58 protein-coding genes and 1 pseudogene (1 of these 59 cut by a window edge) are annotated in these 57,671 nt (G+C 43.0%); 40 read left to right on the forward strand and 19 right to left on the reverse strand.

The features are described from left to right. Positions 1–531, reverse strand: a pseudogene (locus tag BIW53_RS21150) (signal recognition particle-docking protein FtsY); the annotation flags it as partial. A gap of 242 nt (positions 532–773) precedes the next feature. On the opposite strand from BIW53_RS21150, the gene rsmD reads away from it, so the two are divergent. The 15 genes from rsmD (at position 774) to serA (ending at position 15,809) form a co-directional block, all read left to right on the forward strand. Next, positions 774–1,364 (forward strand): 16S rRNA (guanine(966)-N(2))-methyltransferase RsmD, encoded by a 591-nt coding sequence (rsmD, locus tag BIW53_RS18150; RefSeq protein WP_070993421.1) that lies wholly within the window; start codon positions 774–776, stop codon positions 1,362–1,364. A gap of 137 nt (positions 1,365–1,501) precedes the next feature. Next, on the forward strand, positions 1,502–1,717 hold the full coding sequence (gene rpsU / locus BIW53_RS18155; RefSeq protein WP_010362466.1) for a 30S ribosomal protein S21: 216 nt from the start codon (positions 1,502–1,504) through the stop codon (positions 1,715–1,717). 20 nt (positions 1,718–1,737) lie between these two features. Next, positions 1,738–2,184, forward strand: coding sequence for a GatB/YqeY domain-containing protein (locus BIW53_RS18160; protein WP_070993422.1), 447 nt, complete (start codon positions 1,738–1,740; stop codon positions 2,182–2,184). An 89-nt stretch (positions 2,185–2,273) separates the two neighbouring features. Then, the gene (gene dnaG / locus BIW53_RS18165) at positions 2,274–4,031 is read left to right on the forward strand and encodes a DNA primase (protein WP_070993423.1); all 1,758 of its coding nucleotides are present in this window, start codon (positions 2,274–2,276) and stop codon (positions 4,029–4,031) included. A 104-nt stretch (positions 4,032–4,135) separates the two neighbouring features. Beyond that, positions 4,136–5,977 (forward strand): RNA polymerase sigma factor RpoD, encoded by a 1,842-nt coding sequence (gene rpoD, locus BIW53_RS18170; RefSeq protein ID WP_070993424.1) that lies wholly within the window; start codon positions 4,136–4,138, stop codon positions 5,975–5,977. Positions 5,978–6,055: 78 nt separating this feature from the next. Next, a complete protein-coding gene (gene prmA / locus BIW53_RS18175; RefSeq protein ID WP_070993425.1) occupies positions 6,056–6,931 on the forward strand; it encodes a 50S ribosomal protein L11 methyltransferase in 876 nt (291 codons plus the stop codon). Between the two features lie 277 nt (positions 6,932–7,208). Next, positions 7,209–8,180, forward strand: coding sequence for a tRNA dihydrouridine synthase DusB (dusB, locus tag BIW53_RS18180; RefSeq protein WP_175442168.1), 972 nt, complete (start codon positions 7,209–7,211; stop codon positions 8,178–8,180). 19 nt (positions 8,181–8,199) lie between these two features. After that, positions 8,200–8,490: a DNA-binding transcriptional regulator Fis gene (gene fis / locus BIW53_RS18185; RefSeq protein ID WP_005491017.1), complete on the forward strand. Its 291-nt coding sequence runs from the start codon at positions 8,200–8,202 to the stop codon at positions 8,488–8,490. 230 nt (positions 8,491–8,720) lie between these two features. Next, entirely contained in the window at positions 8,721–10,307 is a 1,587-nt protein-coding gene (gene purH / locus BIW53_RS18190; RefSeq protein ID WP_070993427.1) for a bifunctional phosphoribosylaminoimidazolecarboxamide formyltransferase/IMP cyclohydrolase, read from the forward strand. A gap of 97 nt (positions 10,308–10,404) precedes the next feature. Beyond that, a complete protein-coding gene (locus BIW53_RS18195) occupies positions 10,405–11,244 on the forward strand; it encodes a class I SAM-dependent methyltransferase (protein ID WP_070993428.1) in 840 nt (279 codons plus the stop codon). 16 nt (positions 11,245–11,260) lie between these two features. Then, the gene (gene purD / locus BIW53_RS18200) at positions 11,261–12,544 is read left to right on the forward strand and encodes a phosphoribosylamine--glycine ligase (RefSeq protein ID WP_070993429.1); all 1,284 of its coding nucleotides are present in this window, start codon (positions 11,261–11,263) and stop codon (positions 12,542–12,544) included. A 128-nt stretch (positions 12,545–12,672) separates the two neighbouring features. Further along, positions 12,673–13,218 carry a hypothetical protein gene (locus tag BIW53_RS18205; protein WP_070993430.1) on the forward strand — a complete coding sequence of 182 codons (546 nt, stop codon included), beginning with the start codon at positions 12,673–12,675 and terminating at the stop codon, positions 13,216–13,218. A 10-nt stretch (positions 13,219–13,228) separates the two neighbouring features. Beyond that, positions 13,229–13,834, forward strand: coding sequence for a 5-formyltetrahydrofolate cyclo-ligase (locus tag BIW53_RS18210; RefSeq protein ID WP_070993431.1), 606 nt, complete (start codon positions 13,229–13,231; stop codon positions 13,832–13,834). A 78-nt stretch (positions 13,835–13,912) separates the two neighbouring features. Beyond that, positions 13,913–14,566, forward strand: a complete 654-nt coding sequence (gene rpiA, locus BIW53_RS18215; RefSeq protein ID WP_070993432.1) for a ribose-5-phosphate isomerase RpiA — start codon at positions 13,913–13,915, stop codon at positions 14,564–14,566. A gap of 13 nt (positions 14,567–14,579) precedes the next feature. Beyond that, the gene (serA, locus tag BIW53_RS18220) at positions 14,580–15,809 is read left to right on the forward strand and encodes a phosphoglycerate dehydrogenase (protein WP_070993433.1); all 1,230 of its coding nucleotides are present in this window, start codon (positions 14,580–14,582) and stop codon (positions 15,807–15,809) included. A gap of 61 nt (positions 15,810–15,870) precedes the next feature. Here the strand turns inward: serA and BIW53_RS18225 are convergent, their stop codons facing one another. Then, positions 15,871–16,785, reverse strand: a complete 915-nt coding sequence (locus BIW53_RS18225) for a hypothetical protein (RefSeq protein ID WP_070993434.1) — start codon at positions 16,783–16,785, stop codon at positions 15,871–15,873. Between the two features lie 12 nt (positions 16,786–16,797). After that, positions 16,798–18,168 (reverse strand): DNA repair protein RadA, encoded by a 1,371-nt coding sequence (radA, locus tag BIW53_RS18230; RefSeq protein WP_070993435.1) that lies wholly within the window; start codon positions 18,166–18,168, stop codon positions 16,798–16,800. Between the two features lie 194 nt (positions 18,169–18,362). On the opposite strand from radA, the gene BIW53_RS18235 reads away from it, so the two are divergent. Then, positions 18,363–20,861 carry a PilZ domain-containing protein gene (locus tag BIW53_RS18235; protein ID WP_070993436.1) on the forward strand — a complete coding sequence of 833 codons (2,499 nt, stop codon included), beginning with the start codon at positions 18,363–18,365 and terminating at the stop codon, positions 20,859–20,861. A 67-nt stretch (positions 20,862–20,928) separates the two neighbouring features. On the opposite strand, the gene ampE is transcribed toward BIW53_RS18235, so the two are convergent. Both ampE and ampD read right to left on the reverse strand, forming a co-directional pair. Next, positions 20,929–21,780 (reverse strand): beta-lactamase regulator AmpE, encoded by an 852-nt coding sequence (gene ampE, locus BIW53_RS18240; protein WP_070993437.1) that lies wholly within the window; start codon positions 21,778–21,780, stop codon positions 20,929–20,931. Positions 21,781–21,794: 14 nt separating this feature from the next. Then, positions 21,795–22,331, reverse strand: coding sequence for a 1,6-anhydro-N-acetylmuramyl-L-alanine amidase AmpD (gene ampD / locus BIW53_RS18245; protein WP_070993438.1), 537 nt, complete (start codon positions 22,329–22,331; stop codon positions 21,795–21,797). A 137-nt stretch (positions 22,332–22,468) separates the two neighbouring features. Here ampD and nadC point away from each other — a divergent pair, with 137 nt between their 5' ends. From nadC to yacG, 7 genes are all read left to right on the forward strand, one after another. Continuing rightward, a complete protein-coding gene (gene nadC, locus BIW53_RS18250; RefSeq protein WP_070993439.1) occupies positions 22,469–23,329 on the forward strand; it encodes a carboxylating nicotinate-nucleotide diphosphorylase in 861 nt (286 codons plus the stop codon). Between the two features lie 269 nt (positions 23,330–23,598). Next, the gene (locus BIW53_RS21240) at positions 23,599–24,060 is read left to right on the forward strand and encodes a pilin (protein ID WP_070993440.1); all 462 of its coding nucleotides are present in this window, start codon (positions 23,599–23,601) and stop codon (positions 24,058–24,060) included. 68 nt (positions 24,061–24,128) lie between these two features. Beyond that, positions 24,129–25,358 carry a type II secretion system F family protein gene (locus BIW53_RS18260; protein WP_070993441.1) on the forward strand — a complete coding sequence of 410 codons (1,230 nt, stop codon included), beginning with the start codon at positions 24,129–24,131 and terminating at the stop codon, positions 25,356–25,358. Between the two features lie 40 nt (positions 25,359–25,398). Continuing rightward, positions 25,399–26,274: a prepilin peptidase gene (locus BIW53_RS18265; RefSeq protein ID WP_070993442.1), complete on the forward strand. Its 876-nt coding sequence runs from the start codon at positions 25,399–25,401 to the stop codon at positions 26,272–26,274. 8 nt (positions 26,275–26,282) lie between these two features. Next, positions 26,283–26,906, forward strand: a complete 624-nt coding sequence (gene coaE / locus BIW53_RS18270) for a dephospho-CoA kinase (protein ID WP_070993521.1) — start codon at positions 26,283–26,285, stop codon at positions 26,904–26,906. A 134-nt stretch (positions 26,907–27,040) separates the two neighbouring features. Continuing rightward, positions 27,041–28,729 (forward strand): type IV-A pilus assembly ATPase PilB, encoded by a 1,689-nt coding sequence (gene pilB / locus BIW53_RS18275; RefSeq protein WP_070993443.1) that lies wholly within the window; start codon positions 27,041–27,043, stop codon positions 28,727–28,729. Between the two features lie 69 nt (positions 28,730–28,798). Continuing rightward, entirely contained in the window at positions 28,799–29,041 is a 243-nt protein-coding gene (gene yacG / locus BIW53_RS18280) for a DNA gyrase inhibitor YacG (RefSeq protein WP_070993444.1), read from the forward strand. A 49-nt stretch (positions 29,042–29,090) separates the two neighbouring features. Here yacG and BIW53_RS18285 read toward each other — a convergent pair whose 3' ends face one another. Next, positions 29,091–29,519 (reverse strand): Spy/CpxP family protein refolding chaperone, encoded by a 429-nt coding sequence (locus tag BIW53_RS18285; protein ID WP_070993445.1) that lies wholly within the window; start codon positions 29,517–29,519, stop codon positions 29,091–29,093. 152 nt (positions 29,520–29,671) lie between these two features. Here BIW53_RS18285 and BIW53_RS18290 point away from each other — a divergent pair, with 152 nt between their 5' ends. Genes BIW53_RS18290 through BIW53_RS18300 form a run of 3 tightly spaced genes read left to right on the forward strand, consistent with a single transcriptional unit; the run spans position 29,672 to position 32,716 of the window. Then, complete coding sequence (locus tag BIW53_RS18290; protein ID WP_070993446.1) at positions 29,672–30,358, forward strand: response regulator transcription factor; 687 nt, start codon at positions 29,672–29,674, stop codon at positions 30,356–30,358. Further along, on the forward strand, positions 30,339–31,751 hold the full coding sequence (locus BIW53_RS18295; RefSeq protein ID WP_070993447.1) for an ATP-binding protein: 1,413 nt from the start codon (positions 30,339–30,341) through the stop codon (positions 31,749–31,751). Before BIW53_RS18290 ends, BIW53_RS18295 begins: the two co-directional genes overlap by 20 nt. After that, positions 31,748–32,716, forward strand: a complete 969-nt coding sequence (locus tag BIW53_RS18300; protein ID WP_070993448.1) for an alpha/beta fold hydrolase — start codon at positions 31,748–31,750, stop codon at positions 32,714–32,716. Before BIW53_RS18295 ends, BIW53_RS18300 begins: the two co-directional genes overlap by 4 nt. Here the strand turns inward: BIW53_RS18300 and BIW53_RS18305 are convergent. Continuing rightward, on the reverse strand, positions 32,668–33,519 hold the full coding sequence (locus tag BIW53_RS18305; RefSeq protein WP_084228249.1) for a cation diffusion facilitator family transporter: 852 nt from the start codon (positions 33,517–33,519) through the stop codon (positions 32,668–32,670). The two genes, BIW53_RS18300 and BIW53_RS18305, sit on opposite strands and share 49 nt — an antisense overlap. 226 nt (positions 33,520–33,745) lie before the next feature. Between BIW53_RS18305 and trmL the strand changes: the two genes are divergently transcribed. Beyond that, positions 33,746–34,210 (forward strand): tRNA (uridine(34)/cytosine(34)/5-carboxymethylaminomethyluridine(34)-2'-O)-methyltransferase TrmL, encoded by a 465-nt coding sequence (gene trmL, locus BIW53_RS18310; protein WP_070993449.1) that lies wholly within the window; start codon positions 33,746–33,748, stop codon positions 34,208–34,210. A gap of 12 nt (positions 34,211–34,222) precedes the next feature. On the opposite strand, the gene gpsA is transcribed toward trmL, so the two are convergent. From gpsA to BIW53_RS18330, 4 genes are read right to left on the reverse strand one after another with little or no spacing between them, the layout of a single operon-like run. Beyond that, positions 34,223–35,230 carry an NAD(P)H-dependent glycerol-3-phosphate dehydrogenase gene (gene gpsA / locus BIW53_RS18315; RefSeq protein ID WP_070993450.1) on the reverse strand — a complete coding sequence of 336 codons (1,008 nt, stop codon included), beginning with the start codon at positions 35,228–35,230 and terminating at the stop codon, positions 34,223–34,225. A 3-nt stretch (positions 35,231–35,233) separates the two neighbouring features. Then, the gene (secB, locus tag BIW53_RS18320) at positions 35,234–35,716 is read right to left on the reverse strand and encodes a protein-export chaperone SecB (RefSeq protein WP_070993451.1); all 483 of its coding nucleotides are present in this window, start codon (positions 35,714–35,716) and stop codon (positions 35,234–35,236) included. A gap of 38 nt (positions 35,717–35,754) precedes the next feature. Further along, positions 35,755–36,012 (reverse strand): glutaredoxin 3, encoded by a 258-nt coding sequence (gene grxC / locus BIW53_RS18325; RefSeq protein WP_070993452.1) that lies wholly within the window; start codon positions 36,010–36,012, stop codon positions 35,755–35,757. Positions 36,013–36,024: 12 nt separating this feature from the next. Beyond that, the gene (locus BIW53_RS18330; RefSeq protein WP_070993453.1) at positions 36,025–36,456 is read right to left on the reverse strand and encodes a rhodanese-like domain-containing protein; all 432 of its coding nucleotides are present in this window, start codon (positions 36,454–36,456) and stop codon (positions 36,025–36,027) included. 300 nt (positions 36,457–36,756) lie between these two features. Between BIW53_RS18330 and gpmM the strand changes: the two genes are divergently transcribed. From gpmM to BIW53_RS18355, 5 genes are all read left to right on the forward strand, one after another. Continuing rightward, a complete protein-coding gene (gene gpmM / locus BIW53_RS18335) occupies positions 36,757–38,301 on the forward strand; it encodes a 2,3-bisphosphoglycerate-independent phosphoglycerate mutase (RefSeq protein ID WP_070993454.1) in 1,545 nt (514 codons plus the stop codon). Positions 38,302–38,303: 2 nt separating this feature from the next. Next, positions 38,304–39,437, forward strand: a complete 1,134-nt coding sequence (locus BIW53_RS18340; protein ID WP_139158881.1) for a murein hydrolase activator EnvC family protein — start codon at positions 38,304–38,306, stop codon at positions 39,435–39,437. Between the two features lie 38 nt (positions 39,438–39,475). Beyond that, a complete protein-coding gene (locus BIW53_RS18345) occupies positions 39,476–40,702 on the forward strand; it encodes a S41 family peptidase (protein WP_070993455.1) in 1,227 nt (408 codons plus the stop codon). Positions 40,703–40,774: 72 nt separating this feature from the next. Next, the gene (locus BIW53_RS18350) at positions 40,775–41,551 is read left to right on the forward strand and encodes a divergent polysaccharide deacetylase family protein (protein ID WP_070993456.1); all 777 of its coding nucleotides are present in this window, start codon (positions 40,775–40,777) and stop codon (positions 41,549–41,551) included. 73 nt (positions 41,552–41,624) lie between these two features. Then, positions 41,625–42,044 carry a CBS domain-containing protein gene (locus BIW53_RS18355; protein WP_070993457.1) on the forward strand — a complete coding sequence of 140 codons (420 nt, stop codon included), beginning with the start codon at positions 41,625–41,627 and terminating at the stop codon, positions 42,042–42,044. Positions 42,045–42,092: 48 nt separating this feature from the next. Here the strand turns inward: BIW53_RS18355 and pepB are convergent, their stop codons facing one another. Next, complete coding sequence (gene pepB / locus BIW53_RS18360) at positions 42,093–43,388, reverse strand: aminopeptidase PepB (protein WP_070993458.1); 1,296 nt, start codon at positions 43,386–43,388, stop codon at positions 42,093–42,095. A gap of 81 nt (positions 43,389–43,469) precedes the next feature. Here pepB and sfsA point away from each other — a divergent pair, with 81 nt between their 5' ends. From sfsA to BIW53_RS18400, 8 genes are all read left to right on the forward strand, one after another. Then, a complete protein-coding gene (gene sfsA, locus BIW53_RS18365) occupies positions 43,470–44,177 on the forward strand; it encodes a DNA/RNA nuclease SfsA (protein WP_070993459.1) in 708 nt (235 codons plus the stop codon). 175 nt (positions 44,178–44,352) lie between these two features. Further along, positions 44,353–44,796 (forward strand): RNA polymerase-binding protein DksA, encoded by a 444-nt coding sequence (gene dksA, locus BIW53_RS18370; RefSeq protein WP_070993460.1) that lies wholly within the window; start codon positions 44,353–44,355, stop codon positions 44,794–44,796. A gap of 12 nt (positions 44,797–44,808) precedes the next feature. Continuing rightward, a complete protein-coding gene (gene gluQRS / locus BIW53_RS18375; protein ID WP_070993461.1) occupies positions 44,809–45,714 on the forward strand; it encodes a tRNA glutamyl-Q(34) synthetase GluQRS in 906 nt (301 codons plus the stop codon). A gap of 156 nt (positions 45,715–45,870) precedes the next feature. After that, on the forward strand, positions 45,871–47,223 hold the full coding sequence (pcnB, locus tag BIW53_RS18380) for a polynucleotide adenylyltransferase PcnB (protein WP_245699475.1): 1,353 nt from the start codon (positions 45,871–45,873) through the stop codon (positions 47,221–47,223). Beyond that, on the forward strand, positions 47,223–47,705 hold the full coding sequence (folK, locus tag BIW53_RS18385) for a 2-amino-4-hydroxy-6-hydroxymethyldihydropteridine diphosphokinase (RefSeq protein ID WP_070993462.1): 483 nt from the start codon (positions 47,223–47,225) through the stop codon (positions 47,703–47,705). The genes pcnB and folK overlap by 1 nt, the downstream gene beginning before the upstream one ends. A 27-nt stretch (positions 47,706–47,732) precedes the next feature. Next, positions 47,733–48,527 carry a 3-methyl-2-oxobutanoate hydroxymethyltransferase gene (gene panB / locus BIW53_RS18390; protein ID WP_070993463.1) on the forward strand — a complete coding sequence of 265 codons (795 nt, stop codon included), beginning with the start codon at positions 47,733–47,735 and terminating at the stop codon, positions 48,525–48,527. Beyond that, positions 48,527–49,375, forward strand: a complete 849-nt coding sequence (panC, locus tag BIW53_RS18395; protein ID WP_070993464.1) for a pantoate--beta-alanine ligase — start codon at positions 48,527–48,529, stop codon at positions 49,373–49,375. The genes panB and panC overlap by 1 nt, the downstream gene beginning before the upstream one ends. Before the next feature lie 15 nt (positions 49,376–49,390). Then, positions 49,391–49,624: a hypothetical protein gene (locus BIW53_RS18400; RefSeq protein ID WP_070993465.1), complete on the forward strand. Its 234-nt coding sequence runs from the start codon at positions 49,391–49,393 to the stop codon at positions 49,622–49,624. 152 nt (positions 49,625–49,776) lie between these two features. On the opposite strand, the gene BIW53_RS18405 is transcribed toward BIW53_RS18400, so the two are convergent. The 7 genes from BIW53_RS18405 to epd form a co-directional block, all read right to left on the reverse strand. Then, positions 49,777–50,745: a PstS family phosphate ABC transporter substrate-binding protein gene (locus BIW53_RS18405; RefSeq protein WP_070993466.1), complete on the reverse strand. Its 969-nt coding sequence runs from the start codon at positions 50,743–50,745 to the stop codon at positions 49,777–49,779. Positions 50,746–50,822: 77 nt separating this feature from the next. After that, positions 50,823–52,154, reverse strand: coding sequence for a phosphate regulon sensor histidine kinase PhoR (phoR, locus tag BIW53_RS18410; RefSeq protein ID WP_070993467.1), 1,332 nt, complete (start codon positions 52,152–52,154; stop codon positions 50,823–50,825). Positions 52,155–52,190: 36 nt separating this feature from the next. Then, positions 52,191–52,880, reverse strand: a complete 690-nt coding sequence (phoB, locus tag BIW53_RS18415) for a phosphate regulon transcriptional regulator PhoB (protein ID WP_070985814.1) — start codon at positions 52,878–52,880, stop codon at positions 52,191–52,193. 178 nt (positions 52,881–53,058) lie between these two features. Next, positions 53,059–54,009 carry a porin gene (locus tag BIW53_RS18420; RefSeq protein ID WP_070993525.1) on the reverse strand — a complete coding sequence of 317 codons (951 nt, stop codon included), beginning with the start codon at positions 54,007–54,009 and terminating at the stop codon, positions 53,059–53,061. 419 nt (positions 54,010–54,428) lie between these two features. After that, positions 54,429–55,493, reverse strand: coding sequence for a class II fructose-bisphosphate aldolase (fba, locus tag BIW53_RS18425; RefSeq protein ID WP_070993468.1), 1,065 nt, complete (start codon positions 55,491–55,493; stop codon positions 54,429–54,431). 143 nt (positions 55,494–55,636) lie between these two features. Continuing rightward, positions 55,637–56,815, reverse strand: coding sequence for a phosphoglycerate kinase (locus BIW53_RS18430; protein ID WP_070993469.1), 1,179 nt, complete (start codon positions 56,813–56,815; stop codon positions 55,637–55,639). Between the two features lie 40 nt (positions 56,816–56,855). Continuing rightward, positions 56,856–57,671, reverse strand: partial view of an erythrose-4-phosphate dehydrogenase gene (epd, locus tag BIW53_RS18435; RefSeq protein WP_070993470.1) — the 3' portion only. The gene runs 198 nt beyond the window's last position; only the last 816 of its 1,014 coding nucleotides appear in the window; its start codon lies beyond the right edge, outside the window; its stop codon occupies positions 56,856–56,858.

A 57,671-nucleotide genomic window follows, 5' to 3' on the forward strand; every position in this document is an offset into this window, starting at 1 on the left:
TTGTTCTTTCGCCTGTGCCTCTGCTGCAACACGTTGACGCTCAGCCTCTTCGGCAGCGGCTTTGTCAGCTTGTTCTTTCGCCTGTGCCTCTGCTGCAACACGTTGACGCTCAGCCTCTTCGGCAGCGGCTTTCTCAGCTTGTTCTTTCGCCTGTGCCTCTGCTGCAACACGTTGACGCTCAGCCTCTTCGGCAGCGGCTTTCTCAGCTTGTTCTTTCGCCTGTGCCTCTGCTGCTAGACGTTGACGCTCAGCTTCTTCGGCAGCGGCTTTCTCAGCTTGCGCTTTCGCCTCTGTCTCTGCTGCTAGACGTTGACGCTCAGCCTCTTCGGCAGCGGCTTTCTCAGCTTGTTCTTTCGCCTGTGCCTCTGCTGCAACACGTTGACGCTCAGCTTCTTCGGCAGCGGCTTTCTCAGCCTGCTCTTCGGCTTGTTGTTTAGCAAGATGCTCCTGCTCTTCGGCTTGTTGCTGTGACTGTTCTGCTTCTTTTTTACCAAATCCAAACCAAGACAGAAATTTGTTCTTTTTTCCCATGCTCGCTAAATACCGTATTAATAAATCTGATAGACTAGAGATGGTTCGCTAAATTGTCTTTATCAAGACACCTGAACCACAAATGAGTAACATTAAAGCTAAGTTCATATTCATACTCAGCATTAACGTCAAAATAAAATCAAAAATTAGCGCGCAGTGTATCATGTTCCGTAAGGATGAAAAATGTAGCTGCGGTGATTTATCTGAGCAAAAATATTAAGATTCCGTGATAAGTAGCATCTATGAGAAAAAAAACAGTTTCTAAAAATAGCCAAAACGACGGTGTGATCCGTATTATCAGCGGTCAATTTCGTGGCAGAAAGCTCCCCGTCAAAGACGTTACAGGACTTCGTCCAACGACAGACAGGGTCAAAGAAACACTGTTTAATTGGTTAATGCAAGATACAAGAGATGCAACTGTTCTGGACTGTTTTGCAGGTTCAGGGGGGTTAGGCTTCGAGTGCTTGTCTCGTTTTGCCAAACAAACTTGCTTTATAGAGCTTGATAGACAGGCCTCGGAACAACTCAATACCAACATTGCCACACTCAAACTAACTAATGCGACAGTGATAAATGGCAATACTCTAGATATATTGAGCCATATTAATGAGCAAGCACCTTTCGACCTCGTATTTGTCGATCCACCTTTTAGAAAGGATCTAGCACAACCATGTTGCACGCTATTAGAGCAAAATAACTGGCTAACAAGTTGCGCCCTCATCTATGTAGAAGTTGAAAAAGAACTCGACTTTTCAGCTCCGCAGGGCTGGCAAATAATAAAGGAAAAGCAGGCAGGACAAGTGCTTTGCCGACTTTACCAACGTAACAAATAAGCAAGTTAATATTTAGCTCTAATTTACGCTTTACATGTGGTGTTGCTTCGGATTACAATACCGCACCATTTTTGAACCACTTGATCAAAACTTGATCAGCGTGAGCATTGCTCATTAATTAGGTAGGTGAATTTTTAATGCCAGTAATTAAAGTAAGAGAAAACGAACCGTTTGACGTTGCACTTCGTCGTTTCAAGCGTTCATGTGAAAAAGCAGGTATCCTTTCAGAAGTTCGTCGTCGCGAGCACTATGAAAAGCCAACAGCTGAGCGTAAGCGCAAAAAAGCTGCAGCGGTTAAGCGTCACATGAAAAAGCTTTCTCGCGAAAACGCACGTCGCGTAAAATTATACTAATCGGTTTCGGTCTTGTATAAATGAGCCTTTTAACTAAGCTAAAAGACGCACAAAAAGATGCCATGCGAGCTAAAGACAAAATCAGTCTGGGTGCTATTCGTATGGTTCTTGCTGAAATTAAACAGCGCGAAATTGACAATCAAACAACACTAGATGATACAGGTATCACTTCTGTATTAGTGAAGTTAGTTAAACAGCGCCGTGATTCTTTCACCCAGTATAAAGATGCTGGTCGTGATGATTTAGCTGAAATTGAAGCAAGTGAGATCAATGTACTTGAAACTTTCTTACCTCAGCCATTGACTGAAGAAGAAATCATAGCATTGATTGATGCTGCAATTGCCGACACTGGCGCTGCAGGTATGCAAGACATGGGTAAAGTTATGGGCATAATCAAGTCCAAAGCTGAAGGTCGTGCCGATATGGGCAAAATCTCTGGCTTGATAAAACAACGATTAAGCGCATAATCCCGCATACAGATTGTATGATTAAAGTGAACCGAGCCTTAGCGCTCGGTTTCTTCGTCTAGGCATAAGGGAACATCGTTAGAAATAATATGGCTGGAAAGATCCCAAGAGAGTTTATAGATGACCTGCTCGATCGCACCGATATTGTCGATCTGATCGATGCTCGTGTCGGCTTAAAAAAAGCAGGAAAAGACTATCAGGCGTGCTGTCCATTTCATAACGAAAAATCTCCTTCTTTTACGGTCTCTCGTGATAAGCAGTTTTATCACTGCTTCGGATGTGGTGCCAACGGTAACGCAATCTCGTTTATGATGGAATACGACAAACTTGAGTTTGTGGATGCCATCGAAGAGCTGGCCAGTTTGCTTAATCTAGACGTCCCTCGCGAACAAGGTTCTGGAAAACCAGAGCGCACCGTTGAACAAAAACGTTCCGACTATGACCTGATGTTGCAAACAGCTCGCTTCTACCAGCATCAACTAAAACACCATAAAAACTCTAGTGCAGTCATCGACTACGTTAAAGGGCGAGGCTTATCCGGTGAGACTGTTAAGCATTACATGATAGGGTACGCTCCAAGTGAATGGGAATCCCTATGCCAACAAGTGGGACGCAATCCAGAGCAACGACAGCAACTGCTGGAATTAAAGCTTGCCTCAGAGAAAACTCCTGGTCGACAGTTTGATTTCTTCCGTGATCGCCTTATGTTTCCAATTCGGGACAAGCGTGGACGCGTTATTGCTTTTGGCGGTCGAGTCATGAGCAAAGAGCAAGGCCCCAAATATTTAAACTCCCCGGAAACCAGAATCTTCCATAAGGGTTTTGAGCTATATGGCCTTTATGAGGCGAAACAGGCTAACGATAAATTAGATAGTATTGTTATTGTTGAAGGTTACATGGATGTGGTGGCATTGGCTGAGCAAGGTATCAGCTATGCAGTAGCCGCTTTAGGTACAGCTACAACAGTCGAGCATATGCAAACGCTGTTTAGAACCACCGATACTGTCATTTGTTGTTACGATGGTGATAGAGCAGGAAAAGATGCTGCTTGGCGAGCCTTAGAAAACGCACTTCCCTACCTAAAAGATGGTAAGTCGCTGAGGTTTGTATTTTTACCCGATGGTGAAGATCCTGATTCATTAGTTCAGCAAGAAGGTAAAGAGGCATTTGAAACCAGGCTATCTCATGCTGATGACTTTTCCAAGGTACTGTTTGATAAACTCGCACAAAACTGTGAACTCACAAGTGATGCTGGCAAAGCCAAACTTATGAGTGAAGCTCTACCCATGATAGGTAAAGTACCCAGCGACTTTTATCAGGAAAGTTTACTGGAAAAACTTGCGCGACTCATCGGTCGTACTAGAGAGCAACTTTCGGCCAAACTGGTAACGCCAAAGCAGCAACATAACATAGAGCGTAAGTTTAAAATTACACCTATGCGCCGAGCTATTGGACTGTTGATACAGCATCCACAATTGGCGGCGAGTGTTGAACACTTACCTGAATTAGCACAAATGAATATACCGGGCATTCAACTGCTTTTAGAACTGCAGTCAGTTTGCTTACAGAACACACACTACACTACGGCACAACTACTTGAATATTTTAGAGATCAGCCACAATACGAATCTTTGAAAAAGCTCGCGGTGTGGCGACACGATATTAACGAACAAGCTCTAACAGAAGAATTTCAAAATACTTTTCAATTTATTGAAGATCAGTGTTTAAATTTTAGGTTAGAGACCTTATTAATTAAAGACAAAACAGAAGGCTTAAACAGCGAAGAACGGCTTGAATGCGCGCTTTTGACACAAGCGTTAAGCAGCAGAAGAACTAGTCAAAATTAAATTTTGCTGTTATAATGTTCTATTCACTGCGTCATGCAAATTGTTCGGTGTTTTTTCGCTGGCGCCTGTTGTATCAACTTATCAGAGTGGAAGCATAAATCTCTATGGATCAATCTCCTCAGTCACAACTCAAACTTCTGATTCAGAAAGGTAAAGAGCAAGGGTACTTAACTTTTGCAGAAGTTAACGATCACCTTCCACAAGACATAATAGACTCAGATCAGGTAGAAGACATCATTAGTATGATCAATGATATGGGTATTCAGGTCGCAGAAAATGCACCTGATGCCGATGAATTGATGATGCAAGAAACCACCACCGATGAAGATGCCGCAGAAGCAGCAGCCGCTGCGCTTGCTACGGTTGAAAAAGAAATCGGTCGTACTACCGACCCTGTGCGTATGTACATGCGTGAAATGGGTACTGTAGAGCTATTGACCCGTGAGGGCGAAATTCAAATCGCGAAGCGAATTGAAGAAGGTATCAATCAGGTTCAAATCTCTGTGGCAGAGTATCCTGAAGCTATCACTTATCTATTAGAGCAGTGGGATAAGTTTGAAGCCGAAGAGATGCGTTTAAGCGACATCGTATCAGGCTTTTTCGATCCTAACGCTGAAGAAACTCAAATCTCAGCAACACACATCGGTTCTGAACTAAGTGATGAAGACTTAGCAGATGAAGACGATGAGGATGACGAAGATAGTGATGATGATGAAGACGCTGATACAGGTCCAGATCCTGAAGAAGCACGTGTTCATTTCGAGCAACTTCGTACGCTGTATAATAAAGCCCGTGAAGTATTTGAAAATAAAGGCCGTGCTCATCCAGACTCACAAGCTGCCATCTTTGAAATTGGCGAGTTGTTCCGTACTTTCAAACTAGTACCAAAACAGTTTGACCGTATGGTTAACAACATGCGTGAAATGATGGACAGAGTTCGTGTTCAAGAACGTATCGTTATGAAGCAAGCAGTGCAGATTGCAAAAGTACCAAAGAAAATTTTTGTTAAGCATTTTGCGAACAACGAAACCGATATGGCTTGGGTCGATGCTGAAATCGCTGCAGGTGAAAAGTACTCAGACAAACTTAAAGAAGTTAAGCCTGAGATCGAACGCTGCATCAACAAATTAAAGGTTATTGAAGAAAGCACTGGCTTGACTGTTGAGCGTATTAAAGACATCAACCGTCGTATGAGCATCGGTGAAGCGAAAGCACGTCGTGCCAAAAAAGAAATGGTTGAGGCCAACTTACGTCTAGTAATTTCAATTGCCAAAAAATACACCAACCGTGGTTTACAATTTTTGGATCTAATCCAAGAAGGTAACATTGGTTTGATGAAAGCGGTAGATAAGTTTGAATACCGCCGTGGTTACAAGTTCTCAACCTATGCAACTTGGTGGATCCGTCAGGCAATTACTCGCTCAATTGCTGATCAGGCGCGTACTATCCGTATTCCAGTGCACATGATTGAAACAATCAATAAGCTTAATCGTATCTCTCGTCAAATGCTTCAGGAAATGGGCCGCGAGCCAAACCCAGAAGAACTGGCTGAGCGTATGATGATGCCAGAAGATAAGATCCGAAAAGTACTAAAAATAGCAAAAGAACCGATTTCTATGGAGACACCAATCGGTGACGACGAAGATTCGCACTTAGGCGATTTTATTGAAGACACAACCATAGAGTCACCAATTGACTCAGCTACCATGGAAAGTCTTCGTGGTGCAACCAATGAAGTATTGGCTGGCCTTACAGCGCGTGAAGCTAAAGTTTTACGTATGCGCTTTGGTATTGATATGAATACTGACCACACTCTTGAAGAGGTTGGTAAACAATTTGATGTAACACGTGAGCGTATTCGTCAGATCGAAGCTAAAGCATTGCGTAAGCTGCGCCACCCTTCACGTTCAGATCTACTGAAAAGCTTCTTGGATGTAAAAGGTTAATCTGCTTTTACGCCACCAAAATCAACGAAAGGCCGCAACTGCGGCCTTTTTAATAACTAGTAAAATTTAGGAAAGCTCATGGCTTGGATCCAAATCCGCATTCACGCTAATAAAGAAACTGCCGATCAATTAAGCGATCTATTACTTGATGTTGGCTGTCCGTCTGTCACCTTTATGGATGGTAGCAACAACCCTGTTTATGAGCCTAAGCCCGGAGAAATCATTCTGTGGCCTGACACCATCGTCATCGGTTTATTTGATGCCGCCCATGATATGGATGAAGTCGTAGACTATCTCAAGCAAAACAGCTCACAGCCACTTACATACAAAATTGAGCAACTCGAAGACAAAGATTGGGAGCGCGAGTGGATGGATAACTTCCACCCCATCAAGTTCGGTGAGCGCTTATGGATCTGCCCAAGCTGGCGTGATATTCCCGACCCCGATGCAGTAAACGTGTTACTTGACCCTGGTTTAGCATTTGGAACAGGCACTCATGCAACCACTGCACTATGTTTAAAGTGGCTTGAGAGTCAAGACTTAACTGGCAAAACCGTGGTTGATTTTGGCTGTGGCTCAGGCATTTTAGGGATTGCAGCTATCAAACTAGGTGCCGAACGCGTCATTGGCATTGACATTGACCCTCAAGCATTAGCAGCAAGTCTTGATAACGCGCAAAGAAATGGTGTGGCAGGTCAATTAGAAGTTTATTTACCTGAGGATCAACCAGAATTTAGCGCCGACATTGTTGTCGCAAATATATTGGCACAACCCCTACGTGAGCTACATGAAATCATTCTAGCCTTCTTAAAGCCACATGGAAAAATTGCCATGTCAGGAATTTTAGAGGAGCAAGCGCAGTCGGTTGCAAAAGTATATGAAAAATATATAGATCTAGAGGCGATAGCTCAGGAAGGTGAATGGACTCGCGTTAGTGGCAGTAAAAGAGATTAACCCGAAAAAAGCACTTGTGAGTTAGTAACTTGTAACAGCTAAAGCCTGTATTTAACAGGCTTTACTGTTTCTTCACAGCAGGAACAGCTCACATTACCAACATCCCCCTCATTTAGATTGATTAAATTTCAGCCAAATAAATCAGCGACTCAAACTGTTATAAAAAGTCAACCCAATAAGTTCAAAAAAAAAGCAATAATGTTCAATTTATAGCCTTTGATTTTTGCAAAAAAAACCGTAAACTTAGCGCCCCTTGAAAAGAGGCAGATTGAACAACGTGCGTATTGGTCCATACCAACTTGATAACAACATTATTGTGGCCCCTATGGCTGGGATCACTGATAGACCTTTTCGACAGCTATGCCGTCGATTGGGAGCTGGTTTAGCTGTATCAGAAATGATGTCGTCAAATCCTAAGGTATGGAAAACAGACAAGTCAATGAACCGTATGGATCATAAAGGTGAGTCTGGCATTCGCTCGGTGCAAATAGCTGGTGCCGATCCAGAATTGATGGCACAGGCTGCACAGTTCAATGTAGCAAATGGGGCGCAGATCATAGATATCAATATGGGCTGCCCTGCAAAGAAAGTGAATAAGAAACTAGCAGGTTCTGCATTGTTGCAGTATCCCGATTTAGTAGAGCAGATAGTTCAAGCAGTGGTGAAAGCTGTAGAAGTACCTGTAACGCTAAAAATCCGTACGGGTTGGAATACACAAAATCGCAACGGCGTAGAGATTGCTAAAATTGCTGAACGTAATGGCATTGCATCGCTTGCTGTACATGGCCGCACAAAAGCGTGCATGTACAAAGGTGAAGCTGAGTACGCCACGATAAGGGATATTAAACGTGCAGTAAGTATACCTGTGGTCGCTAATGGAGATATTACGTCTCCGCAAAAGGCAAAGCAGGTACTGGATTATACGGGCGCAGATGCCATCATGATTGGTCGAGCCGCCCAAGGTCGCCCTTGGATATTTAGGGAGATAGACCACTTTTTGCGAACTGGAAAACAGCTACCGGCTCCAGATGTTTCTGAAGTACGTAGTATTTTGATGGAGCACTTAGTTAATCTCCATCAGTTTTACGGTGAGCCAATGGGAGCGCGCATCGCACGCAAGCATGTATCATGGTATTTGCAAGCTCACGACCAAGCAGGTCAGTTTAGGCGAGTATTTAATGCTCTCGAAGCGCCAATTGAGCAAATCGAGGCATTGGAACAATACTTTGAAACACTAGCAGCTAACTAAGAAAGAAAGAGACATAACGATGTTCGAACAAAATGTGACTTCTCCATTTATCACTAACGCTCATGTTCAGTCACAAGAGAAACCGCAACCTTTACGCGATGCAGTAAAAAAAGCTGTTCATCACTATTTAAAGCAGCTTAACGGTCAAGATGTGCAAGACGTTTACGATCTTGTTCTTTCAGAGCTAGAAGCGCCGTTACTAGAAGAAGTAATGACGTACACGCGTGGTAACCAAACTCGCGCGGCAATCTTGTTAGGTATCAACCGTGGTACTTTACGCAAGAAGCTGAAAAAATACGGCATGAACTAAGCACTACTTGGTTTTGACCTCCATTAAAAAGCACCTCCGGGTGCTTTTTTAACACCCAATCTTGCGACTCCTTAGCACAGCCCGTTTAAGCTAACACCTTGCCCGAATTATAAATTCACAAAATCTCAATCATGAGCCAAGGTTTATGATCGTTTTCTTACGTAAATTAGGCTAAAATAGCGCCCTTCTAAGCTAGCCCTTAACTTATCATTGAGGAAATCTAAACCATCATGGATATACATCGTCCAATTCGTCGCGCCTTATTAAGCGTGTCAGATAAAACCGGTATCGTAGAATTAGCAAGTGCACTAAGCGCTCAAGGCGTAGAGATTCTCTCTACTGGCGGTACATATAAACTATTAACCGATAATGGCATCGCAGCCACAGAAGTATCTGACTATACAGGTCACCCAGAGATCATGGATGGTCGTGTAAAAACGTTACACCCTAAAGTGCATGGCGGCATTTTAGCTCGTCGTGGACAAGACGAAGCGGTGATGGCTGAGAATGATATCTCTGCTATCGATATGGTTGTGGTTAACTTATACCCCTTTGCACAAACCGTTGCAAAAGCTGACTGCAGCCTTGAAGATGCAATCGAAAATATTGATATCGGTGGCCCTACGATGGTTCGTGCGGCGGCTAAAAACCATAAAGATGTTACAATTGTGGTTAATGCCAGTGACTATCAACGTGTGATTGATGAGCTTACACAGAACGATGGCTCAACAACGTATAAAACACGCTTTGATTTAGCAATAGCGGCTTATGAGCATACAGCTCAGTACGATGGCATGATAGCAAATTACTTCGGCAACATGGTGCCAGATTATACTGATGAAGCTGCCGTAGAGACCAAGTTCCCACGCACTATCAATATGCAATTCACCAAAAAGCAAGATATGCGCTATGGTGAGAACTCACACCAGGATGCTGCTTTCTATGTTGAAAACGACCTACAAGAAGCTTCTGTAGCAACAGCAAAGCAGCTACAAGGTAAAGCCCTATCGTTCAACAATATAGCAGATACCGATGCGGCTCTTGAATGCGTTAAAGAATTTGATGCACCAGCATGTGTGATTGTAAAACATGCAAACCCGTGTGGTGTGGCTGTTGATGAGAACATCCTTGCTGCATATGACCGTGCATTTAAGACCGATCCGACCTCAGCATTTGGTGGCATCATCGCATTTAACCGCGAGTTAGACGGTGATACAGCTGAAGCTATCGTTTCTCGCCAATTTGTTGAAGTGATCATCGCGCCAAGTATCTCAGAAGAAGCGGCACAAATTGTTGCGGCGAAAAAGAATGTTCGCTTGTTAGAGTGTGGTCAATGGACTACTAAAACCACTCAGGCAGATATCAAACGTGTTAATGGTGGCATCTTAGTACAAGACAGAGATAAAGGTATGGTAACGCTTGACGACCTTACTGTTGTTTCTAAACGCCAGCCTACAGAGCAAGAGTTGAAAGATTTATTATTCTGCTGGAAAGTAGCTAAGTTCGTTAAGTCTAACGCGATTGTTTATGCCAAAGATGGTATGACTATTGGTGTAGGTGCAGGTCAAATGAGTCGCGTATATTCAGCAAAAATTGCGGGGATTAAAGCGGCCGATGAGAACCTTGAAGTTAAGGGCTCAGTGATGGCATCAGATGCTTTCTTCCCATTCCGAGATGGTATCGATGCTGCGGCCGAAGCAGGCATTACAGCAGTCATCCAACCTGGCGGTTCTATGCGTGATGAAGAGGTCATCGCCGCGGCAGACGAAGCGGGTATGGCGATGGTATTTACTGGAATGCGTCACTTCCGTCACTAATAAGCACAGCGCGAACCGTTTAACGTTTCGCGCTTTTTGTTTGCACTAAATTCAAGTATTCTGCTTAAAACACAATCACAAAGTGAAGGAACAGAAAATGAAATTTGGTTTAAAAACACTTCTTGCTGCAACCATCGTAACCGCGCTCTCTGGCTGTAACGCAACAAACGACAGCACAGCTTCGGCAAAAAGTTCATTAGCACTTGTGTCTGCGGCACAAAGTGCCGAACGCTCTGAAGCAAATCGTGCCCGTGATCAGTATCGCAACCCAGTAGAAACACTGGAGTTCTTTGGCTTGAAAGAGGGTATGACTGTAGTGGAAATTGCCCCCGGTGGCGGTTGGTACACTGAAGTATTGGCACCGGCACTAAAAGGCCATGGTACTTTTTATGCGGCACACTTTCCTGCTGACTCAGAAATTGGTTACTACCAACGTTCTTTAGCTGGATTTAAAGATAAAGTGACTAAAGATGCACGCTTCAGCGAAGTTAAAATTACCGAATTTGCACCTGTTACTCACAACGATATAGCCCCTGCTAGCAGCGCCGACATGGTGCTCACTTTTCGCAATGTGCACAACTGGTACATGCAAAAAGATCATCAAGGTGTGCTAAGCGCTTTTAAGGCATTTAATAAAGCGCTTAAACCTGGCGGTATTTTAGGTGTAGTTGAACACCGCCTACCTGAAAACAGACAAGATGCAGATCAAAAACGTTCAGGCTACATGAAGCAAAGCTATGTGATTGAAGTAGCTAAACAAGCAGGTTTTGAACTAGTGGCACAAAGCGATATTAACGCCAACCCAAAAGATACAGCTGATCACCCTAAAGGTGTGTGGACACTTCCACCACGTTTAGCATTGGGTGACGAACAGGCTGACAAATACAAAGCTATTGGGGAAAGCGATCGCATGACTCTAAAATTTAAAAAGCTTTAAATAGGAAAATTTAGCCATGAATGTACTCGTCATTGGCAGTGGTGGCCGCGAACACGCACTTGCGTTCAAAGCCGCTCAAAATCCATCGGTTAAAACCGTATATGTTGCACCAGGTAATGCTGGTACAGCACTGGAGCCTAAATTAACTAATGTTGCCATTGGTGTTGAAGACCTAGACACATTAGTCACTTTTGCTAAAGAGAACAATATCGAACTTACCATTGTTGGCCCTGAAGCACCGCTAGTAATTGGCGTTGTAGATCGCTTTCGTGAAGAAGGACTGGCAATTTTTGGTCCAACAGCCGCGGCAGCCCAACTGGAAGGTTCTAAATCTTTCACCAAAGACTTTTTGGCCCGTCATAACATCCCTACAGCTCAATACCAAACGTTCGAACAAGTTGAGCCAGCTTTGGCTTACCTTAAAGAGCAAGGTGCGCCTATCGTTGTTAAAGCCGATGGTTTGGCAGCTGGTAAAGGTGTAATCGTTGCAATGACTGAAGCCGAAGCTGAAGAAGCTATTCGTGACATGCTTGCAGGCAATGCGTTTGGTGAAGCAGGCAGTCGTGTCGTCATCGAAGAGTTTTTAGAAGGTGAAGAAGCATCATTTATCGTAATGGTAGATGGTAAGAATGTACTTCCCTTTGCCACCAGCCAAGACCACAAACGCGCTTACAACGGCGATATGGGTCCAAATACAGGTGGTATGGGCGCATATTCTCCAGCTCCTGTCGTCACTCCTGACATTCATCAACGTATCATGGATGAAGTAATTCACCCAACAGTTGAAGGTATGGCAAGCGAAGGCAACCCGTATACCGGGTTTTTATACGCAGGTTTGATGATCACCGAAGATGGCACACCAAAAGTCATTGAGTACAACTGTCGCTTTGGAGACCCTGAAACTCAGCCAATCATGTTGCGTTTGCAATCAGATTTAGTTGAACTTATCGAAGCGGCTAACCGTGAAGAGTTAGATAAGATTGATATTAGATTCGATCCGCGTGCAGCTGTGGGCGTGGTTTTGGCTGCAAAAGGCTATCCTGGTAACTACCCAAAAGGGGATGCCATCAGCGGACTGCAAGTCAGCTACCCTGAAGGTGAAAAAGTATTTCATGCTGGAACGAAGCAAGATGGCGAAGACGTCGTCACGGCCGGTGGTCGAGTACTATGTGCAACTGCACTAGGCCACTCGGTGACAGAAGCGCAAAAGCGTGCCTATTCACTGGTTAAAGATATCCACTGGGATGGTGTTGAGTACCGCACAGATATTGGTTATCGAGCGATTGCCAGAGAACAATAATACAATACACTTAGCAGGTTAGGATTGACTGACCTGCTTTATGTAAATCCCTATCCCATAGATAACACATTCGCAACATAGAAAAAATTCGGTATACTCAAAGCATTAGCATTGCGTTAGGAATTATCATGTCACAAAAGTATCGAGTCGTGTTTATCGGTTTGGAAAGCACTACATCAGCCGAAGAGGTTGTGACAACTTTAAGCTCTAAACTCAATATTTCATCACAAAAAGTTGAGGCCTTTCTTGCCAAAAAGCCACTCTTTGCACCTGCAGAGCAAAGCAAAGCTTTAAAACAGGTTAAGCTTTTAGAAAAGATGGGTGTGAAAGCAAAACTTGTGGCCGTAGAGCAACTACCGCAAACGACTATTCAGGAGCAAAAAGATGAGCGAGTGTTCGAAGCGCTAGATTACATTACAAGTAGTTTGATTCGTATTGAAGAGCGCCTTGAAGAGCTAGAGCAACGTCTGGCCAACTTGCCAGAAGAACAAGAAAACGACTCCGCCCCCGATAGCTGGCAAGAAGATGAATTATATGAAGAGCTGGATCTTGATATGGAGCCTGCCAGAAAATTGCCGACTCGAAAACTTCAATATATCTTAGCTGTTGTCCTCATAGCACTTCTAACCGTATTAGCATTAGCCATCATTTATCCACAATGGTTTAATTTATAGCAGAGATGCCATGTTCAATGCCCAACAACACTCACCTTCACGTTCACAAATTCGCAAGAGTATTAGAAATGCGAGAAAAAGTTTAACTAATCTAGAGCAGGAACAAGCCGCGAAAAAAATTAATATTAATTTTTTTCAACACAAAAAACTCCCTAAAAACACCCGAATCGGACTCTATTTAAGTAACGATGGAGAACTCGATACCTCCTATTTAATTCAATCACTTATAAATAAAAACCATCAAATATACCTACCGGTAATACACCCCTTCAATGGCGCCACTTTGCTGTTCCAAAGATATGAAAAAAATTCACCCATGACGCGTAATCGCTATGATATCTTGGAGCCACAATTGAATTGCAGTCATATTTGCCCCTTATATGAGCTGGATTACCTTTTAATGCCTCTTGTGGCATTCGATCAAGATGGTAACCGTTTAGGTATGGGAGGCGGCTACTATGATAAAACGTTGGCGCGATACTATCGTGAGCAAATGCAAAAGCCTGAACTTATTGGCCTAGCTCACGACTGTCAGCAGGTTGAAAAACTGCCTATACAGGCTTGGGATGTTCCACTGCAACAGATCATCACGCCCAGTAAATTTTATCAGTGGTAAATAATATTCAGACTCATTCTACAGACACAATTACGGTATACTCTGTTTGTTCAATTTGACAACACAGTGAATTACGTAATGACCCAAGATGAAATGAAAAAAGCCGCAGCCTGGGCTGCGTTGGAATATATAAAAAAAGATACCATTGTTGGCGTGGGAACAGGTTCAACCGTAAACCACTTTATTGATGCACTTGGTAGCATCAAAGACCAAATTAAAGGGGCGGTTTCCAGTTCTGAGGCATCAACAGAAAAGCTCAAAGCACTGGGTATTGAAGTATTTGAACTTAACGATGTAGACCAGCTAGACGTGTATGTTGATGGTGCTGATGAAATCAATGCTAGCAATGACATGATCAAAGGTGGTGGCGCAGCGTTAACGCGTGAAAAAATTGTCGCGGCAGTGGCACAACAATTTATTTGTATCGTGGACAACACTAAACATGTCGAAACTCTGGGTGCCTTCCCATTGCCTGTTGAAGTGATCCCGATGGCACGCAGCTATGTGGCACGTGAATTATTAAAACTCGGTGGTGATCCCGTCTATAGACAAGGGGTTGTTACCGATAATGGCAATGTCATCCTTGATGTGCACGACCTGCAAATCAAAGAGCCAAAGCTGTTAGAAGAAACCATAAACCAGATTGTCGGCGTAGTAACCAACGGCTTATTTGCGCATCGTGGTGCCGATATTGTTATTACTGGAACCCCTGAGGGTCCTAAAATCAGCTAAATAGGAATGAGTCATGAGTAAGGTATCGTTAGCCAAAGATAAGATCAAAATCTTGTTGTTAGAAGGTGTGCACCAAAGTGCCGTAGAAACCCTAAAGCGCAACGGTTACAGCAACATTGATTATGTCAAAACATCGTTACCTGAACTTGAACTTAAAGAACGCATAAAGGATGCCCACTTTGTGGGGATCCGCTCCCGTACCCATTTAAGCGAGTCCGTGCTCAGTGCAGCTGAAAAGCTAGTCGCTATCGGCTGTTTTTGTATCGGCACTAATCAAGTCGATTTAAATGCAGCCAAAGAGCGCGGTATCGCCGTATTCAACGCTCCGTTCTCAAATACACGTTCAGTAGCTGAATTAGTATTAGGGGAAATTTTATTGTTACTTCGTGGTATCCCACAGCGTAATGCGATGGCCCACCGTGGAGAGTGGTTAAAATCGGCGGTTGGGTCTTATGAAGCTCGTGGAAAAACACTTGGCATCATAGGTTATGGGCATATCGGTACACAACTTGGCATCATGGCCGAAAATATCGGTATGAAAGTAGAGTTTTATGATATCGAAGATAAGTTAACGCTTGGTAATGCTCAGCAAATTCAGAACCTAACGCAGTTATTACAACGCTCAGACGTGGTGAGCTTGCACGTACCTGAAACACCATCTACAAAGAATCTAATCGGTATGGCTGAGTTTGAAGTGATGAAACAAGGAGCTATCCTAATCAACGCTTCACGCGGTACGGTAGTGGACATCGACGCCCTAGCCGAAGCTTTGAGAGATAAAAAACTCTCTGGAGCAGCCATAGACGTATTTCCAGTTGAGCCTAAATCAAATGATGAAGAGTTCATTTCTCCACTTCGTGAGTTTGATAATGTGATCCTCACGCCACACGTGGGCGGCTCTACACAAGAAGCTCAAGAGAATATTGGTATTGAAGTGGCCGGTAAAATTGCTAAATACTCAGACAATGGTTCAACACTCAGCGCAGTGAACTTTCCCGAAGTTGCTTTACCTGAACTGGCAAACCGTAGTCGCTTACTACATGTTCACCAAAACCGCCCAGGTATACTGACACAAATTAACCAAGCTTTTGCACAACATGGTATTAATATCGCGGCTCAATACCTACAAACTGATGATACCATTGGTTACGTGGTAATTGATGTCGACAGTGACCACTCAGAGGTTGCCTTAAAAGAACTCAGTGCCGTTGAAGGCACAATCCGAGCTAGGATTTTGCACTGATACTTTTTTACATTAATAAAAGAGGCCGCTGATTGCGGCCTTTTTTATTACTAGACTAGCTTTATGACCCTTCCACCTGCAAATTGAGAATTTTTTCAGCCTCTTCAGGTTGACCTGCCAACGCACTCAGCTGTTTATTGAGAACAGGTAAACTGGAACCTACTGGAAATTGAGCCGATATATACAACCGCTGCAGACCATTGGCGAAAGCCAGTAATGCATCTTTGGTTTTTTGTGTAAGGTTGGCTGCATAAACTTGCTCGGTGAACACTTGCATAAATGACTCCTTTTCCAGGCCCTGACGCTCAAGCTGTTGCTCGAGTAAATCTGGCAGACGACCTAAGTTTTTGAGCTCAAACCTTACAGCTCGAGTTTCTAGCTGTAACCATGCATCCCTCACCTTTGTAGCATGACTTTGCGTATTTGTACTACCGCCTTGCGCATCAGTTTCTTGCTGTCGAAACGCATGATAAACCTGCATCAGAGGAGTTGCGTTATAAAAATTGGCTGAGAAATCCACAGCAACGACCTTTTTAGCATTCATTGCCACTTTAACCTCAACAGCACCGGAGTCAGGTTCATATGCCAGTGAAGAAACAAAATCCAACCGACTGCCAAGTAAAATAGGTGGAAATGTAGAGGCGCGTTGCCACGCTTGTTCATTTAAACGCACACCATTTAAACGCACCTCGGTAAATTGACTGATCTCATCTGCGCGATATCCTTCTAAAGAAGCAAGCTCAACACTCGCCATCTTTTGATTTCCAGCACTCTTAATCACGATACCTCTTACACTGATTTTATCACTCAGTAGGTGTACATCTACGCTGGCATACTCTATCTCAATTTGGCTTTGCATCTCAATTAAGGAAAGCTGGTTGTTGAGTTCTTCTTCAGCGTCTTGATTAGCTAAGTGCTGCAAAGCACCATAAGTGACTAAACCAACACCTATCACTATCAATAGGATCTTTCTCATTATTCATTCCTACTAAAATAACGCTTCTAGCGCTTCACTAAGACTATTAACACCAACAACTTCCATGCCTTCAATAGGCTCTTTTGGCTTGTTAGCATTGGGCACTATCGCACGTTTAAAACCATGCTTAGCAGCCTCTTTTAAGCGTTCTTGACCACTTGGAACCGGCCTTATTTCTCCGCCCAAGCCAACTTCACCAAACACCACCAGCTGTCGATCTAATGCATAATTTTTAAAGCTTGATACCAAAGCTACGATCAAAGCCAGATCCGCACTGGTTTCTGAGACTTTCACGCCACCAACCACATTAACAAATACGTCCTGATCCGCCACTTGTAATCCCCCATGGCGATGCAGCACAGCCAGTAACATGGCTAAACGGTTTTGTTCTAACCCCACAGTGACTCGTCTTGGGTTTGCTAACTGTGAATAATCAACCAGCGCCTGCACCTCGACAAGTAACGGACGTGTACCTTCCCAAATGACCATCACTAGAGAACCTGGGGTTTGTTCCTCACCTCGGTTAAGAAAAATAGCGGAAGGGTTACTGACTTCTTTGAGCCCCTGCCCCGTCATCGCAAACACACCAAGTTCATTAACCGCGCCAAAACGGTTTTTGTTACCGCGTAGAGTGCGAAAGCGACTATCTGAACTGCCTTCCAATAAAATTGAACAGTCAATACAGTGTTCCAGCACTTTGGGACCCGCCAAACTACCATCTTTCGTTACGTGACCAACCATAAAAATAGCGACTTGGTTTTGTTTTGCAAAGCGAGTTAAATAGGCCGCACTTTCTCGCACTTGAGAAACGCTTCCTGGCGCCGACTGTACATCACTCATGTGCATCACCTGAATGGAGTCGATAACCATAATACTGGGCTTTTCTTGTAAGGCCAGTTGGCAAATAGTTTCGACATTGGTCTCGGCCAACGTGCGTAATTTATTCGTGGGTAACCCCAAACGATGCGCCCGCATAGCAACCTGCTGTAACGACTCTTCTCCCGTTACATACAAGGTGTTCATGCTCTGTGCTAATAAGCACATGGTTTGCAACAATACTGTACTCTTACCCGCTCCTGGGGAGCCACCAATCAAGATAGCACTACCTGGCACAACTCCTCCTCCCAACACACGGTCAAACTCTTTAAAACCGGTGCTAAAACGAGGCAAGCTTTCAAGGTTTACTTCGTCTAAAGTTTGTACTTTAGCATCAACCATTCCAGCATATCCTGCCATTGCTGTACTGCGAGGAGGAGCCTTCACTGATGGCACACGAAACTCCGTCACCGTATTCCAAGCGCGGCACTCTGAACATTGCCCCTGCCATCTGGCAAATTCAGCGCCACAATCACTACATACAAAGGCTGTTTTCTTTTTAACCATACTTTAAGGCACACTTTTTGCTTATACTTATAACTCAATCTCTGTGCAATATAACCACTGCAATAGCAGACGAAGTTAACAGAATTGTTTAGAATAAATTAACTATGATTTAGTATTGTCATAGTTTTGGCTTGATATAACAAATAATAACTAATTAGCCTCAGGGCTTAAACACGGATAATTGATGGGTCATTATGGCTGAAGATAAGCTACAGAAGTATCAACCTCTGATCAAAGAGTTAAAATCGCAGTTGGGTAATCCCGACTTCGATAAGCTATTTGAGCAAATGACCAAGGATATTTCCAAACCCGATCGATTCTTGTTAAAAATGGAAATGTCTCGCTTATCTCAACCTATCGCGCGTTTTATCGACCTACGAGGACAGGTTGCAGGTGATGTTAAGCCTTATGAACATGAAGGTAAACAACACTTTATGGATGACCTAGCCATTGAGGTATTTGAGCGTGAAATAGCACGTCACGGTGGCTATACGCTAGCGGTGTATGAAGAAGTGATGCAAACCGAGAATAATTTTCGGGTCATGCAGAAAAAAGCACAAGATACTGAAAGCCTGGTTCAAGATGTTGTAGAGCAACAACCCGATCACGCTAAGCTAGTACGCTTTGCATCCTATGAAAGCCGCATTGAAGAGCGGATGAATTATTCAATTAAAATTTCTATTGAATTAGGTAAAGGCAATCAAGCCACTGGCACCACTTCAGATATTTCACTGAGCGGCGCAAAAATTAAACTCTCGGCAAAAGAGCGGGTTAACCCTGGACAATTGGTGAGCGTCAGGCTGACGGGGCTTGAGCAAGAATTTGAACTGGGTCTCAAAGAAGGGATCCAATATGAAGTGATTGCAGTTGAACCTATTTCTTCTGGTTTTCAGCATGTTAGGTTAAAAAGAACTTTTATTGAAAACAGTAGTTCATTTGATGAATTTCTTAATAGCTTTATTCACGGCAATAAACGCCGCTACAAAGTTAACCTAGACAATACGATGGACGCTATAACTTGCAAAGGTTACGAGCAATACTATCAACCTAGAGTCAATTCATTGTTTGTGTTCTTTTCGCAAAAGGAAAAGTTACTGTTACCCACGATTGCGTTAACCAACGAAAATAACGCATTTATTAACTATTACTTTGAAGACGAACGTAAATCATCCTGTTTATATCAAATTTTTTCTCAATCTCGTATGGCAACCATATTGGCACTGCCAAATGCCGTCAAAGAGTCGACAGTGTATAGCTTTACACATATAAAAGACGGAAAAATATATCACTATTCAGCATTCGACTTTGAGTTAGCTAAACAGCCTGACTTACGTAATTTATTCGTAGCTTATGGTTCTCAGAAAAGCAGTTGGCGTACCTACAAGGTGCAACTGATGCCAAGTCACCATGAAGATGCCTTTATCCCGTTATCGCTACCAGCTAATGCAAGCAAGAACATCGAAAAATTAAACAAACGCCCCACACCACGTGTGCAAAGTCATATTCAGGATATTAAATATTTATTATTACTGACGGATATTTCCTCCCAACATCAAAAAGAGGCATATCAAAAAGTACCTTTTGACAAAAACCTCGTTAATAAGCTCAAAGTTTTTGGTCGAGGAAAGACGCTCAACCCACCCAAGCTGGATGTGGTGTCACTTGATTACATAAACCTTCGAGCACACAAGCGATACCTGTATAAAACATCTGTAGTTTTACACATTGATGGGGCTCAATCTTGCCAAGGTCATACATTAGATTTTTCAGAAATGGGATTACAGGTAGAGCTTGCGCAGCCTACTGAGCTAACTAAAGGAAGCGTAATCCACTTAGATTTGCCTGATTTACAGAAAATTACTAAGCAATACACACTCAGTAATCTGCGATATGAAGTAGTTGCAGTTAGTAAAGCAAAAACTATTATAAACTTAAAAGTCAGTAAGCTAACCGACTTGCCTCAGGTGGCAAGTGAGTTTTTTAAACTATTAATTAATAGCAATAAAGACAAATTACAGCCTTGCAAAGAAGCGCCCAGAATACCCGGTTTGTCCACGGCACTAAGAAATATGATCACTAAAAGTGTGTGCCAATTCCCGTTTTATTTACATAAAGAAACATCACACTTTAAAATTGGTGCAGTGGGTATTGGCTTATACCCTACCCCCATACACCGCCTACTGATGCATTATCACAACGGCAAGCAAGGGCAATTAAATATGAAGCCACTGTTTCCTGCAGGTTTTATTGAAAGCCACTTAACAGAAGCGTTGCGTAAGCACAGCCGTAAAAGCAAGCCACTAAAATACACTCTGTTTGTCGCTTTTGACAACAAAGAAAAAGACATAAACAAGGCTTTGAAAGGTCAGTGTATCAGCCAAGAAGAGTCGCAAGAACCATTATTTCTGTTTCAGAAAAAGACCATTACTAAAAATATTTTGTTTGTATTTCACTTGCATGTGTCCAAAACAGGTCGCCCTGATACGGACTATCTGGCGAATGAACTGCGCTATGTGAGCCACTACGCATTACATAAAGCAAAAGAGCTCGAAGAAGGGTTATGGAAAGTAACTGGTGTTTGCGATTTAATAGATGTCACTGATGAACACCTACGCACTTTGGACATTGACACTAAACTTATCACAGCAATGAGATTAAGAAAGCAAACTTGGCTAAAAGCGTTGTTAAATTAATGCATTAGGGTAAATACGCCACACCTTGGCATATTTACCCTCTGTCTTGCAGCTTAATTAAAGCGTATTAAGCCAAATTTCCAAACAACGTTAATAACGCTATCAATACTAAATAGAACAATATATTTCGCTTTACTAAGCGCATCATACAGCTTGCTTCATAAGTACAGCCTACATATTGCTGCTCTATTTGCTCCGCGGCCAATGCGGTAGAGGTGACGACTCGACGATTTGGTACCTTAAAATCGAGCACGTATTTAACCCAACAACTGGTTCCTTTAGAAAAGTTACCAATGATCAAATAACCAAAACTGGTCAGTCTGGCCGGTATCCAATCGAACCAATGTAGCAGAGTTTCAAAACGAGCTTGATGGGCCTTTAAAGGGTGTTCTGAATTATCTACCATGTCGTCATACAGACTGCGCGATATCGCATAGAGCACAGCCCCTGGAGCTCCTAGCATGACAAACCAAAACAGTACCGCACAATAGTGACGAAAATTGATCCAAACTAATGTTTGACCAAACCACTCTCCATCTTTTTCAAGCTCTGTACGCTTTTGTCCCATTTGCAGAGCATACAAGGTTGCCGCTTCATTATCGCCCCGCGTCAAAGCATTTAAGTAGCCTTTATAGCGCGCTCTGTGATGAGCACAACCAAAACAAATCAATAACAAGCATGTGTTCAAAACCAATTGCGCTAAAACTATATCAAATACATTGTAGACGATAGCAACCAAAATACTGGGCACAATCAGCCAGATCAATACACCAAAACCAGAGTTCATAATGCCTTTGAGCATGCCACTATTAACACTGTGTGATAAGTAACCACTGCTATAATAACTCATCTGCCAATAATCGCCTTTGGCAGCCAATCGCTCAATCGCCAACGCTAGAATGATCGAAATTAAAATCATGTGTGACTCTTTTATTATTCAAGTTGATGAAAAAATTCAGACCACTGAAATGCTGGTCCGGGATCCGTTTTTCTACCTGGTGCAATATCGCAATGGCCCACTATCCGCTGCTTTGAAATAGCTGGATAAGCTGCCATTAACTCCTTTGTTAAAGCGACCAGCCGCTCATACTGCGCCTCACTATATGGCGTATTGTCAGTGCCTTCAAGCTCAATGCCAATACTAAAATCATTACACCGCTGACGGCCCTCAAAACTCGACATACCAGCATGCCAAGCTCGCTTATTAAATGGTACATACTGAAGCACTTGCCCATCGCGACGAATAAAACAGTGTGCAGACACCTCCACCCCTCTTAAGTCACAAAAACTTGGATGAGCGTCGCAATCAAGTGTGCCGCAAAACAAATCATCTACATACGAAGTTGCAAACTCTCCCGCTGGCAATGATATGTTATGGATCACCAATAAAGAGATAGTTTCATGCTCAGGCCTGTCATCATAAAAAGTACAAGGTCGTCTGCTCGCATAACTTAACCAATTTAGTGACATAATATAAAATGAACGCTAATAATCATACTCTTACCATATCAAGGTTGATATAAATTCACTAGCAGCGATTGTGTAAATGCGCGCAACACAGTAAAATTCGCACTCTCTCCATAATAGCTAAGACAAGTGACAGTACTATGCAAAGCCAACCTATCTCTAATGAACTAATAAGCCAATTGGTAAAACAAGCACTTAATGAAGATCTAAATTATCAGTCGGCGGCTGAGGGAGATATCACGGCACAGTTGATCCCAGAAACTGAGCAAGCACAAGCCTATGTCATCACTCGTGAAGATTGTGTGTTCTGCGCTAAGGAAGTAATTATTGAAGTGTTCAAACAGGTAGACCCACAGGTAAAAGTAGAAGTGCTTGTTAACGATGGCGACCATGTTAGCGCTAACTCTAAACTATTCACCGCATCAGGGTCTGCACGTGCGATTTTAACAGCAGAAAGAACTGCATTGAACTTTGTTCAGTCTCTGTCTGGCACCGCCACTACAACTGCTCGCTATGTAAAAGCCTTAGCAGGCAGCCAAACTCAACTATTGGACACCCGCAAAACTATTCCGGGGCTAAGAGCATTACAAAAGTATGCCGTTACCTGTGGTGGTGGCAAAAATCACCGCATCGGCCTATTTGATGCCTTTTTAATCAAAGAGAATCATATTGCGGCTTGTGGTGGTATTGCCAATGCGGTAGGTAAAGCGAAAGCGAACCACCCTAACAAGCCAGTTGAAGTTGAAGTTGAGAACCATGATGAACTCATGCAAGCACTGCAAGCTGGTGCCGACATCATTATGTTAGACAATTTTAGTGTCGATGACATCAAAAAAGCCGTTGAATTGACTCAGGGTAAAGCCAAACTTGAAGTATCCGGAAATATGACTTTGGAAACACTGACCACCTATGCTCAGGCTGGGGTTGACTTTATTTCTAGCGGCGCATTAACCAAGCACTTGCACAGTATCGATTTATCGATGCGTTTTGTTCAAAAATAAGCATAAATTATTCTAAATATTACAAATGATTGGCTCTAATAGATTGACAAGCGAGTCTTGAAACCGTTAAATACGACGAAAGAATGAGTTTAATGATAGGCAATAAAAAATGCCTTCGATAAGTTTGTTCGGCATTTCAATAGCAAACGTGCAATCAGTTGCTTTTAACGCCTATAATTGAAACTACCTAGTTTCAAAACCATAAAGATTTTAATATCTTTCTAACTTAGAATAACTGAGTTAGACAAAAATCCCTTAGGAGACACATCATGGCAAGACAACAACAGGGTGGTTTTACCCTTATAGAGTTGATGATAGTAGTAGCTATCATTGGTATTTTATCTGCTGTAGCATTGCCTGCGTATCAGGACTATGTTGCTCGCTCACAAGCATCGGAAGCGGTTTCACTTTCAGCTGGTGCGAAAACTGCACTTGCAGAATATTATCAAATTAACGGGTCGTTCCCAACAGAAAATACAACTCCAACAACCACCAGCTTAGGTGCAACCGGCACATACTCAAAGCTGGTTGTGAACGATGGAGGAGAAATTGTAGTGACTATGGATGAAAATGATGCTGTGACGGCACTACAAGGTGAAACTTTCACATTTACAGCTGTAACAACAGACAACGCATTTAAATGGACCTGTGTGAGTAGCCTGACTGACGCAAACTTAGTGCCTCAAGGCTGTTCAGCAACAGCAACAACAACAACGCCTACAGGCCCTTAATAAAAAAGTTTTTAAAAGCAGTTGTTTAACAACTGCTTTTTCTTCTTACTTTACAGCAGCGGTGTAATATGGCGAAAAATACAAGTGAGAAATCCCTAGACACCTTCCAGTGGGTTGGCGTAAGCACCCGAGGCAAACGTCTTGAAGGAGAAATGACAGGCTCCAGTATCGCCTTAGTAAAAGCACAGTTACGCAAACAAGGTATCACCCCCTCCAAAGTAAAACGTAAGCCTAAAGCGATTTTCGGCCTCAATCGCAGTCCAAAGATTAGCCCTAAGGATATTGCGGTAACAACCCGTCAGATTGCTACCATGCTCAATGCAGGTGTGCCGCTTATTCAAGTTTTGGATATGATAGGCTCTGGCATTAATAACAAAAGCCTCAAAAAACTCATTTCCAGCATCGCCGACGAAGTACGTGCAGGCCAGCCACTGTCTAAATCACTGCGTGCTTATCCCCGACATTTTGATGATTTGTACTGCGATCTTGTGCAATCTGGCGAACAGTCTGGTTCGCTCGACCATGTATTTGAGCGTATTGCCATCTACAAAGAAAAAGCAGAAGCACTGAAATCGAAAATTAAAAAAGCACTATTTTACCCGATCGCAGTCGTCGTTGTAGCCCTAGTTGTAACTTCTATTTTATTGATATTTGTGGTGCCACAGTTTCAGGAAATCTTTAATGGCTTTGGTGCCGAGCTACCCGCATTTACCCTCATGGTTATCGCTATCTCAGAGATGATGCAGAAATACTGGTGGATAGTGCTCGGCGTGCTATTTTTCGGTGGCTACCTTTACAAAGAAATGTTGTTTAAATCAAAAGCACTACGTAACTTTAATGACAGATTACTATTAAGACTGCCCGTTGTTGGCGCTATTTTAGATAAAGCAGCAGTGGCACGTTATGCCAGAACTTTGTCTACCACATTTGCAGCGGGTGTTCCATTGATTGACGCACTTGACTCTGCCGCTGGCGCCTCTGGAAATGCGATTTTCCGTGATGCCATTTTAGACATAAAAAGTGAAGTCAGCTCTGGTAATCAAATGAACTGGGCCATGAGAAATACCAGTGTTTTTCCTGATATGGTGATCCAAATGGTGGCCATTGGTGAAGAGTCAGGTTCACTAGACAGTATGCTGGCAAAAGTCGCAAGTATTTACGAGCAGGAAGTCGATGACTTGGTAGATGGCCTATCAAGTTTGCTTGAGCCGCTAATCATGGCGGTCCTTGGCGTACTAATCGGCGGTCTTATCATCGCTATGTATTTACCTATCTTTCAGCTGGGTTCGGTTATTTAAGCCTAACCCATTAAACTCTAAACGAAAAATAAGAATAGTTATGCTAGATGTCTTTGTGTTAATGCAAGCTCAAACTTGGTTTTTTTTGCTTTGTGTCGGTTTAATTAGCCTATGCATTGGCAGTTTTTTAAATGTGGTTATCTATCGGCTTCCTGTGATGCTACATAAACAATGGCGCAACGAGTGCAAGTTAATACTTAGTGAATCTAACGATGAGCCCCAAGCCGAAATATTTAATTTAGCGGTACCAGGCTCTCACTGCCCAAGCTGCAACACCAAAATTAAGTTTTGGCAGAATATTCCACTGATAAGCTGGCTCTTATTACGGGGTAAATGTGCCAAGTGTAAAACAGCAATTTCTGTACGCTATCCATTAGTTGAGCTCGGAACCGCTTTAGTTTCTCTGTTTATCGCTCTGCGCTTTGGTGCAACCCCACAGTGTTTACTGTATTTAATACTGACATGGGCGCTCATCGCGCTGATCTTTATTGATATTGATCACATGTTACTGCCTGATCAAATCACCCTACCGTTATTATGGCTTGTGTTACTTGCCAGTGTACAAGGACTTACCATCTCGCCCAAAGAAGCGATTATTGGGGCAGCGGTTGGCTATCTTAGTTTGTGGAGTGTTTACTGGTTATTTAAATTAGCCACCGGTAAAGAAGGTATGGGCTATGGTGACTTTAAATTGCTCGCAATTTTTGGTGCTCTGCTTGGCTGGCAAGCTATCTTAACCATAGTTTTATTGTCCAGTGTTGTGGGTGCCATCATAGGTAGTATCCAGTTAGCAATACAAGGCAAAGACAAAAGTACGCCTATTCCCTTTGGTCCTTATCTGGCGATTGCTGGGTGGCTCACCATGTTATACGGTGATTTTATTGAAAGTTGGTATTTTAACTTAATTCTTGCGTGAGTGATGTTATGAGTAACTGGGTCTTAGGGTTAACCGGAGGCATTGGTGCCGGAAAAACCGCAGTAAGTAATGCTCTGGCTGATAAAGGAATCGAGATTGTCGACGCCGATGTCATCGCCAGAGATGTTGTCGCCAAGGACAGTCCCGGTCTCAATGCCATCGTTAATAAATTTGGGGCTGATATGTTATTGGCTGACGGCAGTTTAAATAGAGCCAAACTACGTGAACTGATCTTTTCCAACGCACACAGCAAAGCGTGGTTAGAGCAGCTGTTACATCCAATGATCCGCAGCGAAATTTTGACTCAACTAAATCAGGCTAGAAGCCCCTATGTTGTGCTCTCTGCCCCTTTATTATTTGAAAATAACCTTGATACGTTGTGCGATCACACTTTGCTAGTTGACGTACCCGAACATATTCAAGTAACGCGCACCACTGCGCGTGACAACGTAAAAACTGAGCAAGTAGAAAAAATCATTGCAGCACAGATGTCTCGGTCTGAGAAACAAAAACGCGCAGACACTATACTAAATAATGATAAATCATTAACTGATATGTATAATGAGTTAGAATTGTTACATCAAAACTTTGTCTCTTTTGCATTAAACCATTCAACAAGTAACTCGCATTAAGTAATGCTATTTGAGTTAACAGCGAACCGGACAACTCAGTGCTAACTCAATATAAGCTTGTTGCTGGTTCATAAGTTTATTTATAAGCAATTGATGTAGATTGAAGTAGTTGATATATCTTTATCTGAGGGCTTATGGAACATCATTCACCATTATTACGCAAATTTATTACGCTTGGTCGCGTAACCCCAGAGCAGATCAAGAATAAGCAACGAGAAGCGCAATCAACCGCTGAACTGATTTGTTTATGCAGTGGAATAAAAAGCGCTGAGCTTGCAGCGCAGTGCTTAGACCTGTTTCGTGTTCCATTATTTGACCTCAGTGAATTTGATATTGAGCAAATCCCTGAAAATCTAATCAACGAAAAGCTAATCCGTAAGCATCATGTATTACCTCTTTATAAAAAGGGCCGCAAACTCTATATCGCAGCTTCTGATCCAACTGATTATGGGGCATTTGAGAACTTCGAGTTTAGCTCTGGTTTACAGTGCGATGTAGTGGTAGTGGATCACAAACAACTTGAAAAGAAAATTGACCAGTTATTTGACTCTACCGGCGGGCTTTCACTGAGTGAAGATGAATTTCAAGAGTTTGCTAACCTTGATATTGAAGATGACCAAAAGTCGCTACAAAACGTCGAAAATAAAGAAAGAGACAAAGATGATGCCCCCATCATTGTGTATATTAATAAAATTTTGATGGATGCAATTAAAAAAGGAGCTTCTGACTTACACTTTGAGCCGTACGAACATAAGTATCGTATTCGCTTTCGAATTGATGGCCTACTACATGAGATGGCAAGCCCGCCAACATCTTTGTCTACACGACTTGCCGCGCGTATTAAGGTGATGTCTCGTCTAGACATTTCAGAAAAACGCAAGCCTCAAGATGGTCGTATTAAATTAAAGATCTCCGAACGCAAGAGTATTGATTTTCGTGTCAGCACCATGCCCACTATGTGGGGTGAGAAAATCGTGATGCGTATCCTCGATTCTTCAAGCGCCATGATGGGAATTGATGCGCTTGGCTACGAGCCTGAGCAAAAACAGATATATCTGAATGCGCTGGAGCAGCCTCAAGGTATGATCTTGGTAACAGGTCCAACAGGTTCAGGTAAGACAGTATCACTGTATACCGGTCTCAACATTCTCAATAAGCCCGAGCGAAATATAAGTACCGCGGAAGATCCTGTGGAAATTAATCTGGAAGGGATTAATCAGGTTCAGATTAATCCAAAAACAGAAATGACGTTCGCCAATGCACTCAAAGCATTTTTACGCCAAGATCCTGATGTGATCATGGTCGGTGAGATCCGTGATTTAGAGACCGCGGAAATCTCTATCAAGGCAGCCCAAACTGGACACCTTGTTATGAGTACACTACATACCAATTCAGCGCCTGAGACACTGACAAGACTACTCAATATGGGGGTCCCTGCTTATAACGTAGCCAGTTCAGTAAATTTGATTATTGCACAACGATTAGCACGTCGTTTGTGTAACCACTGTAAGGCCCCTGAAACTTTGCCTAAAGACGAGTTGCTCAAACAAGGCTTCAGCGAAACACAAACTTTCAACATCACACTTTTTACTCCACAAGGCTGTGAACATTGCACTGATGGTTACAAAGGACGCGTTGGTATTTATGAAATGGTACCAATCACTCCTGAAATTTCGCAGTTGATCATGTCAGGTGGCAACTCGATGCAAATAGCGCAAATGGCTCAACAACTTGGCTATGCAAACTTAAGAACCTCGGGACTAAAAAAGGCGGCATCAGGCTTAACGTCGTTAAGTGAGATCAACCGTGTTACAAGCTTTTAGTGACACGGTTCTGGCATCTAGGTGTTAATTTAATTAGACTGTCGCCACACTACTTCAAGGGAGCTTTCTATGCCCACTATCGTTAAATGCCCAACCTGCCAAATTGATGTGACTTGGTCACAGCAAAGTCCTAATCGCCCTTTTTGTTCAAAGCGATGCCAACTAATTGACTTGGGAGAGTGGTCGTTTGAAAACAATAAAATATCAACTGCCGTCACATCAGATACCCAAATGAATGTGCAAGATCAGCAAGAAATGATCGAAGATATTGAAGCGATGCTGGCAAAACATGAAGATTCTTTTTTTCAATAAGTGTTAAAACACCACCGAGGGGCCTATAGACTCTCGGTGGTCGCAACGACTATTTATCATGTCTTTTCATTTTACGGTGTTCAATCTTAGCCAATTTTTCACGTTGTTCTTGATTTAATACCTGCTTGATCTGATGTTTACTCTTCAATTTCGCAAGTAGTGCTTCATTCTTTGCTTCGCTGGTTTTTGCAATCAAAGTTTTGGCTTGTTGTTCGTCAAAGTACTCACTTTCCATGAGCGCTTTGAACTCATCTTTATACTCTGCTCGTGACATTTTTAAGGCTTTCATGGCCGACTTTTTCTGCTCTAGGATCTGAGCAATCTTATCTTGCTGATCCTGACTTAGATTGAGCTTTGCTACAGCCTTTTCTGTTAGTAAAAAGTGTTTGTCATGATGTCCATGCCCAGCTTGAGCTAAAGACGCAAATAATAAAGTGCCTGTAAGTGCCAATACGCTCAGTGTCGATATTACTTTCATAAGGAATTCCTCTAGGTTATCAATGAATATGCATTATTAGCTTAATCACTCTGATGCAAAGCAACGCAAAGCAATGTAAAGGCTGTGTAAAGATCTGCAATTTAATATTTTGCAAGGTAAACTATTCTTATAGGCACATAAGAAAAGACGTTATGAGTAAGCTGCTATTAATTGAAGATGATCACACTTTGAGTGATTTACTATGTGAATACCTGAGCGCTCAAGGCTGTGAAGTCTCGCAAGCCTTTGATGGTGAAGAAGGTTTAAAGATGGCCACCAGTGAGTCATTTGATGTTATCTTGCTCGATGTCATGCTACCTATTTTAGATGGTTTTGAAGTACTTAAAAAACTTAGGGCAACGCACTTAACACCAGTGATTATGCTCACTGCCAAGGGAGATGATTTTGACCGCATATTTGGCCTTGAGTTAGGTGCTGATGACTATCTACCAAAACCATTTAATCACAGAGAGTTACTCGCTCGCATACATGCAATTGGTCGCCGTATCGATTACGTAAAACAAGCAAGTCAGCAAACACAACTCATGAATATCAACCATGTCACACTCAATGAGTCTGCACGCCGAGTCAGTGTAGATGGACATGAACTCACCCTTACAGGGACTGAATTTGCAGTTTTGTATCAACTCATGGTCCATGTTGGTAAAGTCGTCAGTAAAGATGCACTGAGCCAACATGTTCTCGGTCGGCGTTTAGCACCTTTTGACCGCTCTATCGATGTGCATGTCAGTAATTTGCGCAAGAAAATCGCCAAATACAATGATACCAACTGCATCCAAACTATTAGAGGCAGCGGCTATGTCTTCTTGGATCAGTAAAGTTCAACAACGTTATCAAAAGGCACGTAAAAAAATCCGTCCTTCCGGGCTTTTTTTCCAAGCTTTTATGAGCTTTTGGCTCACTATTATCAGTATTTTGGTACTACTGGTTGTGCTAAGTCAGCTACAACCTGAGCGACTTGAAACAAAAGCTTTAAAAGGTAAGTTATTAGATTCATTGGTGCACCTACAACACAACATCGAAAGATTGGTAAATGTCAAACACAAGCCTCTTGAGAAAGTCATCAGCCACCCAAGATTTAATGAACATAAATGGCTGTATTTGGCTCATTCAAACATAGAGCAAAGCCTGACTTCACAACCTAATAAGCACAACTTAGATTTGTCTTTACTGCACTTTGAGGAGCCTCAGGCTCCCCTGTTTATCGCCACAGAGCGTTACTTTGCTTATGGTCCATTTGAGATAAGTACTCAAGGTGAACGTTATCAGCTATTTCAAATTAAACCTTTGCGCGATCCTCCTTTGTTAATGCGCATGAAAATGCTGCCATTTTGGCTCAAAGCACTCTCAGTGCTGTTGCCTTCCGTGCTACTGAGCATCCTCTTTAGTCGTCGTCTCGTTGCCCCTCTCAACTCTTTAGGTACCAGTGCGAAAGCACTGGCATCTGGAGAACTTACAGCGCGTGTAAAAATTCCAAAACATCGGCACGATGAAGTCACGACACTGATGCACGACTTCAACCATATGGCAGACAAACTTGAGCAAAGCGTTAACACGCATAAACAGCTATTGGCCGATGTATCCCACGAGCTGCGTTCTCCGCTTACTCGCTTGAGTCTGGCCAATGCCCTCGCTCAAGACAACGCAAACGAGCAGCAACTCGCCTATTTGACTAGAATTGAAAAAGAAGCCCAATGTCTAGATAAGATGCTATCTGATATTCTAACCCTATCACGCCTAGAACACGGGCAGCAGACATTGCATATACAGCAAGTAAGCATGACTTCACTACTTGATAACTTGCTGCTTGATGCGCAATTTGAAGCAGACCAAATGAGTAAAGAGTTGAACGTTGCAACACTACCAAAGCTGACATTAGAGTGTGATGGAGACTTGCTAAGCAGTGCGATTGAAAATGTACTGCGTAATGCCATCAGGTATGCTCGCCAAGCTATAAATGTGTCCTTTACAGTAACGAATAACCAGGTTGAAATTTGTATCACTGATGATGGAGAAGGAGTATCTGATGACGCGCTCCAACAATTATGCCAGCCTTTTTTTCGCACCAGTCAGTCGAGGAACCGTGATAGTGGTGGGATTGGATTAGGCTTAGCCATTGCCAAAAGAGCTATTTTCGCGCACCATGGTACTTTGGCGTTCAAACACAATCAGCCCCATGGCCTTTTAGTGACAATGACACTACCAATATGAATTTTTATAGCTACAGCTCCTCATTAGCGCTACATAATGGCGACATCGAAAAGCACTGGCAACAATCTCAGCAAGGCTATTTTGTTGGCACCTCTGGGCGGTTATTTTATAGCTACCATATACCTGTGGCTGCAAAATATAGCGTAGTACTGGTCAATGGCCGCATTGAATCCGCTTGGAAATATCAAGAGTTGCTGTGGGAGTTAGCACAAAATAACATCGCCGTATTTACATACGATCATATTGGTCAAGGGCTGTCTGAGCGATTAACTCGCAACCCTCAGGTTGGCTATGTAAAACGATTTTCCGACTATAGCGATGACTTAAACACCTTTATTGATACCATTGTACGACCACAACAAAAAGGTGAGCTGTTTATATTGGCGCATTCAATGGGAGCGGCCATAACATGTGACTACCTAGCTCGTCATGATAATCCTATCAGTGGGGCCTTTTTATCTGCACCTATGTTTGATATTCACACTCATAACACGCCGTATCAACTGGCCAAGTGGGTAGCCAAGGTAGGTTGTTGGCTTGGGCTTAGTAAATTCTATGCCATTGGGCAAAGTAACTATCTCAGCCTGCCATTTGACGAAAACCAACTCACACACTGTCACACTCGCTATCAACGTTTTCGAACCTTGTACCAAAACGAGGCTGAACTGTGTTTAGGTGGCGTAAGCTTTGGTTGGCTTAATCAAGCGTTTGAGTTCATCAGCTCAATTCCAAAGCTCGATATTCACTGTCCGTTATTTATTGCCAGTGCCGAGCTGGACGAAGTTGTCGATAATCGTGCCCAAGCAGCATTTGTACAAAGCCATCCTACGGTTCAATTACACACGTTTACAGGTGCCAGACACGAACTTTTATGTGAGCAAGATGCTATCCGCTATGCGGTGATGGAACATTTCTATCAATTTTGTGACGGTCTGGCTTTTACCGCCAAAGACACAGGGTCCTGATGTATCAGTATATCCAATTCACCTTCAAAAGCCTGTTGGATCATCGCGACCACTTCATCAGATACCGCATGAGCACGCATCAAAGGCATATCATCATCAAGTTCTAGATGTAATTGGATAAATTTCACTTTACCACTTTGACGGGTGCGTAAATCGTGCACTCCAAATACTTCTTCATGACTCGAAGCTAACAATACTATCTCGGCTTTTTCTTCATCTGGAAGCTCCTTATCCATCAAGTGTCCTGCACTTTCTTTTGCAATGTCCCAGCAATTGTAAAGGAGATATCCAGCAACTCCGATAGCAAAAATAGGATCCGCATGAGCCATCCCATAATAGGAAAGTAAAATAGCCACCAAAACCGCCAAATTCAGCAGAATATCTCCCTTATAATGCAGTGAATCCGCTTTTACGGCGACCGAATGTGTACGTTTGACCACTTGATGTTGAACCGTTACCACTAACAAGGTACAGACAATAGCAAACAAACTCACCCATACTCCCAGCAAAGAATGCTTAAGTACCACGGGATTAAACAACCGCTCTATAGCATGAAATGTAAGTAAAATCGCCGAACCCGCTATAAATGCCGCTTGCCCTAAACCGGCCAAAGCCTCTGCTTTACCATGCCCAAAACGATGCTCATCATCAGCTGGTCGCAACGCATAACTTAACACCAAAAAGCTCATCATCGACGCGCTAATATCCAGCAAAGAATCCGTCAGCGATCCCAACATTGAAGCGCTTCCAGAAGCCAACCAAGCCCAACATTTGGTCGCTATCATTAAGCTCACCATCACCATAGTGAATATACTCGCAAAGCGAACTAGTACATCATAACTTGGTTTCACAACTTCTCCAGTATTCTTACTTCATGCTGATTTGCAAAAGTACTCATCATTTCAATAGTGTACAGTTTAGCTAAATGAAGTGAAATATTGATGACATATAAGCGTAAAACAATATACAAGACTTACCCATAACTTGGCATTTGGTTATACTAAGCTCAGCTAATTTTTCGAGGTTATTATGTTAGATATTGTGCTTTACCAACCTGAGATCCCACCCAATACGGGAAACATCATTCGTTTGTGCGCTAATACGGGCTATGCGCTGCACCTGATTGAACCTTTGGGGTTTGAGTGGGATGACAAACGAGTTAAACGCGCGGGATTGGATTATCATGAGTTTAGCAATGTACAAAGACATGCCTCATTTGAAGACTACCTGCAAGCTTGCCAGCCAAAACGCGTATTTGCTTGCACAACTAAAGGTAAAAAATATCATCATCAGCCAGAATATCAGGCTGGAGATTGCTTGCTTTTTGGCCCTGAAACACGTGGGTTACCTGAAGAGATTATTTTTTCATTACCTGAAGAACAACGCCTACGCATCCCAATGCGCCCAGATAGCCGCAGTATGAACTTATCCAACGCAGTGGCCGTGTTTGTATACGAATCATGGCGTCAGCTCGATTTCGCTAACGCAAAATAAAAAAAGCGGAGTTTATTCCGCTTTTTGTTCTCTTCCAAGCAGCGCCATAGCTGCTTCCTTTACATCTTTTTGCTGATACAGCACTTGATATATCTGTTCAGTAATTGGCATTTCAATACCACTGCGTTGAGCCAACAAATAAACCTCTTTGGTATTTCTATAACCCTCAACAACCTGACCAATACTCTGCATTGCTTCATCAACACCAAGACCTTTGCCCAGTGCTAGGCCAAAACGACGATTGCGAGATTGATTATCCGTGCATGTTAAGATTAAATCTCCCAGCCCAGCCATCCCCATAAAGGTTTCTGGACGCGCACCAAGCGCTTTGCCTAACCGACAAAGTTCTGCAAGACCTCGAGTGATTAGCGCTGTACGAGCATTGGCACCAAAGCCAAATCCATCAGACATTCCAGCCCCAATCGCAATGACATTTTTCACGGCTCCACCAAGCTGAATTCCAATGAAGTCATCATTACTGTATACCCGAAAAGAACGCCCACAATGTAGCAACTTAGCAAGCTCTGAAGCAAAAGCCTTATCGGTCGCTGCAACAGAAATAGCTGTAGGTAATCCCGCCGCCATCTCTTTAGCAAAAGTTGGCCCCGATAGCACCGCCAAAGGAACTGAATCGCTCAATTGCTGCTGCGCCACTTCTTGTAACAAGCGACCAGTATCTGGTTCTAACCCTTTAGTCGCCCATGCAACTCTTGCATTTGGCAAAAGGTCATCACGGATCAGCGCTAGCGTGTCAGCAAATGCATGGCTTGGAACCACTAGCAATACAATTTCACTAGCTTGTACTGCACACTTTAGATCACTTTCAAGCTGTAATGATTCAGGAAACTGACAATCAGGCAAATAACGCTGGTTTCTACGCTCAGCTGCAAGCGTCGCAACGTCGTCTTTATTTCGCCCCCATAGTGTCACCTTGTGACCATTTCGGGCAAAACAAATAGCAAGGGCGGTGCCATAAGACCCCGCCCCTAATACAGTTACAGCTGACTGAACTGAACTCATTGATTAAGCGTCAGCAGTTTGCTCTGTCTGCGCAGCTCTTTGTTGCATGTACTGAGCAAATAGCGCATCGAAGTTAACTGGTGCTAGGTTTAGTTGTGGGAACGTGCCACGGTTTACTAAGCTTGCAACAGTTTCGCGAGCATATGGGAAAAGAATGTTTGGACAGAATGCACCAAGCATATGTGCCATCTGTACTTCTTCTAAATCAGCGATAGAGAAAATGCCCGCTTGTTGAATTTCACATAAGAAAGCCGTTTCTTCACCGATCGTTGCTGTTACAGTCAATGCAAGTACAACTTCATAGATATTGTTGTCTAGCTTTTCTGAACGCGTATCCATATCTAGCTTAACTTCAGGTGTCCACTCTTTTTGGAAAATCGCAGGTGAGTTAGGCGTTTCAAACGAAACATCTTTTGTGTAAATGCGTTGAATATTGAATTGTGCGCCTTGTTGTTCTGCTGCTGCGTTTTGATTTTGATCTGTCATGAGTGTTCCTAGATTCTTTGATTTTATTAAATGTAATTTTAAATATTAAGTAAGGCGTTTAACTCACCTTTTTCTTCAATGGCCATCATATCGTCGCAGCCACCAATGTGATTATTATTGATAAAAATCTGCGGCACGGTATAACCACCGTTTGCTTTTTCTATCATTTCATCACGTAATTCAGGTTGCTTACCAATATCATATTCGCTATACGTTACACCTTTAGCATCAAGCAATGCCTTGGCACGATGGCAAAAAGGGCAATAGTCTTTTGTGTAGATCACAACTTCCATCATATGTGCTCCTAGTTATTTTCCATTTGTAGTAGGTAGGCCAGCACTTTGCCAAGCCCCCATACCACCATTGAGCACATAGACTTGCTCAAACCCTGCTTTATGCATAGTGTTTGCAATGCCAGAGGCAGTCATGCCCGTTGTACACACAAGTATAATGGGTTTGTTTTTGTGCTTTTCAAGGCCTGCAAAGTCACTTTGTTTCGCTTTTTCTGCACTTAACTGTGTCGCCCCTGCGATTCTGCCTGAGTTGAACTCTTTTACAGGACGGATATCAACGACTTGACCACCTTCTCTGTTTACCAGCAAAGTCAGTTGTTGGGGGTTGATCTGCCTAATTGCTGAAAATCTACTTTTAAACCAGCTGGCAACAATCATAACCACCAGAGCTAACCAGATAATGCTCAAAATAGCATTATTACCAATAAATTCGATGTATTGTTCCATGCACCTTCCAACTTAACAGTGTTGAATGCCCAGCCCCAATCCGGCTCAAGCACCCATATAATGAATAGCTTCGCAGTATACATTTTGCGATCCTTTCGGTATAGCCCTTTGTGGCGAACAGTTATAGCAATGCTGCAAACGCTTTACTTTGAAAACAGTCACAAAGTTGAGGATAAATCATAGCGACAGGGCTGAATATTTACACAAAACAAGGTATGCTATTGGCGATAATTTTGTCGTGCTTAAGTGTCAATTCATCTCTGAGACACAAATAACGAGATAAGTTCTAAAGGAGCCCAAATGACAGCACAAAAAAAACCACTGGTTCTAATGATTTTAGACGGTTGGGGTTATAGAGAAGAAACCGAGAGCAACGCTATTCTAGCGGCCAACACCCCAGTGCTAGACAATTTATGGCAAACCAAACCTCACACGCTCATCTCGGGCTCTGGGTTAGATGTAGGGCTTCCCGACGGTCAGATGGGTAACTCAGAAGTCGGTCACGTTAACCTTGGAGCTGGCAGAGTTGTTTATCAAGATTTCACCCGTATTACCAAAGCAATTGACGATGGTGAGTTTGAACACAACCCTGTGTTGTTAGAAAGCATCGACAAAGCCGTCGCAGCGGGAAAGGCGGTTCATTTAATGGGATTGTTAAGCCCAGGTGGTGTACACAGTCATGAAGATCATATTATCGCAGGTATCAAACTAGCAGCACAGCGCGGTGCTAAGGCTGTCTATTTCCACGCATTCTTAGATGGCCGAGACACACCGCCACGAAGCGCTCTAGCATCAATTGAACGAATTGAAGCACTGTTTTCACAACTTAACTGCGGTCGCTTAGCCTCTATTGTTGGCCGTTATTATGCAATGGACAGAGACAACCGCTGGGAGCGAATCGAAGCGGCATATAATTTGATGGTTTGCGCAGAAGGCGATTTTACATTCGCTGATGGTGTTAGCGCACTTAATGCGGCCTATGCTCGCGATGAAAATGATGAGTTTGTTAAGGCGAGCGTGATCCAACCCAATGATGCGGCACCTGCCACCATCAACGATAGCGATACTCTGATTTTCATGAATTTTAGGGCAGATAGAGCCCGCCAAATGACACGAGCGTTCGTAGATTGCGAGTTTAGTGGTTTTGACAAAAAATCAGCCCCGGCTTTAAGCGCTTTCGTGATGATGACGGAATATGCTGCTGATATTAAAGCTCCTGTCGCTTTTGCTCCTGAGTCTCTTAACAATGTACTAGGTGAATGGCTAGCTAAACATAATAAAACGCAATTACGTATCTCTGAGACAGAAAAATACGCACACGTTACATTCTTCTTTAGTGGTGGCAGAGAAGCAGAATTTGAAGGTGAAAAACGAGAGCTCATCCCTTCCCCACAGGTAGCAACATATGACCTACAACCTGAAATGAACTCGGAATTACTGACCGATAAATTGGTTGAAGCCATTCGTAGCGGCGAGTTTGATGTGATCGTTTGTAATTATCCAAATGGCGATATGGTAGGTCATTCAGGCGTGTTTAGCGCCGCAGTGCAAGCCTGTGAAGCAGTCGATAAATGTATTGGCCGTGTACTCAGCGCTCTAGAGGAAGTAGGTGGCGAAGCTTTGATCACCGCAGACCACGGAAATGCCGAGCAAATGACAAATGCTACAACAGGTCAGGCACATACAGCCCATACCTCTGAACCCGTACCGTTTATCTATGTAGGCAGAGATGCTCAACCACATAACGGCAAAACTCTCAGCGATGTAGCACCAACCATGTTACACCTACTAGGCATGGAGCAACCAAGCGAAATGACTGGTACACCAATAATGACCTTGAAATAATCATGCGCATTATGCCCTGCAAGTTATTATTGCTTGGCCTTGCATTGGTGGTAACAACCGTTACCGCCAATGAATCCAGGACCAAACAAGACTTAACTGAAGTACAACAAGAGCTCAAAAAGAGCCAAAAAGATTATCAGCAACAGCGAAATAAAATTGCATCGCTGCGTGCAAAACTCAAGTCGCAAGAGCTAGATATTGCCAAAAATGCCAAAGCACTGTCTTTGACTCAACGTGGAATCGCCGAAAACCAGCAACAGCAATATACTTTACAAAGTGAAGCTAAAAGCTTAGAAAAGAAAAAAACTCACTTGCAAAAACTATTGGCTGCACAGCTAAAAAGCGCTTACATGACTGGCAACCACGATTATTCAAAAATGCTTTTGAATCAAGAGCAAAGTTCAACATTAGAGCGTACCATCAGTTACTACGACTACTTTAATAAAGCTCGTATCAATCAACTTCAAGAATTAAAACTTATCGTGGCAGAGCTAGCCAAGAACCAGCAACAGCTTGCTAGAAAGCAAAATCAACTCAAAGAGTTATATGAACAGCAAGAAGCACGTCAGGCCGCATTAGTTACGGGCCAAAAAGAACGTCAGTCACACCTGAGTGAATTGAACAACGCCCTTGAACAAACTGCACAAGCAATAGATTACTTAAAGGAAAATGAGCAAACTCTAATAGCCACACTTGAGGAATTGGCCAAAGTGCAAGAACCAAGTGAAATTGTTTTAGATGGGTTAGCAACCAGTAAAGGAGACTTACTTTGGCCTAGTAAAGGGCGTCTTAGACACCGCTTTGGACAAAGAAAACATGCAGGTATGAGCTGGAAAGGCGTATTGATCCAAGCTGCAGCTGGTACACCTGTCAACAGTATCAAGCAAGGCCAAGTCGTTTATGCAGATTGGTTGAATGGCTTTGGCTGGGTAATGGTCGTAGACCATGGTGAAGGCTTTATGAGCCTCTATGGACATACGCAAACTTTATTAAAAGATGTGGGAGATTTAGTCAATGCTGGCGAAACGATCGCGCTAGTTGGGCAAAGCGGCGGACAATCTCGTTCTGGTCTATACTTTGAGATACGGCATAAGGGAAGCGCTGTCGATCCGGTAAAATGGTGTAAAGCAAGTTAATTGATTAACCCGTGCTGCACCAAAAATTGGAGCAGCACATGAACCGATTTCTTAATCTTAAATATACCATAGTGCGCAATCGCTTTGCGTGGTTCATCGTACTGCTTTGGATTGTCGTAAGCTTATGCTTTATTACTCCAAGTACCTTTGCCAAACAGCAATTTACACATGAGCAGGTTAACGAAATTCTATTTCACATTCACGCCTACTATGTTGATGATTTACCCCTTAGCCATATTGATAAAAGTAACTTAGAGCAGTTATTCACTCAACTGGACCCGTATTCAAAGTACCTCTCCGAAACTGAACTCGAAGCAATATTTAGCGCAGCGAATGGCCGATACACAGGCATAGGTATCGAAGTTGAAGAAATCGAGAACCGTATCGTTATCGTCAATACTCTACCTGGCTCTCCTGCTGAGCTAGCTGGCATAGAAGGTGGGGATAAGTTAGTGGCAATTAACGCCGAAGACGTCACAGATAAAGACATTGCACATGTATCAAAGTTGCTTCAAGAGGCTGAATTTTCAACAATAAAGATTACCGTAGAGCGTGCAGCTCATCAACTAACGTTGGCGCTTCGTCGACAGGAAATCAACTTGGAGAGCGTAACAAGTTTAATGCTCTCAAACGGTAACGGTTACTTGTCACTCAATGGTTTTAACAATAATAGCTTTCACGATGTGGCCAGACACCTCAGCAAATTAGCCTCCGAAAATGGTGAACCTTTAGCAGGGCTAATCATCGACTTACGTGATAACCCAGGAGGAACACTGACCAGCGCAGTGGCAATTTCAGATTTATTTTTGAATACAGGTACTATAGTGTTCACCAAAGGACGATTTTATGATGCTAATCAACACTTTAAGGCTCGAAATGGTGACGTGCTAAATGGCGCACCTGTTGTTGTCATGATCAATGAAAACTCTGCTTCAGCGGCAGAAATATTAGCGGGCGCTCTACAAGACAATCATCGAGCGCTTGTTATTGGTACTCCTTCATATGGTAAGGGCTCGGTTCAGTCGTTGATCCCTATCGGCAACGGTACCACGGCTCTTAAGCTAACAACTGCGCGTTATTACACGCCTTCGGGGCGTTCTATTGAAGGTGTAGGTATTTCGCCTGACATTACGTTAACGAAGCAAATGCTTTCACATTTAAGTAAAAGCGTTATAATGACTGGTGAACAAACAACCAAAAACAAACAGCTCGCAAGGCTTGATTCACATTTGCTAAAAGCAAAGCAGTTACTTAAAAAACAATAAATTACAAAGAATCTACGTTTCACCGAAGCGAAGATACTAATTGGACAATAAAAAATAATAAGAAGCTCAACTGTGCATAAAATTTTTTGGGGAATTTTGGCGCTTTGGCTAATAGCCTTTCCAAGCGCAGCAAAACAAATTGCCATCGTTATTGATGACGTTGGCAATCATAAAAGAGACTTACAACTGCTCGAATTACCCGGCCAGTTGTCCTTCTCAATTTTACCGCACACCCCTTACTCCCAGCAATTTGCATTTATGGCCAGCAGAGCCAACAAAGAGCTATTGCTCCACATACCCATGCAGTCACTTCAGGAGAAAGCTCTTGGTCCAGGAGCGCTCACATTAGATATGAATAAGTGGCAACTGCAAAGTACGCTTGGTCATGCTCTGGCCACTCTGCCCCAAGTTAAGGGTGTCAATAATCATATGGGATCGGCACTGACTCAGTACGTCCAACCTATGAAATGGACCATGGAGGTGTTGAAAAAACGCGGCCTTTTCTTCCTCGACAGTCGTACTACTGAGCACACACAAGCGCAAACCGTCGCCAACTTATATGGCGTAGAAAATATCGGCCGCCATATTTTCCTTGATAACGAGCCAACTTTTGCAGCATTGACTCAACAATTAGAAGCGCTAAAAGCCAGAGCTGATTCTGAGCAATTCGCGATAGCTATAGCACACCCTTACCCGCAAACTGTCGCATTTCTAAAAACCGCTTTACTAGAGCTTGTAGCCCAAGGTTATGAACTGGTGCCTATTTCTCAGTTAGTTGAATCAAAATACATTCAGTTAGCTGAGCGACAGCAGCACCAAGCTGATTTTTTAATTCCTACCAGCGATTAGTTTGATCTCGATACATGCATCACGGCCAAATGTGCGTTATAACTTAATCATGTTCTGCTAAAAGGAAAAGATGATGTTACAAACCGTTGCTGATCTCATGACCGTGGACCCCTTTGCTGTTGACCGCAAATCGTCATTGAAGGATGCGCACGATCTGATGCGAGAAAAGAATATTCGTCATATCCCAGTAATTGATGAACAGGGCATTTTACAAGGTATGCTGACACAAAAAATTATGATCGCCAAAGTTATGGGGATCATGGCAACTTATGGGCCTAATGCATTAGAAAGAAAAGAAAAGTATACAGTCATTGAAGATATTATGGCGACCGACTTTGCCAGCATTCAACCCTCTCAGAGTCTTGCTGAGGTTGCTGAGTTTTTTGTAAGTAATCGGCATGGTTGTATGCCCGTGGTGGATGAGCAAAACAAACTACTTGGTATTTTAACGTCCTCTGATTTTGTCCGCTTAGCTGCTGCACTGCTTTCTTGATAAGTAAAGAAATGCAGCGTCAAACTGGCTGCATTTCTTCATTTTTGATTAGGCCTTTTCTGCCAAAGTGCGTGCCACCGTGCGCATACCTAATGTGGTTGCCCCAGCAGCCCATTGGCTCCCCGCGTTGTTTTGGAATGCCGCAGCCAGGTCAATGTGTACCCAACCTTTGCCATCATTTGGCACAAAACGAGACAAGAAACCAGCCGCATTTGATGCGCCACCATAGCCACCACCTTTTTGCGCTCGGCTATTAGCCGTATCTGCATAAGCTGAAGGGCAGTTGTTCTGGTGCCATTTTTCCAACGGTAAGGGCCATGCAGCTTCAAACTCTTCACTAGCAAATTGCTGTACATCCATAACCAGTTCTTTGTCTAAGCCAAATAGTGCATTGTACTCTTGCCCTACTGCTACTAATGCCGCGCCTGTCAAAGTTGCCGCATCAATAATTAACTCAGCCTCAGTCTCACCCGCAGCCATTAGACCATCAGCCAATACCAAACGACCTTCAGCATCAGTATTGACAATCTCTACGGTGGTGCCGTTCTTGTAAGTTAGAATATCCCCTAACTTATAGGCATGGCCGGAGATCAGATTTTCTGCACAACATAGAAATAACTTAATGCGTTTATTAATACCGCGTTGAATAGCCAGCGCCAAACCAGCTGTTACGGTCGCAGCTCCCCCCATATCACACTTCATGCCGAGCATCCCTTCGCTTGGCTTAATAGAGTAACCACCCGAATCAAATGTAATACCTTTACCAACCAAAGCGGCACTGACTGGTGCATTCTCATCACCGGTCGGATTATAATCCAGTTCCAGCAGTACAGGAGGGCGCTCACTACCACGGCCAACTTCATGAATACCAATCCACTGCTGCTCTAATAGTGCTTTGCCTTTGATAATCTGGTAGCTAACATGCTCAGGTGCTAACGATTGAATAAATTCAGCAGCCTTACCAGCCAAACTTTCTGGGTAGATATCCTCAGCGGTGCCATTGATCATCTGGCGCGCCCAAGTCGCCGAACTTTGTAACGCTGCAAGTTCATTCATATCTGACTGTGCATTTTCGACAAAAGTTACACCCGACAGTAGTTTTGGACTAACAAATCCTTGATAGAAAGCCCATTGTGACTCGGTGCACCATTGTTCACCTTGCAACTGAACTTGCGTAATCCCCTGTTGCGCTAGGGTTCTTGCTGCCTTTTGAATATTTTTTAGCGTTTCACTTTCATTCAAATGAATAGTCGCGCCCATTTGGTCAAAAGACAACGATGCGCCTGCTCCCCAGTGTGGAGCCGCACTTTGCTCACTTAAATGAACGATAAATTTGTCAGACATAATCCTATTTACTCTTGCACTTGTTAGTGCTCTAAAGTGTACACTAGCCAGTAACTAGACCCAACACAATGCGATCAATTGATGAAATTTATCAGTCCCCTAAATAAAGCCACCTTGCTAAAAAGATATAAACGGTTTCTTGTAGACCTGCACTGCGAAAACCTCGGTGAGTTCACGGTGCACTGTGCCAACACGGGAAGGATGACAGGATGCGCAGACCCTTATTTTAACGCTTACTACTCAACCAGTAATAACCATAAACGTAAATACCCACACTCGTTAGAATTGACCCAGAACAATCAAGGTGAGTTTATCTGTGTTAATACTAACCATGCTAATCAGGTTGCCTATGAAGGTATCGAACAAGGAGTTGTGAGTGAACTGACAGGCTACCAAAGCATACAAAGGGAAGTGAAGTATGGGCAAGAAAACAGTCGTATAGACCTGATGCTAGAGTCCCAAGATAACTCTCCCTGTTACGTTGAGGTAAAGTCTGTCACCTTGCTTGAGAGTTCACAAGGCTATTTCCCTGACGCTCAAACGCAACGCGGGCAAAAGCATATTCGTGAACTTATCACGTTAAAACAAGAAGGAATTCGAGCAGTATTATTATTTGTGGTTATGCATGAGGGCATCAATAATGTTGCACCAGCGGCACACATTGACGCTGAATATGCTAGGCTGCTAAAACGGGCCTGCGATGCAGGTGTAGAAGTTTTAGCCTACAAAGCGGCTATTTCTGAACATGAAATCTCCTTAAGTCATCAAGTACCGGTTAATATAAGTTGAATTTTTGAATTATGCCCTCATATCGCAGCTCATTAGAATTTCGCCTCTAAGACTGAGATGGCACCATGAATGTCATACTAAAAAATGAAAAAATATTTGCTTAGATGGGGAGATTCTGATATTTATAGCCGCCGGCGCTAGCTGGGGTAATGTATTAAGGATTTAGGAGAATGCTATGCCAGACCAAAAGAGACTGGGGTTATTGGCTCAAGCCGGTTTAGAACCTTATCAGGAAAAACCGGGCGAAGAATACATGAATGACGCACAACGTGCGCATTTTAAAGCAATATTAGAAGCATGGCGTAAAGACTTACGTAACGAAGTTGATCGTACTAAAACGCACATGCAAGATGAAGCGGCAAACTTTCCTGATCCTGTTGACCGTGCAGCACAAGAAGAAGAGTTTTCTTTAGAGCTACGTACGCGTGACCGTGAGCGCAAGCTGATCAAGAAAATTGAGAAAACACTGCAACTCATTGAAGACGATGACTTTGGTTTCTGTGAATCATGCGGTATCGAAATCGGTATTCGTCGTTTGGAAGCCCGTCCAACAGCCGATTTATGTGTTGATTGTAAAACACTGGCTGAAATTAAAGAAAAGCAAAACGGCCGAGGTTAATCTCAGCCAGTTATGCTCACCCCAGCATTGTCCAATCAAGGGAGCTATCGAGGTCGATTCGCTCCCTCGCCTTCAGGTCCTCTACACTTTGGCTCGCTAGTCGCAGCCCTTGGCAGCTTTCTCGCCGCAAAAAGTCAACAAGGCAAATGGCTTGTACGCATTGAAGATATAGATACTCCCAGAGTCGTTCAAGGCGCTGATAGTGATATTTTACATACACTCGAGGCTTACGGTTTGCATTGGGATGAAACAGTCGTTTATCAAAGCCAGCGACACTCTATATATCAAGATGTGCAAAATCACCTACAAAGCCAAGGTCTGGTCTATGCGTGTCAGTGCACGCGCAAAGAAATTAAACAACGTGGTGGCTTTTACGATAACCACTGTCGAGCACTTAATCTGCCTTTTGCTAACAATGCGCTGCGTTTACGACAAAACTTTCCTGTAGATTCCTTCACAGATCAGATCCAAGGACAAGTTCATATCCCAAGAAACATTGCTTGGGAAGACTACATTATTAAACGCAGAGATGGCTTGTACGCATACCAGCTTGTTGTGGTACTTGATGACATCGACCAGCACATCACTCACGTAGTTCGAGGCGCCGATTTATTAGAACCTACAGCACGTCAGTTAGGTCTCTTTAAGCAATTAAAGCACACAGCTCCACGATACGCTCATCTTCCTTTGGTTGTCACCGAACCAGGATTGAAGTTATCTAAACAAAACCATGCCCCAGCAATCGACAAGCAAAACCCAATCCCCGCAACACTTGCCGCTTTGCGTTTTTTAGGACTTCTCCCGCCAAAAGATTTAAACTCCGCGGACATTGAAGACATCCTAAAATGGGCTATCGCTTCATTTTCACTGCAGAAAATCTCAAAAGTAGCAGAAAAACCGCTTAGTGATGCATATTGAGGCAACAATATTTGGAGCCGTAACTTAATTTTTTGCTGTCACTGGTATATTATAGCGAACCTTGTAGGTTCGCCTGCGTTATAAACAATTTTCTGGCATATACACTGTTTTAGGAGACGGGTTATTATTTCTAAGCTATTTAAATTTTGCAGACAATTGGTTGGCCAAAATAATTCACAGGCAGAGCCGATAACCTGCACTGAGCCAAATTTGATCCCGCGCAGTGAGCACAGTATTTCGCGCAAACAATTTAGCCCAAATGCAATCAAAGTACTATATCGCCTAAAAGATGGCGGTTACGATGCCTATTTGGTAGGTGGTTGTATTCGAGATATTTTGTTAGGCATCGAACCAAAAGATTTTGATGTAGTGACGAACGCGACACCGGAGCAAGTCAAAAAGCTATTTCGTAATTGTCGCCTAATTGGTCGCCGATTTAGACTGGCGCATATCGTATTTGGCCGCGAAATTATCGAAGTGGCAACCATGCGTGGCCACCATCAAGGCCAAGACAGTAAAAATCCTATCAGCCAGTCTAGTGAGCATGGGCAATTACTCAGAGACAACGTATATGGCACGATTGAAGAGGATGCTGAGCGCCGAGATTTCTCTATCAATGCACTTTATTACTCGGTTAAAGATTTTACCATCCATGATTTTGCTAACGGTATGCAAGCCATCAAAGAGCGTAAAATTGAACTTATTGGCGATCCAGAAACTCGTTATCGCGAAGATCCTGTACGTATGCTACGCGCCGTGCGTTTTGCTACCAAATTGGATATGCATATTGCACCCGCAACCAAGGCCCCTATCAAGGAGCTTGCAGGACTGCTTAGCAATATTCCTGCAGCGCGATTATTTGAAGAAACCCTCAAGCTATTTTTAAACGGTAAAGCCGAGCAGAACTTTTATATGCTGCTCGAATTTGGCCTGTTTAAACAACTCTTTCCAGCGTTAGATGAGATCATCGAACAAAGCGAAACAGGCTTTGAAAAACGTTTTATTGCACAGATGTTTGCTAATACTGACTTGCGTATCAATGCCGATAAAAAAGTCACCCCAGCTTTTGTATATGCAGCCTTGCTTTGGTTTCCATTATTAAAGCGTAGTGAAAAACTACAGCAGCAAGAACAGCTCCCTGTATTTGATGCCTTTGCCCAAGCTATGAATCAGGTACTTGGCGAAAATGCTCAACACATCGCTGTACCCAAACGCTTTACACTCGGCGCTCGCGACATCTGGCACATCCAAATGCGTTTAGATAAGCGCAGTGGGCAACGTGCTTACCGCCTCAGTCAGCAACCTCGATTTAAAGCCGCTTACGACTTTTTACTGTTGCGAGTTGAAAGTGGAGAGCAGGAACAACAAGCGCTGGCTGATTGGTGGACCAATTATCTGCAGCAAGATATCAATGGCCAAAAAGAAATGGTTAGAACACTATCTTCTCAAGATACCGGAAAACCGAGGCGTCGCCATCGCAGAAAACCTAAAAAGAAGTCACCAGAATAATGGAAACAGTCTATATTGGCCTAGGTGCAAACCTTGACGACCCGATATCGCAGTTAAAAAATGCGCTCCACGCGCTTGAGACTTTGCCCAAAAGTCGCTTTGTGTGCAGCTCGCGCCTGTACGGTTCAAAACCTATGGGCCCTCAGGACCAACCAGATTATGTTAATGCTGTGGCCTGTTTACATACTGAGCTGACCGCTGAAGCACTGTTAGACTCGCTGCAAGCCATTGAGCAGGAACAAGGTCGAGTTCGCAAAGACGAACGCTGGGGCCCTCGCACTCTCGACTTAGATATCTTACTCTTTGGTAATGAGGTAATCCAAACCCCACGTTTAACCGTGCCACATTACGGACTATGTGACAGAGAGTTTGTAGTCTATCCATTGTTGGAAATAGCTCCCCAGTTAGTGCTACCCAATGGTATGAAATTATCAGATATCTCTACACAATTACCTTTAAACGACTTAACCCCAATAGAATAACAAACACATTCCATCAAGAGGACTGAAATGGCTAAAGTAACCGTGTCAACACTGGCAAAAATGAAACGAGAGCACAATAAAATCACCGCGCTAACCGCCTATGATGCGAGCTTTGCGAAGTTGTTCGATGATAATGGTGTTGATGTTGTGTTAGTCGGTGACTCATTAGGAATGGTACTACAAGGCGCTGATGATACGCTGGCTGTAAGCAATGCTGACATTGCATACCACACACGCTGTGTCAGAGCTGGTAGTAAAGAGCTGTTTGTTGTCGCTGACATGCCATTTATGACTTACGCCAACCCTACCCAAGCTTGCGAAAATGCAGCAGAGCTTATGAGAGCAGGTGCCAACATGGTAAAGCTTGAAGGTGGCGAATGGTTATTAGACAGCATTAAAGCCTTAACACAACAAGGGATCCCTGTTTGCGGGCACTTAGGTCTCACCCCACAGTCAGTACACGTTTTTGGAGGGTTTAAAATCCAAGGCCGTGGTGACGCGCAAGCAGAGCGAATGGTTGCAGACGCCAAAGCGCTTGAAAATGCTGGTGCACAATTACTGGTTGTTGAATGTATCCCCGCAGCCCTAGCTAAACGTATCTCACAGGCGCTAACGATTCCGGTAATCGGAATAGGAGCAGGTAAAGATACAGACGGACAAATTCTAGTGATGCATGATTTAGTGGGTATTTCAGCAGGTTATATTCCTAAGTTTTCAAAGAACTTTTTGGCCGAAACAGGCAATATGCCTGATGCAGTTAAAAAATACTGCCAAGACGTTAAGTCTGGCACTTTCCCAACTTCTGAACATGAGTTTAATTAATGCAATCCGTTTCTGAAATTAAATCATTACGCAGCCAAATAAAAGCGTGGCGTCAGCAAGGCTTGAGCATTGCATTTGTGCCAACTATGGGTAATTTGCACAACGGCCATTTTTCTTTGGTCGAAAAGGCGAAAAACCTAGCGGATAAAGTTGTAGTGAGCATATTTGTTAATCCAATGCAGTTTGGTGCCACTGAAGATTTAGACAGCTACCCTAGAACATTAGATGCAGATAAAAAGGGTTTGGCGGACATTGGAACCGATTTGGTATTCACACCCACTGTTGAAGCTATCTACCCAAACGGCTTAGAAGCACAAAGTTATGTAGATGTTCCTGGTGTCTCTATGGGTTATTGTGGTGGTGCTCGACCAGGGCACTTTAAAGGCGTTGCTACTGTTGTCACAAAACTATTCAATATGGTTCAACCTGATTTTGCCTGCTTCGGTGAAAAAGACTACCAACAACTACAAGTGATCAAAACCATGGTCAAAGACCTGTCTATTCCAATCGAAATAGTCGGTGTTCCTACACAACGCGAAGTGAGTGGATTGGCGATGAGCTCTCGTAACGGATATTTATCCGACAATGAAAAAGACACCGCAAAAGTTCTTTTTCAAGCTCTAAGTAATGCTGCTAAAACACTTGGATCCGGTAATAAAGATTTCGCAAATATTGAGCAACAAGCGAAAGAAAGCTTGCTGCAAAATGGTTTAACTCCTGATTACTTTGCTATCGCCAACGCTATAACTTTAAAACCTGCTACACTGGAAGATCAACAACTTGTCATACTGGCGGCAGCGTTTTTGGGTAAAGTAAGACTTATTGATAACCTGCAGGTCAGCCTTTAAAAATAGGGAAATGCCATGAAGGTACTCACTGCTATTGTAACGCTGATATTAATGAGCGGCTGTCAAACTAATACTTCTGCTGAGCTCAATGCCTGTGCTCAGCAAAACTTTCAATGTGAAGCTCAATGTGAACGTGCAGCACCCAAGGGCAGCCTATCAGCCCAAGTCTGTAGCGGTGAATGTACCGATGAGTTTAATCACTGTAAATCTCAAATAGAACAACTTACCAAACGAAGCAATATACTGTAGATTAAAACCCTGCAATGACCCATATTCGGTTTTTGTGAAGTTAATAACATCACTATCACCAAACCCGCAACAAAGATAAAAAAACGGCCCCTATTCAGGGGCCGTTCTATGTAAGCTCATCTGCAATCTAGCCAGATTGCTATGAATCTATTTTATAGTAGTCCTAGCTTTTTAAGTTCAGCATTTGCCATCTTGGCAGATAAAGGAACATAACCATCTTTTTCTACGATCTTCTGACCATCTTGCGATAACACCATTTTCAAAAACTCAGCTTCAATAGGTGCTAATGGTTTATTTGGATGCTTGTTAACGTATAAGTATAAAAAGCGAGAAAGTGGGTATTTACCTTGAGCAACATTCTCTAATGTAGCGTCAACAAAGTTAGTGCCTTTTTTCGCTAGTGGTACGGTACGTACACCAGAAGTTTTGTAACCAATACCTGAATAACCAATTGCATTCACAGATGACGAGATTGACTGTACAACAGACGCTGAACCGGGTTGTTCATTAACATTGTTACGGAAGTCGCCTTTACAAAGAGCTTTCTTTTTAAAGTATCCGTACGTACCTGATACTGAGTTACGACCATATAGCTGTACATCTTTCACAGCCCAGTCACCTGTTAAGCCTACGTCACTCCAACGACTTACTTCCTCTGTTGCACCGCATTTTCGTGTTGAAGAGAAAATAGCATCAACTTGGTCAATACGTAAGCCTTCAATCGGGTTATCTTTGTGTACGAATACAGCTAGTGCATCAATTGCTACGCGCACTTCTGTAGGCTTGTATCCATAACGCTTTTCAAACGCTTCGATTTCTTTAGATTTCATTTTACGGCTCATAGGGCCGAAGTTTGCAGTAGCTTCTGTTAACGCTGGTGGCGCTGTTGAAGAACCAGCTGCTTGAATTTGGATATTTACATTTGGGTAGATACGTTTGTACTCTTCAGCCCAGAACGTCATCATGTTAGCTAGCGTATCTGACCCCACAGAAGAGAAGTTACCTGAAATCCCGCTGGTTTTATCGTACTCTGGAAGGTTTTTATCCAACGCAGAAACTTGTGTTGAAACTAAGGTTGTTACAGCCACACCCATTGCGGCAACTAAACTTTTAAATTTCATTGGGGTTACTCCAATTGTTCGTCCCAGTTAAATAACGCAGACTATATTGCGCCCATTCAATGACAGAAAAATTACTCTTAAATGACAGTTTTGTGACTTTCATTCGTTGTCATAAAAGCAAGTTTGTTTTTAGAAAATGCAAATGAAAAACATGATCCTTCACCCAAAGTACTTGATATTTCGAGCGTAGAATCATGACGTGTAAGAACATGCTTGGTAATTGCAAGACCTAGACCTGAACCTCCGGTTTTACGACTTCGGGCTTTGTCTACCCGATAAAAACGTTCGGTAAGTCGGTGAATATGCTCAGGCGCAATACCATCACCATTATCAATCACCGAGAACCTTGGCTTGCCATCTTTATCATATTGCCAGTTTACCTCCACATGACCATTTGACTTGGTGTAATGGATAGCATTGAAAACTAGGTTAGAAAACGCGCTCCGCAGTTCATCCGCTGCACCAACGATATCCAATGATTTGTCTACGTTGAAGGTAAGTTGATGATGCTTATCCTGATTGAGTGATTTCGCTTCTGTTTCGATCAGCGATAGCATGGCTGGTACATCGACAGGTTTGTCTTTATCTTGTTTACGCGCACTCTCTATGCGTGACAACGACAACAATTGATTTACTAAGCTATCCATGCGCTTACATTGTTCAATCATCGTAAAATGTGCTTTATTCCACATACTAGGAGGCGGAAGATTGTCACTATCTAGCATTTCAAGGTAGCCCGTGATGACGGTCAAAGGTGTTCTTAGTTCATGTGAAACATTGGCGACAAAATCTTTACGCATTTGCTCCAGCTGCTTTAATCGCGTGATGTCGCGCACAACCATCATTAACTGCTCGGCATAGGGCATAACCCTAAATTCTAAAATTTGCTCACTGACATGCCCGGAGTCGAGTTCAAGCGGCTCATCGAACTTTTGGCCTTGCATGTACTTTACGAACTTGGGATCACGGATCAGATTATCTAATCGCTGTCCGTGATCTGTTGGCCACTGTAGGCCAAGTACTTTTAGCGCTAACTGATTACACCAAACAATACTTAAATCTTGTTGTAATACTACCACTGCATCAGGCACCGCTTCAGCGCCCTCTCGGAAACGACGTATCAATTCCGCCAATTCATTGCGCTTTTTGCGGTTTCGGTGCTGTAAATGATAGATCCCTTCAAAGATTTGTTCCCACGCCCCTTCACCTTCTGGAGGGTTAAAGCTGCGCTGGTTGAGCAACCAATCGCTGAGACGATAAAGCTGATGATAATGCCATAATAACAATGATATTGAGCCAATGAATAGCAGAACAAATGGCGCTCCGATCAGAATACCAATCAAAGTTAAGGGCAAAAAATACAAAAACAGGCGTTTAAACAACGCCTGTTTATTTATCACTCGGTACATATATGATTGTATCCCAACACTACTAGGCTAGCGTGTTTATAGCTTACTAGAAAAACGGTAGCCAGCTCCACGTACCGTTTGTACTAACCTGTCATGGCCTAACGGTGCAATAGCTTTGCGTAAACGACGAATGTGCACATCCACCGTTCTGTCTTCAACGTACACGTTGGTTCCCCAAACATGATCTAACAATTGCTCACGACTGTAAACGCGTTCAGGGTGTGTCATAAAGAAGTGTAATAAGCGAAATTCTGTTGGACCCATATCCAGTTCACTACCGGCAGAGGTTACTCGATGCGAAATAGGATCTAGACGTAAGCCATGCACTTCAATCGCCTCTTCCAGTGATGTTGGCGATACACGACGGATCACAGCTTTGATCCTTGCCATCAGCTCTTTGGGCGAGAAAGGTTTAGTAACATAGTCATCTGCACCAACTTCTAGTCCCTTAACTTTATCTTCTTCTTCTCCACGAGCGGTTAGCATGATGATAGGGATCTGGCGAGTATACTCACTTTGCTTAAACTTTTTCGCAATTTGAATACCGCTGCCACCAGGTAGCATCCAGTCGAGTAAAACCATATCAGGATAAGGTTCAACCATCGCGGCGATAGCCGAATCATAATCCTCAGCTTCAATTGCTTGAAAGCCATTTTGCTCTAAAACAAATACCAGCATTTCTCTGATAGGTGCTTCATCATCAACTACAAGTACTTTACGTGACATCCCAATGTTCTCTTTCATTACCGAAGTTGTTGTCATTATTATGACTTAGTGTGACAGTTTTATGAAACTGTATCTCGGAATTAAAAAAGCCCACAAAAAAACACGATATTATTTTTATCGCGCAATTTTTTGTAGACTATTGATGTTACGGGATTATTTAAATAAAAAGAATATTCAACTAAAAATCGTAACGTAATGTCAGTGCCATATGTTCTTGGTCTGGTGTATTGTCTAAATTAAATTGTGAGTACCAAATATACATACGTGCTTGCTTAGACAGGCTTTTTTCAACACCTAACGATGTCGCGTTGCCCGCTTCTGCAAGCTTTCCGCTAGCACCGTCCGAATCTTGATATTGAGCCAATAATTTATAACTATCAATTTTATATGAAGCACTGACCATATAGCTATCGACTTTATCGTCATTATCTATCTTCTCACTTTGTTGATACATACCACCCAAAGTGGCATTACCGACCCGCCCTTGCACCGTTACACGATTGATGTCTTGACCTGCTACTTCGCTATCATGAGCGACACTAATGTAAATGGGTGTTTTTTTCAATTTGCTGTCACCATACATACCCGCCACAGAAATACCCGACTCGCCTTTTTGTTTACTGTTATCTTCTGCTATATAACTGACCACAAATTTCAAGTGGTTCAACTCAGGAGTGGTGTATTGAATGGTATCACCGAGGCGGTTTTCTCCAGCAAAAAGTACTTTAATATCAGCTTCAAAGTCATTCATCATATCTATACTACCCTGCGACTTTTTGACAGCTGTATCGTCCCGACCAATCAAAACTTGCCCAAAACTACCTTTAACTCCTACATACTGAGAGCGAGCAGTAATATTTTCGCCATTTTTGCCATCTTTATCGTTATCGGCTGGATTCACTTCAAATTCGTACTTGAAAAAGGCCTCAAGTCCATCACTTACCTGTGCCTGCCCTTTTACACCCAATCTAGATGCATAACTTTCAATGCTCGTTTGAGAGTCATCCGCAATGTCGCTATACTGAACTCCAGCATGCACTCGACCATACACTTTCATTTCTTCTGCGCCAACAAAGCCAGAAGCAATCAGCAGTAATGAACCTAAAGTTGTTAACTTATTTATTTTCATTTTTAGCGCAGCCTTAGTCAATTGTGGTAGTTCTGATCCCTGAACTGATGGGCTCATTGTTACGAACTGTAATATAAAAATTAGCTGCTAATCATAGGAGATCAAGAAATATGTCTACTTGGGATCAAATTTGTACTAAGTAGAGAGTTTGGGATCAAAATCTTACCAACCCGATCCCATTTCGGATCAATATTTTACTAGCATAACTCGCAGAATTACCTTTATAACCATCAAATTAGCTATTTATTGTGCAAATATAGCTGTCACAACGATCATATCTTATAGAGCTAGTAAAAAACTGATCCAAAGCAATGAATAGCACTAACATATTGATCTTTAAATATGATCGGGTAGTAAAATAGTGATCCAAAAAAAAGCCTCTAAATGAGGCTTTTCTTAACTAAAAATAGACTTAGTTATTATTTGATCTGAGCGTTTAGCTCACCTGATAGATACTTTAAGTGCATATCATCTAGAGAGATAGGCTTGATCTTACTAGCATTACCAGCAGTACCAAATGCTTCATAACGATCAATACAGATCTCGGTCATTGCTTTAGTCGCTTCGGCTAAGAACTTACGAGGATCGAAGTTAGCAGGGTTATGAGCTAGATGGCGACGAATAGCACCAGTTGATGCCAAACGTAGATCCGTATCAATATTAACCTTACGAACGCCGTGTTTGATCCCTTCAACAATCTGTTCAACTGGTACGCCGTACGTTTCTGGGATTTCACCACCATATTCGTTGATCACAGCTAACCAATCTTGCGGTACTGAAGACGAACCATGCATTACCAAGTGTGTATTTGGAATTCGCGCATGAATTTCTTTAATGCGGTTGATAGCCAAAATATCACCCGTTGGTGGACGAGTAAATTTATACGCACCATGTGATGTACCGCATGCAATAGCAAGTGCATCTACACCTGTTTTACTTACAAAGTCAGCAGCCTCTTCAGGGTCTGTTAACAGCTGATCGTGAGTAAGCTTACCCACAGCGCCGATGCCATCTTCCTCTCCAGCTTCACCTGTTTCTAAAGAACCCAACACACCAAGTTCACCTTCTACAGAAACACCACAAGCATGGGCCATTTCTACAGTGCGACGTGTAACATCAACATTGTATTCATAGCTTGATGGCGTTTTGCCATCGTCAAGCAAAGAGCCATCCATCATTACTGATGAGAATCCCAATTGAATTGAACGTTGACACACGGCCGGAGATGTACCGTGGTCTTGATGCATAACTACTGGAATGTGTGGCCACTCTTCAATAGCTGCAAGGATCATGTGGCGAATAAACGGTGCGCCAGCATAAGCACGAGCACCCGCAGAACCTTGTACAATCACAGGGCTGTTAGTTTTGTCAGCCGCTTCCATGATCGCGCGCATTTGTTCCTGGTTGTTTACGTTAAAAGCTGGAACTCCATAACCATGCTCAGCAGCATGATCTAGAAGTTGACGCATACTGATTAAAGCCATAATGCTTTCTCCAATAGTCGATAGCTTGTCGCTATCTTGTTTGAACGGGATAAGTTGTATGTAGCCTAAGCTACGAATATTTGTTCATATCTAAGTGAGAGTGATATAAACAAATAAGGCCAGCTAACGCTGGCCCATAAAAATTAAACGTTTGCTCTTTTCTCAAGCATAGCTACTGCCGGTAGTTTTTTCCCTTCTAAAAACTCCAAAAAGGCGCCACCACCAGTAGAAATATAAGAAATATCACCTGCCACGCCATATTTGTCGATCGCCGCTAACGTATCGCCACCGCCGGCAATAGAAAACGCGCTAGATTTAGCAATAGCATTTGCAATAGCTTCAGTACCATTACCAAATTGATCAAACTCGAATACACCAACAGGTCCATTCCAAACTACCGTACCTGCTTTTTCGATAATCTTAGCTAGCGTATTTGCAGTCTCAGGGCCAATATCAAAGATCATATCTTCATCTGTGATTTCATTCACATTTTTTATCGTTGCCACAGCGGATTCAGAAAACTCAGAACCGACAACCACATCTGTAGGCACAGGAATGTCACCATTGTTCGCGCGAGCTGCATCTGTTAATTTATTCGCTTCTGCGATTAAATCTTTTTCGTATAGAGACTTACCAACTGGATATCCAGCCGCAGCGATGAAAGTATTAGCAATACCGCCACCCGCTACAAGTTGGTCAACGACTGTTGACAGCGAGTCTAGTACTGTTAGTTTAGTCGATACTTTTGAACCACCCACAATCGCCACCAAAGGACGAGCTGGGTTATCTAGCGCTTTACCCAGAGCATCAAGCTCTGCGGCTAATAACGGACCTGCACACGCGATCGGAGCGAATAAACCCACACCATGTGTTGAAGCCTGCGCTCTATGTGCAGTACCAAAGGCATCCATCACATAGACATCACACAATGCAGCCAATTGCTTAGCTAACGTTTCGTCATCTTTCTTCTCGCCAACATTAAAGCGAACATTCTCAAAAACAACGACTTCATTGTCTGCAACTTCTACACCATCCAGATAGTCTGTTACCAAGCGAACATTTTGCGTCAAAGCATCATTCAAGTAATCAACAACTGGCTGCATAGAATATTGTGCATCATACTCTCCTTCCGTTGGACGGCCCAAGTGCGACATCACCATCACTTTAGCACCCTTCTCAAGCGCAAGCTTGATGGTAGGTAACGATGCGCGAATGCGTGCATCAGAGGTCACTTTGCCCTCTTTAACAGGCACGTTCAAATCTTCACGGATTAATACGCGCTTGCCGCTTAAATCTAAATCAGTCATTTTAATGACAGACATGGACTTCTCCTTCATTATGATACTTCAATAATCAAATTAGTTATTTAGCAGCCATCATTGCCGCCGCTGTGTCGAGCATTCGATTCGCAAAACCCCACTCGTTGTCACACCACACTAATAATTTTACAAGTCGTTTATGGCTAACTCGTGTTTGTGTGCCATCTATGATACAGGAGTGTGAGTCATGATTGAAATCAACCGAGACCAAAGGCTCTTCAGTATAACTCAAGATACCTTCTAAGCGCCCTGAGGCGGCTTGTTGTAATACCTGATTGACTCGAACTAAATCGACTTCGGCGTTTACTGTAACGCTTAAGTCCATAGCTGTAACATTGATGGTAGGGACACGCACCGCAATAGCCTCAAAACGGCTATGGAATTTGGGTAATATACGCTCAATACCTCGCGCCAGCTTAGTATCAACAGGGATAATTGATTGACTGGCTGCACGGGTACGTCTTAAGTCACTATGATATGCATCAATGACTTGCTGATCATGCATTGAAGCGTGAATAGTTGTGATAGCCCCAGATTCTATTCCAAAAGCATCATCCAGCACCTTTATCACCGGTACGATACAGTTGGTCGTGCATGAACCATTAGATACTATGGTGTTTGAAGCGCGAAGCTCTTCATCATTAATACCATATACGATAGTCGCATCGACGTCAGCGTCCGCAGGTTGAGAAAACAGCACTTTTTTGGCACCAGCGTTTAAATGACGCTGAGCATCCTGACGAGAATGAAATACACCGGTACATTCAAGTACCACATCAACATCTAATGCCTGCCACGGTAACAAACTGGGATCAGCCTCATTAAACAGTTGAATCGTGTCACCAGCAACATTTAAATA

Source organism: Pseudoalteromonas byunsanensis, assembly GCF_001854475.1.
GTDB classification, from domain to species: Bacteria; Pseudomonadota; Gammaproteobacteria; order Enterobacterales; family Alteromonadaceae; genus Pseudoalteromonas; species Pseudoalteromonas byunsanensis.

What these genes read in the sequence shown, in the direction of transcription:
- rsmD (WP_070993421.1), top strand. Translation starts at nt 774, where the DNA reads ATGAGAAAAAAAACAGTTTCTAAAAATAGCCAAAACGACGGTGTGATC.
- rpsU (WP_010362466.1), top strand. Translation starts at nt 1,502, where the DNA reads ATGCCAGTAATTAAAGTAAGAGAAAACGAACCGTTTGACGTTGCACTT.
- BIW53_RS18160 (WP_070993422.1), top strand. Translation starts at nt 1,738, where the DNA reads ATGAGCCTTTTAACTAAGCTAAAAGACGCACAAAAAGATGCCATGCGA.
- dnaG (WP_070993423.1), top strand. Translation starts at nt 2,274, where the DNA reads ATGGCTGGAAAGATCCCAAGAGAGTTTATAGATGACCTGCTCGATCGC.
- rpoD (WP_070993424.1), top strand. Translation starts at nt 4,136, where the DNA reads ATGGATCAATCTCCTCAGTCACAACTCAAACTTCTGATTCAGAAAGGT.
- prmA (WP_070993425.1), top strand. Translation starts at nt 6,056, where the DNA reads ATGGCTTGGATCCAAATCCGCATTCACGCTAATAAAGAAACTGCCGAT.
- fis (WP_005491017.1), top strand. Translation starts at nt 8,200, where the DNA reads ATGTTCGAACAAAATGTGACTTCTCCATTTATCACTAACGCTCATGTT.
- purH (WP_070993427.1), top strand. Translation starts at nt 8,721, where the DNA reads ATGGATATACATCGTCCAATTCGTCGCGCCTTATTAAGCGTGTCAGAT.
- BIW53_RS18195 (WP_070993428.1), top strand. Translation starts at nt 10,405, where the DNA reads ATGAAATTTGGTTTAAAAACACTTCTTGCTGCAACCATCGTAACCGCG.
- purD (WP_070993429.1), top strand. Translation starts at nt 11,261, where the DNA reads ATGAATGTACTCGTCATTGGCAGTGGTGGCCGCGAACACGCACTTGCG.
- BIW53_RS18205 (WP_070993430.1), top strand. Translation starts at nt 12,673, where the DNA reads ATGTCACAAAAGTATCGAGTCGTGTTTATCGGTTTGGAAAGCACTACA.
- BIW53_RS18210 (WP_070993431.1), top strand. Translation starts at nt 13,229, where the DNA reads ATGTTCAATGCCCAACAACACTCACCTTCACGTTCACAAATTCGCAAG.
- rpiA (WP_070993432.1), top strand. Translation starts at nt 13,913, where the DNA reads ATGACCCAAGATGAAATGAAAAAAGCCGCAGCCTGGGCTGCGTTGGAA.
- serA (WP_070993433.1), top strand. Translation starts at nt 14,580, where the DNA reads ATGAGTAAGGTATCGTTAGCCAAAGATAAGATCAAAATCTTGTTGTTA.
- BIW53_RS18225 (WP_070993434.1), bottom strand. Translation starts at nt 16,785, where the DNA reads ATGAGAAAGATCCTATTGATAGTGATAGGTGTTGGTTTAGTCACTTAT.
- radA (WP_070993435.1), bottom strand. Translation starts at nt 18,168, where the DNA reads ATGGTTAAAAAGAAAACAGCCTTTGTATGTAGTGATTGTGGCGCTGAA.
- BIW53_RS18235 (WP_070993436.1), top strand. Translation starts at nt 18,363, where the DNA reads ATGGCTGAAGATAAGCTACAGAAGTATCAACCTCTGATCAAAGAGTTA.
- ampE (WP_070993437.1), bottom strand. Translation starts at nt 21,780, where the DNA reads ATGATTTTAATTTCGATCATTCTAGCGTTGGCGATTGAGCGATTGGCT.
- ampD (WP_070993438.1), bottom strand. Translation starts at nt 22,331, where the DNA reads ATGTCACTAAATTGGTTAAGTTATGCGAGCAGACGACCTTGTACTTTT.
- nadC (WP_070993439.1), top strand. Translation starts at nt 22,469, where the DNA reads ATGCAAAGCCAACCTATCTCTAATGAACTAATAAGCCAATTGGTAAAA.
- BIW53_RS21240 (WP_070993440.1), top strand. Translation starts at nt 23,599, where the DNA reads ATGGCAAGACAACAACAGGGTGGTTTTACCCTTATAGAGTTGATGATA.
- BIW53_RS18260 (WP_070993441.1), top strand. Translation starts at nt 24,129, where the DNA reads ATGGCGAAAAATACAAGTGAGAAATCCCTAGACACCTTCCAGTGGGTT.
- BIW53_RS18265 (WP_070993442.1), top strand. Translation starts at nt 25,399, where the DNA reads ATGCTAGATGTCTTTGTGTTAATGCAAGCTCAAACTTGGTTTTTTTTG.
- coaE (WP_070993521.1), top strand. Translation starts at nt 26,283, where the DNA reads ATGAGTAACTGGGTCTTAGGGTTAACCGGAGGCATTGGTGCCGGAAAA.
- pilB (WP_070993443.1), top strand. Translation starts at nt 27,041, where the DNA reads ATGGAACATCATTCACCATTATTACGCAAATTTATTACGCTTGGTCGC.
- yacG (WP_070993444.1), top strand. Translation starts at nt 28,799, where the DNA reads ATGCCCACTATCGTTAAATGCCCAACCTGCCAAATTGATGTGACTTGG.
- BIW53_RS18285 (WP_070993445.1), bottom strand. Translation starts at nt 29,519, where the DNA reads ATGAAAGTAATATCGACACTGAGCGTATTGGCACTTACAGGCACTTTA.
- BIW53_RS18290 (WP_070993446.1), top strand. Translation starts at nt 29,672, where the DNA reads ATGAGTAAGCTGCTATTAATTGAAGATGATCACACTTTGAGTGATTTA.
- BIW53_RS18295 (WP_070993447.1), top strand. Translation starts at nt 30,339, where the DNA reads ATGTCTTCTTGGATCAGTAAAGTTCAACAACGTTATCAAAAGGCACGT.
- BIW53_RS18300 (WP_070993448.1), top strand. Translation starts at nt 31,748, where the DNA reads ATGAATTTTTATAGCTACAGCTCCTCATTAGCGCTACATAATGGCGAC.
- BIW53_RS18305 (WP_084228249.1), bottom strand. Translation starts at nt 33,519, where the DNA reads ATGGTGATGGTGAGCTTAATGATAGCGACCAAATGTTGGGCTTGGTTG.
- trmL (WP_070993449.1), top strand. Translation starts at nt 33,746, where the DNA reads ATGTTAGATATTGTGCTTTACCAACCTGAGATCCCACCCAATACGGGA.
- gpsA (WP_070993450.1), bottom strand. Translation starts at nt 35,230, where the DNA reads ATGAGTTCAGTTCAGTCAGCTGTAACTGTATTAGGGGCGGGGTCTTAT.
- secB (WP_070993451.1), bottom strand. Translation starts at nt 35,716, where the DNA reads ATGACAGATCAAAATCAAAACGCAGCAGCAGAACAACAAGGCGCACAA.
- grxC (WP_070993452.1), bottom strand. Translation starts at nt 36,012, where the DNA reads ATGATGGAAGTTGTGATCTACACAAAAGACTATTGCCCTTTTTGCCAT.
- BIW53_RS18330 (WP_070993453.1), bottom strand. Translation starts at nt 36,456, where the DNA reads ATGGAACAATACATCGAATTTATTGGTAATAATGCTATTTTGAGCATT.
- gpmM (WP_070993454.1), top strand. Translation starts at nt 36,757, where the DNA reads ATGACAGCACAAAAAAAACCACTGGTTCTAATGATTTTAGACGGTTGG.
- BIW53_RS18340 (WP_139158881.1), top strand. Translation starts at nt 38,304, where the DNA reads ATGCGCATTATGCCCTGCAAGTTATTATTGCTTGGCCTTGCATTGGTG.
- BIW53_RS18345 (WP_070993455.1), top strand. Translation starts at nt 39,476, where the DNA reads ATGAACCGATTTCTTAATCTTAAATATACCATAGTGCGCAATCGCTTT.
- BIW53_RS18355 (WP_070993457.1), top strand. Translation starts at nt 41,625, where the DNA reads ATGTTACAAACCGTTGCTGATCTCATGACCGTGGACCCCTTTGCTGTT.
- pepB (WP_070993458.1), bottom strand. Translation starts at nt 43,388, where the DNA reads ATGTCTGACAAATTTATCGTTCATTTAAGTGAGCAAAGTGCGGCTCCA.
- sfsA (WP_070993459.1), top strand. Translation starts at nt 43,470, where the DNA reads ATGAAATTTATCAGTCCCCTAAATAAAGCCACCTTGCTAAAAAGATAT.
- dksA (WP_070993460.1), top strand. Translation starts at nt 44,353, where the DNA reads ATGCCAGACCAAAAGAGACTGGGGTTATTGGCTCAAGCCGGTTTAGAA.
- gluQRS (WP_070993461.1), top strand. Translation starts at nt 44,809, where the DNA reads ATGCTCACCCCAGCATTGTCCAATCAAGGGAGCTATCGAGGTCGATTC.
- folK (WP_070993462.1), top strand. Translation starts at nt 47,223, where the DNA reads ATGGAAACAGTCTATATTGGCCTAGGTGCAAACCTTGACGACCCGATA.
- panB (WP_070993463.1), top strand. Translation starts at nt 47,733, where the DNA reads ATGGCTAAAGTAACCGTGTCAACACTGGCAAAAATGAAACGAGAGCAC.
- panC (WP_070993464.1), top strand. Translation starts at nt 48,527, where the DNA reads ATGCAATCCGTTTCTGAAATTAAATCATTACGCAGCCAAATAAAAGCG.
- BIW53_RS18400 (WP_070993465.1), top strand. Translation starts at nt 49,391, where the DNA reads ATGAAGGTACTCACTGCTATTGTAACGCTGATATTAATGAGCGGCTGT.
- BIW53_RS18405 (WP_070993466.1), bottom strand. Translation starts at nt 50,745, where the DNA reads ATGAAATTTAAAAGTTTAGTTGCCGCAATGGGTGTGGCTGTAACAACC.
- phoR (WP_070993467.1), bottom strand. Translation starts at nt 52,154, where the DNA reads ATGTACCGAGTGATAAATAAACAGGCGTTGTTTAAACGCCTGTTTTTG.
- phoB (WP_070985814.1), bottom strand. Translation starts at nt 52,880, where the DNA reads ATGTCACGTAAAGTACTTGTAGTTGATGATGAAGCACCTATCAGAGAA.
- BIW53_RS18420 (WP_070993525.1), bottom strand. Translation starts at nt 54,009, where the DNA reads ATGAAAATAAATAAGTTAACAACTTTAGGTTCATTACTGCTGATTGCT.
- fba (WP_070993468.1), bottom strand. Translation starts at nt 55,493, where the DNA reads ATGGCTTTAATCAGTATGCGTCAACTTCTAGATCATGCTGCTGAGCAT.
- BIW53_RS18430 (WP_070993469.1), bottom strand. Translation starts at nt 56,815, where the DNA reads ATGTCTGTCATTAAAATGACTGATTTAGATTTAAGCGGCAAGCGCGTA.